The organism is Brevibacillus migulae (assembly GCF_004521915.1).
Classification (GTDB): domain Bacteria; phylum Bacillota; class Bacilli; order Brevibacillales; family Brevibacillaceae; genus Brevibacillus_F; species Brevibacillus_F migulae.
The window spans coordinates 56629-111430 of record NZ_SDKD01000013.1 but is presented as its reverse complement, the minus strand read 5'-3'; the positions used below and the strand labels follow the sequence as shown (position 1 = coordinate 111430).

The window sequence follows — 54802 nt, the reverse complement described above, 5'->3', positions numbered from 1 at the left end:
CGAGCAGGATGATTCCGAGCAGCAGAAAAAGTCAGAAGAGCAGAAAAAGCTGGAGCAGGCGCTGCAAAAGGAAACGCAGGATCTGCAGAAAATGAAGGCACAGCTGGATGGCTATATTCAGCGCAATAACCTGCAGGACAAGCTGCAGACGAAGCTGACCGAAGAGGGACTCCTCATTACGATTTTGGATAACGCGCTCTTTGATTCGGGAAGCGCCGTCCTGAAGCCTGAGGCACGCACGCTGGCCGCAGAAATTTCCAAGCTGCTGGTGCCTCATCCGAAGCAGGTGACGGTGACCGGGCACACGGACAACCGGCCGATCCATACGGCGGAATTCCCGTCCAACTGGGATTTGAGCACAAAACGTGCGACCAATTTCTTGAAGGTGCTGTTGGAAAACAAGTCGCTGGAACCTGCCAAATTCAGTGCGACCGGTAAAGGAGAATTCCATCCGGTAGCGGATAACAAGACACCGGATGGACGAGCGAAAAACCGGCGCGTAGAAGTAGCGATCCTGCGTGATCTCACTGTGAAATAGGAATTGGAATTCTATAATAGAGTAAGGTTTTGATTGAGTTTCTAATGCCAACATTGCGGCAGCCTTGGACCAGATAACAAAGTCCAAGGCTGCCGCTGCTATTTTATCGAGAAAAAGAAATGGCTAGCCTGGTAGTTTCCTACTCTCTCTATCGATCGGAACGGCTTGTTGAATGAATCTCATGCTGCATGGGTAGAACGGCAATTTGGCTAAGATGTGCGATTGTTGCATGGAAAATGTCCCTTTCTAGTCAAAGGAATATTCCATATGTTGACAATGAATATGAATCAGGGGGGATATTATTCTATGAAGGAGCTTAACTAGTTAACAAAGTGATAACTGACCCAGAGCAATGAAAAGAATTCAACAAAAGGATGTGGGCTTATTGGGAATTCGACCACCTTCCAAGGCAAATACATTTGACTACATTGTGATCGGTGGCGGAACTGCAGGAGGCGTGATCGCCAAAGAATTGACGGATGATAGGAGAACGTCCGTCTTAGTCCTTGAAGCCGGAACGAATCAGACGGCTCAGTTGAGCAGCCCAAACGTTTTAAATACCATTGCTTTGGCAAGTGATAATAAGTTTGCCTTCAACCTTTTATCGCGGACAGAGACTTTTGTTCAACGGCAGTTGATTACGGTAAATGGGAGGACCATAGGTGGAAGCTCAGAAGTTAACTTTATGTTTGCTGTCCGCGGGAGTAGAGAGCTGTATGACGAATGGGCAACCCTTTCTGGCAATGAACGATGGAGCTACGATCAAGTGAGTCCATTGTTTATTGAGAACGAAACGTATACGGGTCAAACACAAGAACCGAACGAAAGGGGAAGAAGGGGCCCCATATTTGTAAGACAACAGCATATACCTCCGAATGGAATCATCCAAACGTTGACAATTGCAGCAGCAAAGATATTGAACATTGCCATTGTTGAGGACTATAACACTGGCGTAAGAGACTGCACATTTTTCGCAAACCAATTCCTTCAGAAAGAGTTTGATGGCACGATTACCCGATCATCGACTGCAACCGGATATTTAAATCAGAGTATTGTTATTCAAGGCAATGAGCTTGAGCCAGATGAGATTGGGGTTGGAGGACGAAAGTTAGTCATCCTAGCGAAAACAACGGTAGACAAAGTCGTATTTCAGAAGAAGAATGGGCAGATGATTGCAAGCGGAGTCAAATATGTCAGGGACGGTATTTCGAATATAGCCTTTGCCCGAAAAGGTGTTATCGTTTCCGCAGGATTTTTATCCTCCGTTATCCTGCAGCGATCCGGCATTGGTAAATCCAGTGATTTGATTAACGCTGGGATTACACCATTGATAGAAAATCCAAACGTGGGCTACAATCTTCAAACGCAAGCATATGCCGGCCTGGGAGTCAGGGTGGACACATCGCAATTATTTCCAATTGTTGCAGCAGACCCGAATCAGCCAATTGCATTCGGTGCTTTTAAAGCTGAACAGGTGAATCGCTTGGAGGGCCGCCGACTTCAGATGCAAGGAGTCCCTGCTCCAATCTTTCTTCCTATTCAAGATGTGATCACGAATGGATGGGAGCTAGATTTAACGAAGCCTACCAATATTATGAGTTTTGGCATAATCGATCTTAACCCAAGCAGCAAGGGTACGATAATGGCAGCTCATAGCGATCCTGAAGCCCTACCGTCCTTTACCTTCAATCCCCTGCAGCCAAATACGAGCGATCTAGATTTTATGATCGATCAATATATAAACATGTACAACATTATTGTGGAGGCTAGAAATAATAACAGCGGCATTCATGAAGTGGTGTTTCCTCCAGAGCAAATCTTCACGCTACCAGATGAGGCTGAAAAAAGAAGGCAGCTTGGGAATTTTGTCAGAGCATCACTCTCCAATTTCTACCATTACGGCGGGCAATGCAAAATGGGAAGGAATATTCAAGAAGGAGTGGTCAATGGATTCCTGGATGTTTTTGGTGCCAAGAATTTAAAAGTCGCCGATCTTTCAATCGCTCCTATTTTGCCGGATGGAAACACATCTTTGCCTGCTCAGATGATCGGTTTAAATGCGGTTCGATTTATTCGAGATGAACAAAATTAAGAGCAACGTACGCAAACGATCCAGCAAGTGGAGCAAATATAAGATATTAAAAGGCATGAAGAAGCTTGCACCATTTTTGCCGGCGACGAAAAGACTTACAAGTCGGGGGCTATGGCATTTCATTGAAAAATACGGAACCTTGATGCTCAAACCATGCATCGGGCATTCCGGGTACGGCATCATTCAAGTATCCCTTTTGGAAGAAGACAGGTATGTCATACAAGCAGAAAACAGAAAGATCATATTGGACGGAAAGCAAGCTGTATATGACCAAATCGAAGAAATGACTCGGAATCGAAGCTATATCATGCAACAATGTATTCCTTTGGCCCAACTCGAAAAACGGCCATTTGACTTAAGAGTGGTAGTCAAAAGAAATAATCGATGCGCCCCCTATCGAGTAACAGGGATGTTTGCGAAAGTAGCTGAGGAAGGCTACATGGTTACAAACGTTTCCAGTCAAATCATTCTGGTCAAGACAGCGATCGAATATTCAAATATCGAGCCGGTTTCAACGCCATATTTGATAAAGAAAGTCAGGCGCGTATGTTTATTGGCAGCCAAACACCTGGGCTTTCATTATCCTTTGCAAAATATAATTGGCTTTGATATTGGTCTGGATGGCAATGCTCATGTTTGGATCATTGAGGCAAATTTTGAACCAAGCATGAAACCCTTTGGATTATTGAAAGAGAGAGCAAAGTTATACGATCCTTTCTCTTGACAAATTGTCGATCTGACAAACGGCGAAAGAAAGGCAAAGACTCTGACCCGTACGTACGGGCAGAGCCTTTTTTTCATGGGCGTATTAAGAATGAATAATAATCTTTATTCGTCCACAAGCTGCAAATTGAAAACCTCTTGCCATTTGACATTGCTGTAACCGATTCGCTTATAAAATTCATGAGCTTCCTTGCGGTGACCGCCTGATCGGACACGAATCTGCTGATAGCCCTTTGCTTTCGCCCATTCCTCACACTTTCGCATCAGCTGCTCCCCGATGCCTTTTCTCCGTGCCCCTTGATCGACCACCAGTCCGCCAATTTCCGCGAATGGGGCTGACTCGATTAACAATCTCCCATGCACATGAACCCAGCCTGCAATGTGGTCATTTTCCGTGGCTACGACATAGACGGCGTGATCGTCATCATGCGTTACCTTTTCAAGTCGCTTCAACACTTCGTCATGGCTAACCTCATACCCCAGCTGTGTGCATAGGGAGGATATGCCGGGGGCGTCGGTTACCCTTGCTTCACGAACGATCATGTGCGTCCATCCTTTCGATCCGTAATCCTTTCACCCAATGCCTCGCTCTTGGCAAATATGCTGCAACAAGCCCTGACAGCCGGCTTCAACCAATGAGTATACATGTTCAAACCGGCCAGTGTAGTAAGGATCTTCGACGTTACGCTCTGTTTGCTCCGGGGCAAAGTCAAGCAGGCGATACACTTGCTTGCCGGGTGTAAGCCATTTTTTGAGCCCTGACAGATTTTCCTCGTCCATGCATACGAGATAAGAGAACTGTTCAATATCCTTGGACTGGATCTGTCTGGCACGAATGGAGTCAAAGGCAATTCCGCGTTGTTTCAATACGTTCTGGGTTCCCTGATGCGGAGCTTCGCCTTGATGCCAATCCCCCAATCCAGCAGAATCGATCAGGAAATGACTGCTCAAGCCTGCCTGCTCCACTTGATGACGAAATACCGCTTCTGCCATGGGAGAGCGGCAGATGTTCCCCAGACAAATAAATAAAACACCGATCAAGAATGCTCACCTCAGTTCATCGTCATTGCATTTTCCAGTGCTTGACAATCGATTTGCGAATAATCATACGTGTGCAGCAAGAGCTCTGTCAATAAAGAGGAAAGAAAAAGCCGTCACTTGTCCGGATGGTTGGACAAACCCTGTGCTGGCAATCCGACCACTTATTTGGCAAATTGGCAAAATCCCAATCGATTACCAAGATTCAAGCATTGAGACTGTCTCTCATTGCCTGTACCATGGGTAGAAGGAGGTGGGATAAATGAAGAAGAGGAACGTGATCATCCTCATGATGCTAGCGGTCTTTGCATTCCTTTATCCGCTGGACCAAGCCGATGCAGCCGCCCAAACACTTAAGCCGGGAGCGACTTCCGGAGATGTATGGGATTTGCAATATCGATTGCAAGTACTCGGGTTTTATCCATATTCATTGGATGGAATCTATGGAAATAGAACAACAAGGGCTGTCCGCAGCTTTCAGTACCAATACGGTCTGCCTGCGGATGGAGTGGTCGGTGCGCAAACGTGGAGAGCGCTAAGAAAGTATTCGGTAAACGCGATAGAATTGGACTTGCTGGCAAGGCTCGTCTATTCGGAAGCGCGCGGGGAGCCGTACGTGGGGAAAGTCGCGGTCGCCGCGGTGGCCATGAACCGCCTGCAAACCAAGGATTTTCCCAAAACAATCCGAGGCGTCATTTTTGAGCCCTATGCATTTACAGCTGTCAATGACGGTCAGTTTTGGCTGACTCCTGACGCGAGCGCCTACAAAGCGGCTTGGGAAGCTGCACGCGGCTGGGATCCATCATCGGGGGCGTTGTATTATTTTAATCCCAATACGGCAACCTCAAAATGGATCTGGACACGTCCGCAGATTAAGAAAATCGGAAACCATATATTTACGAAATAAACAGGAAAAGAGGAATCACGGAGATGGCGGAGTGCCGACCGTGATTTCTCTTTTTTGCATGCAGGTTAACCATTTTTACGAAGCTGAAATATATCCCTGTGTGATCGTATTGGCATAAAAGAAGCAGAGCGACAGCACCGCGGCCAGACCGAGATAGGCGGCCAGCACTTTCCACTTCGTGCTGGCAGGAGCCTCATAGTAGGTGGTCAACCGCTGCAGCTGCTCGTCGATGCTCTTCAGCTTTTCGTCCGCGTCATGCTTGGCTCCTGCCAGGATGGGCGATGGAATCGGCTGGTTGGGATCGCTGTCGGCAAAGAGAACCGGCGTACGCTCCCATTGCTGATACAGCTCCCATGTGATCGTGCCATAAATCCGATCAATCTTCTGGCGATCGGATGCTAGGCGCTGCTCATCATGCAGAAAGGGGACATAAAAACGTCTTTTCTCCGTTCTTTTCGCGGTCGCGGACAAGTAATCACTGTACAAACGCTCGCGTGTCTCCCACGAAGAGTCGAGGGTCGGCCAGATGTCCAGCTCCCTGCGAAAGCGCAGCAGACGTTCCCTTTCATAAGAAAGTACTTGCTGCCGGTAGCCTTCGCGCAAACGTGTCCACCAGGTCAGAATGCCAAACAGCAGGATTAAAAACAGCATCGGGCCGGGAGAGAAATAAACAAACACGCCCAGACCGATCAGACCAAACAGCCAGATTTTGGTGGAGAGTACGGAAACGATGCGCCCTCCATCCAAAGGAGAGACGGGAAGCAGGTTAAACAGGTTAAGCATCGCGCCTACATAGATCACCAGGATCCAAAAGGGGTCCTCCGTCCACCAGTAAAGCGGAAAAGCCGGAAGAAATGAAAGCAATCCGGCGAGCGGCCCGCCGTAAGCCAGATAGGCTTCGGTAGCGGCATCACGCGGCTGCTCCTTCATGGCAATCATCGCGCCGACAAAGGGAATGAAAATGGCAGGCGAGGTGCGGATGCCTTTTCGTTTTGCCGCAATCACGTGCCCCATTTCGTGAATGAAAATGAGATAAATGATGGCAATTCCAAACTTCCAACCGTAAATCTGCCCGTACAAGAGCAGGGTGACAAACATCGAAAGAAAGGTCGCGCCAAATTTGGAGAATTTCAGCAACCCCCAAATCCATTTCAGATTGCTTAACAGAAAGGCGCCGATCGCCAGGAGCGCAGAGCGCTTTTTATTCATGCAAGTGACCTCCTGCACCAGCGAAAATATAGGATGACTGTAAGGATTCATACGAATGAAACAAGCAGAAGTTTCTCCCGCCTGTGCCTACTCCTCCAACCGGGGATTGTAGAAGGAAAATCCATACTCGCCGAGACGTTCATCGTACCTCAGGATTCCTCCGTCAAAATACCAAAAATCGCCCGGGCGAATGGTAAATTGCAAACCTTCCACCTGGAAGACGGCGTCTCCGGGAAGCACCTCGTCTTTTTCGATAGCAAAAAACAGTCCGCCTGTCCCCGGCCCCCCGGTCCGTGCGTACAGCCGCAGCGTATCTCCCGGCCGAAAATCCGCATACGTCTGATAAGCGCGAGCAAATGCAGGTTGAATCTCTAATTGAATGGACATAGATAGTGTACACCTCGATCGAAAGCTATCATGGGCGAACATTCGCTTGGCTACTATTGTAGCATACCCGTTTGCCAGCGGTAGCCCATTCGAGGATCAGCCATAAAGAAGCCCTGAGCCATGCAGGACTCAGGGGATGCATTTCCGATTAATCTTTTCCTTTGCTCACATCGATAGTGGGATGCATAAAGGGCACACCCTTTGGAGGGATATCCTGGAGCAGGTCACGGTTTTCCGGAGTATTCCAACCGATGTCGTTGGTCGGATGCACCCAGCGGTCTCCAGCCATGACCTCGGGATCTGTCTCGGTGCTCCATTGGTTTAGGGGAGACTCAGCGGAATCGTAAAAGCTGTCTCCAATCACGACGCCAAATTCATTGACGAAAGGTTTTTGCATATCCACTGAGGACTGTTTAAAATCAGGAGCGCTTGCCTGATGCGGAAACGTTCCATCGATGGCGAGGTTTTTTACCTCTGGATCCTTCTTGGATTGTTCGGTCATCCGTATACCTCCTCTGGCTTGGACCTCACCTACGAGTATGCGGAAATGCCAGCCGGTTTATGCGAGAATCCGCGCGTTGACCGATTTGTGACTTTTCTACCGGCCCAAGAGCCCAGCCCGGTTGCAGGCGACTTGCATATAGTGGTAGCAGCAAGTATTCGGGATATTGGCCGAAAGAGGAGGGGAAGTCAGTTGTTTGCCAGCATCATTATCCCTACTCACAATGCGGTCCATCGTCTGTTGTATACCTTGGCGAGCCTCAATCTGCAGTATGCCCCATTTGAAGAATTTGAAGTGATTGTGGTGGACAATGCTTCGACAGACGGTCTGAAAGAGCGGATTCGCCAATTTGAAAGCAACTATCCGCTGCGCTATTACAGAACGGTGACACCTGTGCCAGTCCCCCAGGTTATCAACGCGGGGATTGCCAAAGCGAAGGGCCAGATCGTCATCCTGCTGAATGAAAACATGATCGTTCCCCGCCACTTTGTCGGATGCCATATGCAAGCCCACGCACGCAAGGAACGGCTGGTGGTGGTTGGCGGTGAAACCAAGCGTATGTATTCCGTATATTACCCTTCTTTCAACGAAAGTCAGCAGCAGGAGTGCCAGAGCTGGCTGGAGCAGTATCCCCAGATCAAAAGACCGCATACATCTTCTGAGATCGTGCCGCTGCTTACCGAAAATATCATTGCCTCGGGCATATTGCCGGTGATCGGGTTGGAGCGGCCGCTTGACTCGAAGCGGGAAGCCATTCTTCACCGCTATGGACATCAATTGGAACGTTACCCCCATCTCTGGGCGCTGTTTCGGACGGAGCACGCCTCCATAGAGCGCAAGGCCTTTGCCCAGATCGGGTTGTTTCGCAAAGGCAGGCTGACAATGCGCCAGGTTGAGCGGGATATGGGACGCAGACTCTTGCACGCGGGTTATCATTTTGAGGTTGCCGACAAAATTATTCTTATGCAGCAGGAAGCGCCCTGCGTGCCAGAAAGCAAAAAACAGGGCTCAGGCATCATCCGGTCATAAAGGGGGGCTTCCGCTGCCAGTGGTGGGGGTGAGCATATTCCAAAACTCCGCTTCATTCTTCGCCCCGCTGTGGGTAANGGGTGAGCATATTCCAAAACTCCGCTTCATTCTTCGCCCCGCTGTGGGTAAGGACTGTCCGCTCCGCAGCAAATCGCGGGGGTGTGCAAAAAGTGGCGTCGCTTCGCAGCTTAGCCGGGTTTGCCCCCCTTTTTCCCGCGATTCACTGCTCCGCTGGGTCGGGCTTCGCAGGCGCTACGTTTTGGAATATGCTCACCCGCGTAGCAGAAGCTTTTTTGATTGTGAAATACGGGTAGTAGGACAGGAAGCTGAAAAAGCATAAAAGCTCCGTACATTGCGAGGCATCTTTGTTTATAGCTTACATAAGCAACCGCTGCGTGAGGAAGGGAAGGCCGGGACGGGCGGAGTTTTTTGCCACACCTACCAAGGTGGAGCTTGCGAAAACGGGACAGGCTTGTCGCGCAACCCCGTCGGTTGAATATGCTTCCCTGAACCCTTTTGCGCGACGTCCCGTTTTTGCGAGCGGAACCGGACTTTCGCTGCTTCCGTGTGGGTGTGGCAACTTCGCAGCCCCGCCCGGCCTTCCCTTCCCCCACCACAATGTTTGCACAAACCAAACAAAAGGCCACGCCAAAAGTCTGGCGTAGCCATATAGGCATGCGAACTAACGGTTTTCTTTCATGCGTTCTTGTGGTTCACTATTAATAGAACCGTTGGAACGTACGGCCTCTGATTGCGATTTGGGGCCTTGTATGTCGGCGGTTTTTCCGAAATCCTTTGCTTTATTGCGCATCTGATCTCCCTCCTCCTGCCAAAGATGCTTGTAGTATGACCAAAAGAGGCACAATGTAATGATAATGACGGAAAAGCAGGTGACCATAGATGGCGAAAAAACGATCCAAGCCACATCCATACGCACAATCCTCGCGTCAATCGCAGAACGCAGCAACTACCGAGGAAAAATCCGGACTGAGCCTCAAAGAGATGCTCGGTGACGATGCGCTGTCCAAGTTGAAAGCGCTGGAGCGGGACATGAAGGAAGAAAAAGCCCGCTTCGAGCAAGAGGAGCAGGAACGCCGACGCCGCGAGCAGGAAGAGCGGGAAAAGAACAAGAGCTTCGCCGAGCTGTTGGATGAATTTGATAAAAAAGGCGGAGGAAAGTACAGTTGATGAACGAAAAACCGGCACCACGGCCTGATACTTCCAAAAACGGGCTGCTAAAGCGGAATCAGCTGCAAGTAAAGGATGAATCGGTACGCGCGCGGGGCAAAGCGGTCTTGTCGCGCTTGGGGAAAGGGAAAAAGGAGAACCAGGAATAAGGGAATCATCCGTGGACCGTCTCTATGTCAGGAGGCGGTTCTTGGCATTTGTGGTTCACGAAAAGTCGGATCGAGCAAAAAAACTCCTGTTATTCTTTTGGAGAAAGGGAGGTCGTTTCCGTGGATATGCTGTCAAAGCTGAATGACTCGTTGACTTACATTGAACAAAATCTTGCCCAAGACATCGATGTGAAAGAAGCTGCAAAACTCGCCCTGTGCTCGGAATACCATTACAAAAGAATGTTCTCTTTTCTCGCGGGTATTCCGCTGTCCGAGTACATTCGCCGAAGACGCCTTACGCTTGCGGCCTTTGAGCTTGCCAACTCCGATATGCGTATCATTGATGTTGCCGTGAAGTACGGATACAGCTCGGCCGATACGTTCGCGAGAGCCTTTCACAGCCTGCATGGGATCACACCGTCCGAAGCGAGGACCAAAGGCCAAGCATTAAAAGCATATCCCCGGATGACCTTCCGGTTGACCATTAGAGGAGGCAGTGAAATGAACTATCGACTGGTGGAAAAAGATGCTTTCCGTATCGTTGGTATCAAGAAACGGGTTCCGTTGATCTACCATGGAGTGAATCCGGAGATTGCTTCCATGTGGCAGCAGCTGACAATGGAGACGATCACGCAGCTCAAGCAGCTGTCAAACGTCGAACCGTTCGGCTTGCTCAGCGCATCCACGAATTTTTCCGAGGGGCGCCAGGATTACGGAGAGCTGGACCATTATATCGGCGCGGCAACGACAAAGGAATGCCCTGAAGATCTGAGCATGCTGGAAGTGCCTGCCTCTGCCTGGGCGGTATTCGAAGCAGTCGGGCCGTTCCCGGACACGCTGCAGCAAGTATGGGGGCGCATTTATGCGGAATGGTTTCCTTCGTCCCTCTACGAACAAGCGGAAGGGCCAGAAATGCTGTGGAATGAACATAAGGATGTGACCTCGCCGACGTTTCGCAGCGAGATATGGATACCGATCAAGAAAAGAAAAGGAGAACAGGATCGCTGAAATAGGAGCGCTTCACCTGCCATGATGTTCCCCGTCACAATGTAGCAGGGATTTTTCCAAGCCTCTTCCCATATAGGTATTAGGAAGGGGAAGGGGGATGAAAAAATGGGGCCGGTCCTGCTTGTCATCAGTTTGTTCTGTATTGCCGTGGGTACCTGGAAGTTAATTGGCATGGTTAAAGAAAGGAAACCTGGCAGCAAGCCACTATGGGCGGCCGTCACGATTGCGGGGATTGTGTTGTTTCTACTGTTAAAATTGTTGACCGAGCTCGACATGATGGCATAAAGGCGATAGTAAGACACCCCCGGGCAGCTTTTGCCTAGGGGTGTTTTTTGCTTCGCGGCTGCAGGGAGGTGAGCATATTCCAAAACTCCGCTTCATTCTACGCCCCGCTGGGGGTGGAGAATGTCCGCTCCGCAGCAAATCGCGGGGGTGGTGCTTCTGTGGCTGCAGGGAGGTGAGCATATTCCAAAACTCCGCTTCATTCTACGCCCCGCTGGGGGTGGAGACTGTCCGCTCCGCAGCAAATCGCAGGGGTCCGCAAAAGTAGTAGCCGCTACGCAGCGCGAGCAGGTTGCGGCCCTTTTTCCTGCGATTCACTGCTCCGCTAGGGCGGGCTCCGCAGGCGCTCCTTTTTGGAACATGCTCACCAGCGTTGCAGAAGCTATAGCAAAATGCAAAATGCAAAAAGCGAAAAGCGAAAAGCGAAAAGCGAAAAGCGAAAAGCGAAAAGCGAAAAGCGAAAAGCGAAAAGCGAAAAGCGAAAAGCGAAAAGCGAAAAGCGAAAAGCGAAAAGCGAAAAGCGAAAAGCGAAAAGCGAAAAGCGAAAAGCTAAAAGCTAAAAGCTAAAAGCTAAAAGCTTGAAAAGATGCGTGCATCAATCGCCACGTAGGAAGGGAAGAGAGGGACGGGCGGAGTTTTTGCCACACCTGCTGAGGTGGAGCTTCCAAAAACGGTACACGCTTGTCACGCAACCCCTACGTATGAATACGCTTCTTCGGAACTTTTGCGTGACGTACCGTTTTTGGGAGCGGAACCGGACAGTTCTCACCCTTACGGGTGTGGCAACTTCGGAGCCCCGCCCTCTCTTCCCTTAACCCACCACAATGTTTGCACTAATCATCCAACATGCTTATTCATAACGAAGGGCCTCGATCGGATCAAGCTTGGCTGCCTTGTTGGCTGGATAGAGTCCGAAGAAAATGCCGATTACGCTGGAGAAGCCAAAGGCGAGAACGACGCTGTCCCAAGCCAAAAACGGTGGAAGCCCAGCAAAATAAGTGATGATAGCGGCAGCCCCGACACCGAGGATGACGCCAACGGTGCCGCCGATGAGGCAGACAATGACCGACTCGATTAAAAATTGAATCAGGATATCCTTGCGTTGGGCCCCTAAAGCCTTGCGTATCCCGATTTCCCGAGTGCGCTCGGTGACAGAGACCAGCATGATGTTCATGACCCCGATACCGCCGACAAAGAGCGAGATGCCTGCAATCACACTGAACACCAGAGTCAGCATATCGGTCATTTGATTCAACTGGGACAGCTCCTGCTGCAAGCTGCGCACCATATAGTGATCGGTGTGGTTGTGCTTGCGGTTGAGGTAGTTTTTCGTTTGCTGCATGGCCAATTCAACGGTTTCCTTCGAGCTGGCTTTTCCCAGCAAACTGGACACATAAGGCTCATCCTGAAAGGTCTGATCGAAACGGATGGGAATATAGGCGGTTCCGCTCTGGCTCATGTCAAAACGAAACTTGTCTTCCTTGACGACACCGATCACCACCACTGAGGTGTTGTACATCCGCACCCGCTGGCCGATCGGATTTTGCTTTTTGAATAGGGCGGCAGCGGCTTGATCGTCCAAGACGATGACTGCCCGTTTTTCCAGATCGTCATCCTTGCTGATAAATCGTCCCTTGACCAGCTTGATGTTGGATTGGATAGCCAGATAGTCTGCCCCGGTTGCCATGATATTCGTCCGTTCCGATTTTTTCGGTCCCTGGATGTCCGCGCTTCCGTAATTAACCGGGACCATCTTTTCGATGTAGGGACTTGCTTTGGTCAGGATTTCGGTGTCTTCTACCGTCAGATCCTGATTCTTGAATTCTTCCTTCGAATTCCAATCCACCATGACGTTAAAGGATGTTGCCCCGAATTTTTCGACCTCGTTGACGAGTGCTTGCTGTCCGCCCTGCCCCAGCGTATTGACCGCGATCACCGAGGTGATCCCGATCACGATCCCCAGCATGGTCAGGCCGGAGCGCATTTTATTGGCCCAGATACCTTCGATGGCGATGCGGAAGCTCTCCAGCAGATTCATGTGACAAACACCTCTTCCGATGGGCTGGCAATCAGCGGTTCCTGCACCCGCTCGTCACTGAGGATGTTGCCGTCTTTAAAAGTGATGATGCGCTGGGCGTGCTGGGCGATATCGGTCTCGTGGGTGACGAGGATAATGGTGACGCCTTGTGCGTGTAGCTCTTGAAAGATCGCCATGATCTCTACACTGGATCGACTGTCCAGATTCCCTGTCGGCTCATCGGCCAGCAGAATGGCCGGCTGATTGACGAGGGCACGGGCAATGGCGACTCGCTGTTTCTGACCGCCGGACAGCTGCGGCGGCTTGTGGTTGATTCGCTCTGCGAGACCTACACGCCGCAATGCATCCAGCGCTCTTGTTCTGCGCTCTTTCCTGCCCAATCCCGCATACAGCATGGGAAGCTCCACATTTTGCAGAGCGGAGGAGCGGGGCAGCAGGTTGAAAGCTTGAAAGACAAAGCCGATTTTACGGTTGCGCACCTCTGCCAGCTTTTTTTCCGGCAGCTGGGTGACTTCGATCCCGTCCAGCTGATAGCTGCCGCTGGATGGCCGATCCAGACAACCGAGCATGTTCATGAAGGTTGATTTTCCGGAGCCGGAGGGACCCATGATCGCGACGAATTCGCCTGCCTCGACGCGCAAAGTGACGCCCTTGAGGATATGCAGCTCTGTGCCGCCGCTGACAAATGTTTTGGTCATGCCTTCGATTTGCAGCATGAAATCCCCTCCCTACATCATCATGGGCATCCCGGCTGGAGCGTTCACCACTGGATCGCTCTCCTTCAGGTGCTCAGGAGGATTTGTGATGATTTCTTGGCCAGGCTTGACCCCTTCGATGATTTGCGTGAACAGCTCATTTTCAATCCCGATCTTCACTTTCTGCTTTTTGGCCAGACCGTTCTCCGCAATCCATACATAAGGGGTGCCATCTGGCTCCTGTTGGATTGCCTCAATCGGAACTTGCAAAGCATTGGCGAATTTTTCGGTGATGATGTTAATGTCTACGTGGTAGCCTGGCTTTAGCGTCTCGGCATGCTCGAGCAAGCTGAGGGTCACTTTTACCCGGGTCTGTTCACCTTGTCCCGAGCTGTTTTGCGTGGTTACCGCAATCGGGGCGATGCTGGTTACTTTCGCCTTCAGTGAGTCTTTTCCCAGAGAACTGCCGCTGATCACCGCTTCATGTCCGACAGCGATTTTATGGACATCCGATTCGTTCACTTCTGCTTCCACGATGATATCGTTCAGATTTCCGAGCGTGAGGATCTCGGTTCCTTTGGTTACATGCTGGCCGTTATTGGCCGCAATGGCAAGGATCGTTCCATTTTCCGGGGCGAGAAGCACGCTTTCACGGCGTTCCTTTTCCCATTGTGCCTTTTCCACCTGCAGCTGAGTGATTTGCGCTTGAATGGACTGCACTTCTTCCTTGCGTGGGCCTTTTTGCTTCAAGACGAGCTGCTGCTTGGCCACATTCAGATTCGACTGAGCGGTGGCAAGGGCATCCTTCGCTTTTTCCCATTCCTGGGCAGTGACTGCTCCTGACGCGTATAGCTGTTCTATGCGCTGCAGCTCTTTTTGCGCTGCCTGGACACTCAATTGCTCTTGCTTGATCCGCTCCTGCTGCTGGGCGATTTCCTCAGGCTCCTCGCCACTATGCAATTTCGCGAGATTGGCATGCTGCAAGTCAATCTGCGCTTCCAACTCGAGAATTTTGCTCTCTACATCAGAGGTATCAATTTTGCCAATCGGCTGTCCCTTTCTGACTGTCATGCCTTCCTTGATCGTAAACTCCCGGAGGATGCCATTGCCGTTTGCATATAGCTTGATCTCTTCTTCTACCTTCGCTTTTCCGGAGGTTAGCACTTCATTAGACAGATCTCCCTGGGTGACTGCCGCCATTGTGACCTGCACCCCGGCAGGCTGACCACTTCCCAAAGACAGGAAGAGCCCCGTGCCGACGACGACCGTGACGAGTGCTCCACCGATCCACCACCAGCGTTTGCGCATGGATCATAACTCCCTTCTCCATCCATTTCCATTACACACAATGAGTTACGTTTATGTTGGGGAAAGGTAACAGGGAGTTGTCCTTTTTCTGTCAAAAAGATTCAAATTGGACACGCTCACGCATTACTACGATGCTGATGCACATGTTACAATAGAGGAAAAAACAAGAGTTTGTGGTAGGAGGATACTATGAGCCAGACGATTCGCTTGGACTATTCTAACGTACAACCATACGTTCAGCCTCATGAGTGGGAATACCTTGCCCCCGCTGTCCGCGATGCCCATCGCATGCTGCACGACAAATCGGGACCCGGCAATGATTTTCTGGGGTGGCTGGATCTGCCTGTCAATTATGATCGGGAGGAGTATGCGCGGATCAAGGAATCTGCAGCGCGAATTCAAGCCTCTTCCGATGTCCTGCTGGTTATCGGAATCGGGGGGTCGTATTTGGGAGCGAAGGCCGCTTTGGACGTACTGGGCCATACCTTCTACAATCTGCTGCCTAAAGACAAGCGCAACACACCGGAAATTTACTTCGTGGGCAACAATATCAGCCCTGTGTATATGACACATCTGTTTGAACTCTTGGAAGGCAAGGATGTCTCGGTCAATGTCATCTCGAAATCGGGTACGACCACTGAGCCTGCGGTTGCTTTCCGGATTGTCCGTTCGTTCATGGAAAAGAAATACGGAGTGGAGGAAGCGCGTCGCCGGATCTACGCGACTACGGACAAAGCGCGTGGGGCGCTCTACAAGCTTGCGGTGGAAGAAGGCTATGAGCGTTTTGTGATTCCGGATGATGTAGGCGGGCGTTTCTCCGTATTGACCGCTGTGGGTCTGCTGCCGATCGCTGTGAGCGGCGCGGATATCGATGCTTTGCTCAAAGGAGCCGCCGATGCTCGCGAGCGCTACGCCAATCCGGAGCTTTCCGAAAATGATTGCTACCAATACGCGGCGATCCGCAATGCGCTGTACCGCAAAGGCAAGCAGATCGAGCTGATGGTAAGCTATGAGCCGCAATTCCGCTATTTCGCCGAATGGTGGAAGCAGCTGTACGGTGAATCCGAGGGCAAGGATGGAAAAGGCATTTTCCCTGCATCCGTAGACTTCACAGCCGATCTTCACTCGATGGGACAATACATACAAGACGGCGTGCGCAACCTGTTTGAAACGGTACTCTATGTTTCCAAGCCAGCGGTGGATGTAGAGATTCAGGAAGATCCAGCCAATCTCGATGGGCTGAATTTCCTTTCTGGCAAAGGCATGGATTTTGTCAATAAAAAAGCGTTCGAAGGCACCGTGCTCGCGCATGTGGACGGCGGTGTGCCGAACCTCGTCGTGGAAATTCCGGAGGCGAATGCTTATCACCTGGGCGCATTGATCTATTTCTTTGAAAAGGCATGCGCGATCAGCGGCTATCTGCTCGGGGTCAATCCGTTTGACCAGCCAGGTGTGGAAGCTTACAAGGCCAATATGTACGCGCTTCTCGGCAAACCAGGCCATGAAGCGAGAAAGGCTGAGCTGGAGGCTCGACTGCATGGAGGAAAATAAGACGTACCTGACCATGCCAGAGACAGCGGCCTATTTGGAGCTGCCGGAATCTTTTATTCTGGAAAAGGTGAAAGAGGGACGCATCCGCGCTGTTCACAATGGCGAAGAGTACCTGATCAACAAGGATCAGTTTGCTCATCATCTGGAGCAGATGAAAAAGCTGAAGGAGTTTCTCGAGGAATGGAACAATGAGCCGATTCCCGAAAGCTACGATGTGAAGGACGAGGATTAATCAATTGAATAACGTTTGTAACAACTGCTAGGGGAGTCCAGCGTGCAGGACTGAGAGGACGGAGCGGATCCGTCGACCCTTTGAACTTGATCCAGGTCATGCTGGCGCAGGGAAGTGGTGTGAAGGAAGCCGTGCAAATTCTGCCGCTTCTCTTTTTGCGTAGATCAGGACGCCCACCTTTCCTTGCGAAGGGTGGGTTTTTCGTTGTTTGTAAAAAAAGAGAGGCGGGGGAGAAAATGGATTTCATTGTAGTCGGCGGAGGAATTATCGGGCTGAGTCTGGCGTATGAGCTGGTGACACGGGGTGCATCGGTGACACTGATTGAGCAAGGCCAGTGGGGGGGAGAGGCTTCACAAGCAGCAGCGGGCATGCTCGCACCATATAAGGAGTTTAAAGAAGATGGCCCTCTGTTCGAACTGGGGAGAAAATCACTGTCGCTTTACCCGGAGTGGGCCTTGCAGCTGGAAAACGAGACCGGGATCGAGGTGCAGCTGAAGCGGGGAGGGATCTTGACCGTCGCTGCCAGTGAGGCTGACATCCGAGAGATCCAAGCCAAATATGTATGGCAGAAACAAGCGGGCTGCAATCTGGAGTGGCTCACAGGAGATGCTCTGCATGAGCGGGAGCCGCTTCTTTCTGCCAAACTGCAGGCGGGTATCTTCTCCCCGGATGAGGGGGATGTAAATAACCAACTCTTGCTGAAAGCGCTGCATGCCGCCTGCCAACGCCGTGGGGTCAAACTGCTGGCTGGGCATGTGGTGACAGGATTGATCACGAGCGGAGAACGGATCACGGGTGTGAAAACGGCAGCGGGAGAGCATAACGCATGCCACACGGTGCTGACCGCAGGGGCCTGGGCAGGGATCATGGCCGAATGGCTTGGCTATGCAAATCAGGTTCGTCCGGTTCGCGGGCAGATCGCGGCTGTTTCCTCGGTAGGAATACCGCTGCGTCATGTGGTGTTTGGTCCAGACGGGTATCTGGTGCCGAAGAGGGATGGGCGGATCATTCTCGGTGCCACTGAAGACGAGGCGGGATATTGCCGGGAGGTTACGGCAGGAGGCATCAGCCGGGTGCTGCAAGGTGTACAAACCATTATTCCGTCAGTCGCAAACGCCGCATTTCTGCAAGCCTGGGCGGGGCTGCGACCAGCTTCACTGGATGGCTTGCCGCTGCTGGGACCGATCCCGGATTGGGCGGGGATCTCCATGGCAGCTGGCCATTTCCGCAATGGGATACTGCTAGCACCGGTGACAGCCAAGCTGATGGCGGATTGGCTGGTGGATGGCAAGGGTCAACCGCTGGCTCCGTTTGATCCGGGAAGACTCCGCGAGCTGCATACAAAGTAATAAAATAACCCTATATACAAATTATTTGTATACGAATGATTTGTGTATAGGGTATTATTTTTATAGTCGATAAGAATTTATAAAATTCTCATCGACATAAGAGCAACTAAGCTCCGCCAAAGACTTGGCGTAGCCAAGTTTTTTCTAATCACCCCGATTCGGGAGGAGGAGACAGATGAAAATTGAAGACTGCCTGAATTTCCTAGCGAGCAAAACCTATCAACGGCTTTCCCAGCTGGCTAAGCCAAAATTGAGCAAGCTTGGGATCACGACCACACAATGCGCGCTGTTGCACGTCCTGTGGGAGCAGGATGGCTTGAAAGGCATCGAGCTGGGAGAGCGTCTTCGCATCGATGGCGCGACCATTACCGGGATGCTCGATCGGTTAGAGCAAAATGGCATCATCGAACGCCGGCCTGATTCACGGGACCGTCGCATTAACCTGATTTTTCTGACCGAGCAGGGGAAGGAATTGGAGGGGCCGGTCAAGCTTATCATGAAAGAAGTGGAAGATGACGTGCTGAACGGTTTCAGCGAGCAAGAAGTCGCCCTTTTCAAAAAAATGATGACCCTCATTGGGCTTGAGGAGGGGAAATAACATTACACGGTCAGGAGAAGGAAACCAAAAAAGAGCAGGCTGGCACTATGCCTGGGTGATTTTGCTTCTGGCCTTCGCCGCCTTGTGGGCCTCCCAGGGAGTCCGTTTATCATTTGGGGCGTTCATCAAGCCGTGGGAAGAGGCGTTTGCGACAGACAGGGGAACGCTGTCGCTCATCTCGATGATCAGCTTCATCGTGTATGGCATTTCCCAGCCGATTGTCGGCAAGCTGATCGATACATATGGGACCAGAAAAATTTTAACCGTCAGTATCGGGATCGTCGGAGGCTGTCTCGTTCTTACTTCGTTTGTGACGAGTCCGTGGCAGCTGATGCTGCTCTATGCGATCTTTGCCTCGATCGGCTTCGGGGGAGCTTCCAATGTGACGACGAGCGTGTTGGTCAATAAATGGTTTCACGCGAAAAAGGGGTTAGCCTTTGGCTTGATGGAAGCGGGGGCAGGGGCAGGACAGATGCTGATCGTTCCCGCCTCGCTGTTTTTCATCGACTGGTTTGGCTGGCAGGAGACCGCCTTGCTGCAAGGAGCCTTTCTGATCGTCATCGTTTGCCCGGCGATACTCTTGTTCATCCGCAATGAACCAGCAGAGAAGCAGCTGGTACCACTGGGGAGCGATGGACAGCATCTGGAGGAAAAAACGGGAGCTGATGAAAAGGGCCAAAGGAAGGGAGCGTCCATCTTCCGCACCAGGCTGTTTTGGTTTTTGGTCCTGCCGTTTTTTGTATGCGGGATCACGACGACGGGGTTGATCGATACGCACCTGATCCCCTTCTCCCATGACCACGGTTTTTCCACATCGGTCACCAGCACGGCGGTCAGTTTGCTGGCAGCGTGCAACATTGCGGGGATTCTCATGTCCGGCTATTTGGCGGACAGGTGGAGCAGCCGAAAAATGCTTGGCATTCTTTATCTGGTCAGGGCCGTTTCGTTGACGATCCTTCTCTTCACCCATGATCCGGCGATCCTGCTTGGTTTTGCGATCTTGTTTGGACTCGTCGATTTTGCAACGGTAGCCCCTACCCAAGTGCTGGCCGCCCATTATTTTCAACAATACTCGATCGGGCAAGTATTGGGCTGGATCTTCTTAGGGCATCAGATCGGTTCAGCGCTGGGCGCGTATTTGCCGGGAGTGCTGTACAATGTGACGGGCAACTACAATCTCTCCTTCTTTGCATCGATTATTCTGCTGCTGGGCGCTTCGTTTCTTCACGCGCTGCTGCCAGAGCCGGTGGCAAACAAGCAAATGAAGAAGGAAAAGGAAGCACAGCAGCAAGAAGCAAATCCGGCGTAGCCTCAAGACCGTTGCCGGAACAGCAAAAGAGAAGGGCCGCGCATGCACCCTTCTATTTTTGTTACTGTATCAGAAAGTATATACTTCACTACGAATCAACCTCATACAGCATGAAAAACTTCCTCTAAAGAAGGACTCGACAACTTCTTCGAAAGGGCTTCTATGGAATTTATCTTACTTCACCAGCGTATTCCAAAAGCTCTGATTTCCAAACCCAAGCCGCCACACACCATATCCGCCTAAATGATAGGCTTCCACCAAGCCGCGTTTTGTTTTCAGACTTTGATCATTCTCATACCAGAGGGTCCGTGTAACCCCGTCTTTGACATAGGTGAGCTTCGGCGATTTGGACTTCTCGTCCCAAGTAACCGTGCCATTGTATGTTTTGATCAAATCAGGGATCGCCTTGTACGGAACTGCACGATTGCCTGCGCTGCTCCATTCGTAGCCATAGCTGGCGATGCCGAGCAAAATTTTCTGTGGCGGAATCACTTTGGTGCTGTATTTCACGACGCTTTCCACCCATGGATAAGAGGCGACTGGGCCTGCTGCACTCCAGGTTCCATGCTCATCGTAGGTCATCAGCTGCACGTAGTCGCTTTTCGCTCCGATGCGGGCATAGTCAAAGCCGTAGGTCCATGAATGAGCGGGGGTATCGGCTGCTTTTGCCGGAACGGAGACGATCAGCTTTTTCCCGGCCGCATGCAGCCCGTCCGCCAGTTTGCCGATAAAATCGGCGTAAACGGTGCGGTCAGAAGCAGGGACATTTTCAAAATCGAGATTGATTCCCGTTGCACCCAATTCTCTCGTTTTGCTCAACAGGTTGGTAAGCAAACGATCAGTCGCCTGCTTGTTGTTCAACAGCGTATGAACCAGCTCACGGTCAAAGATTTTATCGCCGTTGTTGGTGACAGCCAGATACAGATCAAGACTGCCGCTGCGGGTGATATCCAATCCGTGCGAGGAAGCTGTTCCTTTCAGCTGTCCGTCCGCAGTCGCGTCAAAGGCGACCATGGAAACATCGGTAAGCATGGAACGATAGTTTGCTACGGCATTATAGGACACCCTGTCTTGATCGCTATACTCCACGTAATAGCCGAGCACTTTCTTCCCGGCCGGGACGCTTTGGACAGGGGAGGTGGCTGCAGGCTTGGTCTGCGCTGGAGCGAGCGGAACAGTCATGTCTTGCTCCATGACAGAAAGCCAGCTGTCTTTTGCGAGAACGTTCTCAACCCGTTCATCAGATGTAGCCGCTTTATGTAAAGTAAATGTACCCGCCGAATAGACGTGTAAAGCCGGAATCAGCAGTAGTGCGAAAAGCAAATAAGCACCGAATTGTTTGAATTTACTGCGCACGTAGGGTGACTCCTTTCCAAGAGAGAAAAATGTCTTCCTCTCTGTATCGGAGAATGGAGGACGTCCACAGCAGGTCCAAATCTTTCCTATTGGAAGTAAATGCGTACCTTTACCGCTTTTGTTGCACACTAGTAGGGAGACTGTGAAAAAGGCAGGGATCCCGCATGAAAACGATTCAAAGCAGCCTGACAGGAGTGCAGGGGGCGTTCGGTTATATCCGCGACTCCCTCCAGCAGGATGGCTTTACACTGGCCAATTGGGAGTATGACGGCGGATATTTTGATAAGGAACTGGATGACAAAGGGATGGTGTTTTTGCGTCTCCCGATCGAAGTGAAGCATGGGAAGCTGGATGACACGGATGCCCGGATCGAGTTTGGCACCCCATTCGTGCTGAAACATGTGTACCGGACAGGTGTGGAAAATCACATCGGTTATGCAGCGGGTCCGGTTGCCTCCGCGATGATGAACCAATTTCAAGAGCCGGTCGATAAGGATGCGCAGGTTGACGATCAATGGGTACAGCAAGCCACCGACATTGTGAGAAGGCTCGAGCAGCGATTTGCGTAAAGAAAAGCCACAGGGAATCCGAAATGATCCCTGTGGAAACGCTCTCCATAATTCTTTTACCAGCGAATTTTGACCGGAGTGCCAATCTGGACCAGGCGAGCGAGCTCTTCCACGTCCTTGTTATACATGCGAATACAGCCATGCGAGACAAATTTGCCGATGGACGATGGACGGTTAGTCCCGTGTATCCCGTAATGCGGTTTGTTGAGCCCTAACCAGTAAGTGCCGAAAACCGACAGCGGTCCCCCTTTGTAACTATAGGGATAAGGCACCTTGTTGATGATGTAAAAATCGCCTCGTGGTGTCTGGGTGGCGATTTTCCCTACGCCGACAGGATAGACCTTGACCAACTGGGATCCGTTATAGAGAGAGAGTCGGCGTTTGGAAAGGGAGATGCGAATCTGGTAGGACGGCATCTGCTCACATCCTTTCCTCTTCCTTCCTATACATTATGTGAACCTTCTATGGCGGGTTCGCGTGGCTAAATTCATTTGTGGTATAGTGAGGAAAGAGAAAAGCGTGGAGAGATCCACCGACAAGATGGTGACAGTAGATGAAGATAGCCACAGTACTGAGAAATGACGACTATACAAGGGAAGTCAGCGCAAGTCTGCGCCAAAAGCTGGCTGAAAGCAAGGTGCGTCCGTATCGCCTGATCGAAGAAGGCGAAAAGCCGGATCTGGTCCTGTCCATTGGCGGGGATGGCACGATGCTGGAGGCTGTCCACCAATATGGTTTTGAGCCGACCTATGTGGGGATACATACCGGACACCTTGGATTTTACGCCGACTGGCGGCCGGATGAGCTGGATGATTTCGTCCACGCGTTGGAATCGGTCGAACCGTTCATTGCCGAGTATCCGACCGTATCCTGCCTGCTTCAGATGAGCGATGGAGCCATTCATGAAAAATGGGCCCTCAACGAGCTGGTCATTCGCAATACATCGCTCTCTACATTGGTCGCTTGCGTGTATATAAATGGGGATGAATTTGAAACATTTCGGGGAGACGGCTTGATCATTTCCTCTCCGTCTGGAAGTACGGCTTACAACAAAGCGGTCGATGGCGCGATCGTGCATCCTTCGATTGAAGCGATTCAATTGTCCGAAATCGCCTCGATCAACAACCGCACGTATCGGACCATCAACAGCTCATTGGTGCTGCCCCGCCATCACGAGATCGAGCTGATCATGATGAATCCGGAAATCTTGATCGGGCTGGACCGGGAGCAGGCGGTATGGAAGGGAATCCGTTCCATTACGTGCCGGGTGGGTGCGGAGAAAGTCCGCTTTGCCCGGTACAAAAAGCATCCGTTCTGGGGACGTGTACGCAATTCATTTATACGTGATTAATGGTGAAAAAGGCTGCGCCTTGATTGTTGGCGGAGCCTTTCTTTCATTCGTCATGCCGATTTTTCCGCTTGGCCAGACAGGACACCGCTTGAAACGAATACGAGCAGCGAGCCCGCTAGACAAATCCCCGTAAACATGCAAACAGCCCAATATCCGTCCAATCCTGCATAAAGCATTCCTGCCAACCAAGCTGCACAGGTTGTCGCCGCATTCATGGTAGAAGTAGCCAGGCTGGAAATGGTTCCGCGGATGGTGGGATTTAAACCGTTCAGCAGCCCAACCATGAGCGGAAACAGAATCCCCAGAATGGTGAAAATGAAAAAGTAAGCGCCCTTTACGACCGAAATCGAGGGGATAAATGGCAGCGCAACATAGGCGGCAATCACGAGAAGCATCCCCGCAGCCATCGTCCGAAACGGATTGAGTGCTTTCAGTACATAGGGGCTGCATAGGCTGCCGATCAAATTGCCAAGGCCCAAAAAAATGATGACATAGCCTGCTTCGTCAACCGACAGGCTAAAGCGGTCCGTCATCCATTTCCCGAGAAAGGCGAAAGCTGCGCTGCTTCCCAGATGGACAAAAAAGTAGGCGAGGAACGTGCCTCTCGCTTGGCTGCTAGTCAGTAAAGGAACATATCTTTTTGCGATGGACGCGAGATTCGTCCCTTGCTGTTGGCTGGGTTTCATGCTAGGGACCGCGAAAAAGGCGGCCACCGCCAATAACAAGGAAAAGGTGCCGATGGTCCAAAAGGGAAGGGGCCAGCTTCCTGCGGCCAGCAAGCTTCCGATCGGCACGCCGAGTGCTTGCGAGACAGCAAGCCCTGCATAGGCGACGCCTAAGGCCTTGCTGATTTTGGCCGGGGGAAACAGAGTCGGGATGGATGCCCAGACTTGCGGTGCTGTAAACGCCGCACTGACTCCCGCCAAAAAGCGAAACAGGCACATGGTCCAAAAATCGACCGCGAAGCCGCATAAGAAAGTGGAAATGGCAAAGCAGGTAAGGCCGGTCAGCAGCACTTTTTTTCGATCCCATCCATCCGATAAAGGACCGGCAATCAGCGCAAACACCGCTGAACCCAGCGTGTAGGAGCCCATCATCCATCCGGCTGTTTCCGTGGGGACATGGAAGTTGCTTTGCAGGGTTGGGAGCAGCGGGGAAATCAGAAACGTATCCGTGCCAATCACAAACATGACAAGAAAAAAGAGTACAGTCAATCTGCCCATCATCATCACCGTTTTCTTTTTGATTTGATCACAACCACATTGTAGCGGATAATAGTGACAGAAAATGTCGTAGATCGAAAAAGGACGGGAGCTATGTCGAAATCAAAGCGTTTGTTGGAATTGATGATGACGGTCAACCGAAAACGGAAATTTACGGTGAAAGAGCTTGCTCAGGAATTTGGCGTATCTACCAGAACGATGCTGAGGGATCTGCAGGAATTAAGCGAGCTGGGCGTCCCGCTGTATTCGGAGGTAGGTCCTCACGGTGGCTATCAGGTATTGAAGGAAAGAATTTTGCCACCAATCGCTTTTTCTGAAAAAGAGGCAATCGCGATGTTTTTTGCTGTCTATGCCCTTCGCCACTATTCCTCGCTGCCCTTTGAGGCGGAATCGGCCTCCGCATTGGAAAAATTTTATCGGTATATGTCCGGGGATGTCCGGGATCGCATCGATCAGATGAAAAATCGGGTGGACTTCGTGACGCCAACGCGGCTTCAGGAATCCCCGCATTTGGAAATCCTGCTCGAAGCTGCCGTGGAGCAAAAGGTATTATGCATCGAATACGAGTCGCGGGGAGAGGATGCGATCAGAAACATCCAACCGATCGGGATCTATGCAAGCAATGGTTTGTGGTTTTGTCCTGCTTATTGCTTACTGCGCGAAGACTTCCGCATATTTCGCTGTGATCGCATTCGTTCTGCCGCGTACGTGACGGACGGTACGGAACCGATGGACTTGCGGCATGTTCATTTGGGCAATAAAGAGACGTTTTTCCAGATGGAGAAGGAGTCGACTCACCTTTATGCGGAATTAAGTCCAAAAGGTGTCCAAATGTGCGAAGCTGTATTATGGTTGCGCTCCCATCTGCGCGTACGGGAGGATGGCACCGGGTGGCTGGAAGGAGCAATTTCCCTCAGCGACCTCGCTTTCTATGCCCGCTTTTTCGTCGGATTGGGTACGGAGGCGACAGTGAAGCGCCCGATCGAGCTTGTCAGAGAAATGAAGCGGCTGTTTGCGGAAATCATGGCCAAATATGAATCGTAAACATTTGCGGAAGGCCCATGCAAAGATCGAGCAGGGCAATACCATCGGAAAAATCGTGTTGGCCCATTTTTCTAAATAAGCTTGTCTCTCCCCCTCGACTTGAGCGATAGAACGAGGGGGCTGTTTTTTTGCCGGGAGACAAGAAAAGGATCGTTCAAGAAGGCCGCATATTTCTACCGTAGGGCACATACAGCTCATAAGGAAGTAAAAAAATGGAAGTGCCTGATAAGTCCTAGCACTTCCCTGCAGGAGGAATGCTCATTGGCTCAAGCAAGTATTCAAACGGCCAAGACGGTGCGTCAGTTAGCAATTGGATCGCTTCAGGCTATACCCGAGGAGCTGTTTGATATTCAGCCCAACGGCTTCAACAACACGATCCGGTGGAATATCGGACATATCGCAGCAATGCAGGATGTATTTCTTGCCAATGGATTGGAGATTCCATCCGATTTGCCGAGCAATTACAACAAGATGTTCTTCATGGGGACGAAGCCAGCGGATTGGGCTGACACGCCGCCATCGAAGGAGGAGCTGCTGCAAACCCTTTCCACACAGTTCAACCGGTTATCAGAAGTGTCTCCAGACAAACTGAACGAATCATTCCATTCTCCCCGCGAAATGGGCCCATTTACGTTTTCCTGCAGGGACGAGGTCTTTCAGTTTGCCCTCATCCACGAGGCCGTCCACTTAGGTGTTATTTCGTCGATGGTAAAAGCCATTCAAGCTGGCAAATAATCGCGGATAATGGAGCGGGCCACATCATGAGGCTGGGCCAGCTGCCCTTCCTCCTTCAATCTGACAAACCGCTCGAGGGTAGGAAAATGAACATCAGTCGCAGAGCGGATGGTCTTTTGCATTTCAGTATCCATCACACCCGGATTGACATTATGGACCGATATCCGTTTCTGGTCTTTGACCTGCTCGGCCAGCACGTTGAAGAACATCTCTCCGCCTGCTTTGGTCGAGCAATAGAGCGCCCAGCCGTCCTTCAGGTTTTTCGCGGCACCTGAGGAGATGAACAGGACTTTTACGGGAAGCGTCTCCGCTGCCTGGAGGGAAAACAGCGTGTTGCTCAGCAGGATCGGCGCGGTCAGATTCACCTGAATCGCTTCCGTGATCTGCTGCGGGTCCAATGTGCCCACGGCTCCGATCGGTTCAATCACAGCGGCGTTGTGGATCAATACAACCTCTGATATTTCTTTATCTTGGAGAAAAGCATTCATATCCGAAGCCGTCGGCAGCTGCGCGGAATCACGCAGATCCGCTTGGAAGAGCCGGATATCGTGGTTTGACTGGGAAGCGAGCTCGATTTGCTCTGGCAAAAAGCGGCGCGCGATACAGAAAAGCGAATGATTTTCTGCAGCCAACAGCTCAAACAATGCTTTGCCCAAACCATTGGAGGTACCCGTTACAAAAACGGCTTTGCTCATTTTTCTTACCTACTTTCTGCTGGATATTTATGCTAGTATCTTAGCAGGTTACCAGTTTTCAGAAAAGCGAGGAGAACGGAAATGGGGAAAGTAGGGAAAGTGGCAGAGCTTGTCCGCCATCCGGTTAAAGCGCTGCGAGGGGAGTCTTTACAAGAATGCCGCGTCGATTCATTCGGTCTGTACGGGGACCGCAGTCATTATTTCGGCGATGGCACGAAGGAAGGAAGGCCGTTGAGTCCTGATAAGTGCCCCGGCTTTATCGAGTATGCGGCAAGATTGAAAGGGGAAGGAACCGAGGAAGCGTATCCGCCGGTTGAGGTGATAAGCCCTTCTGGAGAAACGTTTGCTTGGGGAGAGGCGTCCTTCTTTGCCGAAATGGAGAAAGCAGCCAAGCTGCCGATTATCCCTTTCAGCCGCACTCCGATAGAGGGGGGAGAGAACTGGGACGGACACATTCTGATCGTGACCGACGCATCCCTTCGCGACCTGCAAAGAGCCTGGGGAAAAGGAACAGTGGATCACCGCCGTTTTCGGGCGAATGTGGTGATCGCTTTGGATGCGGATCTCCCTTTTCAGGAGGATGAATGGTTGGGCAAGCAGCTGCAGATTGGGGAAGTGATCTTGCAGGTGAACAGTCATTGTGAGCGGTGCCACGCGATTAATATCGATCCGGCCACCTACGAGATCGATAAAAGCCTGCTAAAGACCGTGGTCCAGCATAGGGAGAATCGGTTTGGTGTCTATGCGACGGTGGTGCGGACGGGAACCATAAAAGTAGATGATGCGGTGCATGTGGTAGAAACCGCAGAATAAATTTCATACAGGTTGCGAATGAGACGGCAGCTGCTGGCGGCCGGACATTCGAACCGTCTATGACCTGAATCATTGCCAATTGTTTGGCAGGATTCAGGTTTTTTCTATTTTTCGGAACCGGCCTGCTGTTTTTACACTTTTTTTAGACTTTGTTTAGAGCCGTTTTAGAGCTGGTGGTTAGCATGAGTATCAGGGAAGCTCGCAGGGGCATCGAGGGAGCTTTCAACCAATAGACAGGAGGCTATCGAATCATGAACAAAAAGTGGTTGGCCATGGGAGGCGGCATCGGGCTTGGCGTGGCGATGCTGATTACCAGCGGTTTTTCGGCGAGCGCGAGCAATACCGGCTACGAAGCATACAAACAGGCGTGGAAGCAAACAAAAGCGGCAGCGAGTATCGCCGGAGACGCTCATGTCACAGTCAATGATAATGAAGAGAAAGTATTGGACGTGACCTCAGCTTTCAAGAAAGACAACGGTAAGGACTTATCCAGCGCAGCGATCCAGGTGGACAACGACAAGCAGAAGCACGCGTTGCATGTGTACCGTCAAGATGGCAAAATCATCGTCAAACACAGCGGCAGCGACATGTATCATGTGATGGAAAGACAGGGACCGCGGTGGGGACAAAATGAACATGATCCGGAACTGGCCAAGGACATGGAAAACGTGCTGGATGTCTTGGCAGGCAATCTGCGCAGCGAGGTCATGTTGAAAAACCAAGAGAATGGCAAAAAGCATGTATCCTTGCATCTGAGTGACAGTCAAATTCCCACGGCTGTAAACGCAATCGGTTCACTCATCATCAAAAATGCTTCCCAGCACACTGGAGCGGATAACCATCGGCACCAGGGAGTAAAAAGCATTGCCCCTGCTGATATGAAGGTCGATTTTCCCCAATTGACCGACAATATTCGGATGCAAGAGGTTAACCTGGATGCAATCATCAATGCAGATGACTATATCGAAAACCAGAAAGCGGAAATCAGAATCGTCGGTCAGGACGCTTCGGGAGAGGAGCATCAAGTGACGGTCGCATTTGATGTTGATTTATCCGGATTGAACCATACCGTAATCGAACCTGTTCAATTAGAAGGAAAGCAGGTGCACTCCATCACAAGCGAAGGACGGAAGCATTTCGGAGCGTGGTAAATATCCAGCCGGGTAACGTGCAGATGGCGTTATCCGGCATTCATCTTCATGCGGGAAAGGGAGAGGGGCGGCAGTGAGCGAACCAATCGTAGATGTAAAAGGCATCACCAAAATTTATCGGAATGGCCGTGGGCTTCATGATGTCAGCTTTGAAGTAGAGAAGGGAGATGTATACGGGTTATGCGGTCCGAATGGCGCCGGAAAGACGACTCTCCTCAAAATGCTTGTCGGGCTGATCTTTCCGGATCGCGGGAGTATCCGACTGTTCGGCCACGCAATCACGGATCATTTCGAAAAGGCAATGGAGCAAGTCAGCTGCATGTTTGAATCAATGGCAGCTTATCCCTATCTGACTGCCTGCGAAAATCTTAAGCTTGCAGCCAGATTTTATCCTGAACTTCCGAAAAACAGGAGCGCTGAGGTGTTGGAGTGGGTCGGGCTGGAACCTTATCGGCATGAGAAGGTTGCTGATTTTTCGCTGGGCATGAAGAGGAGGCTGGCGCTGGCTGCAGCCCTGCTATCGGATCCGAAGCTGGTCATTCTCGATGAACCGACAAACGGCTTGGATATCGAAGGCACCCTTCAGATGCGCCAGCTCATCACGCGTTTGGCGCGGGAAAGCGGGACGGCATTCCTCATTTCCAGTCACATGATCGGCGAAATGGAAAAGATGTGCAACCGTATCGGAATCCTGTACGGCGGCCGCTTGATTCTGCAAGCAAAGGTGAATGAATGGTCGGGCACAGGGAGGACGCTTGAGCACATGTACATGTCGGAAATCGGGAAAGCACAGGGGGTGTGACACGAAGATGAATCGCTTGTACGCGAATATCCTGAATGAGTCCCATAAGCTGTATGCCCGCAAAATAACGAAGATCACTCTGCTGCTTACCGTAGCGGCTCCTGTATTGGCAGCGTTGCTAGTAACCAGCTTTCAGCGAAATACTGGAATCATCCTGGGTGACGGCAGCCATTTCCTGCTCATGATGCTGGATTTGTTCACATCGTTTCTATTGCCATTCTTTTTGTTCGTCACCATCGCAGACCTGTTTACAGGAGAAGCGGCATCCAATACATTGACAAATGTGCTCGTACGCCCGATTTCCCGAACCAAAATTTTCGCTTCCAAAGTGGCGGTAATCGCACTGTATACTCTGTTTTGTCTAGCGCTCATGTGGCTGGGTTCCACCATAGTCGGCTTCTTTTTCGACAGCGGAAATGTGTTTGACACGTTATTGGCGTCATCAGCCTCGTATTTCCTTGCCTTTTTCCCAATGCTGGCTGTAGGGTTGATCGCTGTATGTTTGGTCATGTGGGTGGATCACAGCGTCAGCGCACTCGCCTTATGCTTGTTAATCTATACAGCTGCTAGGCTGTTGCCGTTTTTCTATCCGCAAGCGGTCTCCTGGACGGCTTTCGATTACACAGATTGGCATGAAATGTGGATCGGGAACGGGGCGACATGGGGCCAGCTGCTGCAAGTTTCCACACTGCTGCTATCGAATTGTATAATTGGTTATACAGCAGGTTGGTACAGGTTTGAGAAAAAACAATTTTAACCGCATGGGAGATCGATCGATGACGATCAGGAAGAAGCTGCTTTTATCCTATATTGGTATGATATTCATTCCGTTGGTCTTGTTTTTTCCGGTAGCCATGCTGCTGATGGGGATGTTCATGAAGGATATCCAAGGGGTGAGCGAGTATAGGGAAGATACCAGCCAAAGATGGGTGCCTGCAATGAAAGAGATGTTTGAAAAACGGGACGAACTGTATGCCGGCATCAAGTACATGGCACGCTACGACCCGATTCGGCTGACAGATACGGCTTTTTTACAAAAAACGGACGCTGAATTCAATTCCGTGCAGACAGGGCTGGTCATGATCAAGCAAGACCGTATCGTCTATGTGTCCCCATTCTTGGAAGGCGTTGATTTGTCCGTGGCGCTTGCATCCGGCCAGGAAGATGCGGGACACCACGGGTTTCAATTCAGGGGCCTTGACAGGAACTTCACGGTAGAGCAGTACAGGTTCACATTCCCGGATCAACAATCGGGTACCATTTATGCATTGTCGGATACCAAATCCCTTTTCGCGTTTTTCAGCAAATTTTTCCCTCTTCTTTTTTTGGCTTTATTGTTGATAATCGGGCTGACCAATGTGCTGCTCACCTATCTCGTCTCTCGCAGCATCATCAAACCGATCTACGCGTTGAAGCAAGCAGCCCTGCAGATTAAGGAAGGGAATCTCGATCATGAGGTGACAGCGCACAAAAAGGATGAGATTGGGGAACTGAGCACCGCCTTTGAAGAAATGCGCTGCCGTTTGAAAGAGTCTATCCATCTTCAGCTTCAGTATGAGGAAAATCGCAAACAACTGCTCTCCAACATCTCACATGATTTGAAGACACCAATTACCGGGATCAAAGGATGTGTGGAAGGCATTCTGGACGGGGTCGCTCACACGAAGGAAAAACAAGCGAAGTATTTGAACATGATCTACAAAAAGGCGAACGACATGGACCGGATGATTGAGGAATTGTTTTTGTATTCCAAGCTCGATATGAAGCGGCTGCCCTTTCATTTTGAAGAGCTTGATATCGTGACGTTTATCAAGGACTATGTGGAAGAAATCCGTCTTGATCCGCAAATGAAGGGAGTCTTCGTCACGTTATCCAGTGAAAACGATGAACCGATTTTGATCTGGGCAGACCGTGAGAAGCTGAATCGGGTGATGATGAATATCGTCGATAACAGTCTGAAGCATATGCGCGGGGAGGTAAGGGAGATCAGGATGGAGCTGGTGGACACGGCACAGGAAATCACGGTGAAAATCGCCGATAACGGATCGGGGATCGAGCCTGAGGCATTGCCGCACATTTTCGAACGTTTTTACCGCGCAGAGCCATCCCGCAGTCCAGCGAATGGCGGAAGCGGATTGGGCTTGGCGATCGTGAAGCACATCATCGACGAACATGGCGGGCGAATATGGGCGGAAAGCGCCGTCGGAAGAGGAACGACCGTTGCGTTTACACTCCCAAAAAGAATGGGGTTGGTGTCATGAAAAAGATCTTGATCATAGAGGATGATGCAGTCATTGCCGAGGTGCAAAAGGATTACCTGGAGGCAAATGGCTTCACAGCAGAGATCGCTGCAAACGGAGACATTGGCCTGCAAAAGGCGCTGCATGAAACGTTTGATTTGATCCTGCTCGATTTGATGCTCCCTCACACGGATGGCTATCAGATATGCAAGCAAGTGCGCCAAGCAAAAAATATCCCCATCCTGATGGTTTCCGCGAAAAAAGAAGAAGTGGACAAAATTCGCGGGCTTGGGATGGGGGCAGATGATTACATTATCAAGCCGTTTAGCGTGGGCGAGCTGGTCGCCAGGGTGAAAGCGCATCTCTCTCGGTACGAGAGGCTGATTGGAAGCGAGGGACGCGCCAAAGATGAAATCAACCTCAGAGGCATACGAATTGATAAGTTATCCCGAAAAGTCACCGTTCAGGAGAAGGAAGTCGTATTTACATCCAAGGAGTATGACCTGCTGCTCTTCCTGATCATGCATCCGAATCGGGTATTCACGAAGGATGAACTGTTTGAAAAAATTTGGGGCTTCGATTCATTGGGTGATATTGCGACCGTGACCGTGCATATCAGCAAGATCCGCGAAAAAATCGAGATCAACCCTTCAAAACCCCAATATATTGAAACCATTTGGGGCGTCGGATACAGGTTTAATCTGTGAAGATGCCCCTGATTTTGTTTTCACGATTCGAGCATCAGCTGATAAAAGCAAACATCCCGCCAAGCATCAAACTTGTACCCCACCTCGCGAAAGCGGCCAGCCAAGAAAAATCCGAATTTTTCATGCAGTCGTACGCTGGCTTCATTGTCTCCTGTAATCCCGCCGATGACGGTATGGTACTGCAGCTCTCTCGCACGATCAAGAATGGCGCTCATCAGTGCATTGCCGATCCCGTGGCCGCGCTTTTCGGAGGAAATATAGATCGAGACCTCCACGGTTTTGCTGTACGCCGGTTTTTCCCGAAAGGAAGACAGGCAGCTGTACCCCACGACTTCCCCTTCCAGCTCCGCGACGATCAGCGGATATTTTCCCCCGTATTTGGCAAACCATACGGCACGCTGCTCCAATGTCTGTTCTTCCAAATCAAAGGTTGCCGTAAGGGTGCGAATGGCTTCATTGTAAATGCTCAAAATGCTGGGCAAGTCTTCTTTGACTGCATCGCGAATCGTGACCATCGTTGTCCATGTCTCCTTTGTTTTCATCGTTTAAGGCTGATTACCGATTTCCTGATAGATTTCCTGCAAGTCACGAAACCCCTGCTGGATGGCCTTCTCCAGATAGATGCCCCACAAGGATGCGGTTGCCAGTGCATCGTGGTAAGCGTCATGCCGCCTGCCGATGGTGATGTGATGCAGCGCGCAGAGCGAATCCAGCGATACATTTCCCAGCGGTCCGGAGGAGAGGCGGATGAGCAGCATCGTATCCAGCAGACGGTGGACAAAACGGGTGCGGCTGGTCTTCCACAGGGTCGTTCGAAAAAATTCACGTTCGTGTCGGGAATGATGAGCCACCAACGGCCGATTGCCGACAAACTGAAAAAATTGCGTCAAGGCTGCTGAAGGCTGCGGCGCCGAAGCCAACGCTTCATCGGTGATGCCCGTCAAGCTTACGATATGGGCAGGAATGCTGCGGGAAGCCTGCACGAGCGTCGAAAAACTTTCGTCCCGCAGCACATGGGAGCCACGCATCGCTACAGCGCCAATCGCGATGATTTCATCGCCCTGCTGTGGATGAAAGCCTGTCGTTTCCAGATCCACGACGACGACTTCCAGCTCGGAAAGCGGGATCTCCGTATTCCGGCTGTTGTCCAAGTCCTTCGCCAAGGAGCGCAAATAAGCGAGATGGTGAGGATCATTGTCCAGCATGGCGGAAGATAAGGAAGGCGGAAGTCGTCTTTCCCTGGTCATTTCCCATAGTCGATAAAATGGATTCCACCGATTCATTTACACCGCTCCTTTTGCGAAGGAGGCAGTCATTTTATGCAAGTCGAGCGCTTGCTTCATCGCTTGCTTCAATGCAGATACCTCATTCTTGGAAAGGTTACTGATGCTGACGTAGCAGCTGCTCTCAAATAAATCCTCCTGCCAATGGGTAGCCGCCAGCAGCCGGAAGTAGACGGCTTGTTGAAAATGCTGGAAGACTTCTTCACAGAGCTCTTTGTTCCATATCCCTTGTTGCCGCAGCGCATCGAGTCGGTCGAGGGAATGGGTCGCAGAAATCCCCTGGGCAAGGGACCATAAGCGAATGCAATTGACAAAAGGCAGGTACAAACCATTTTTGATATGGATGGCGCCCTGGTATTGACCATTTACCTCGGTCACGATGCGGCCAAAAAAACCGAGGGGGACGCGGTGATGCAAGGTATTGCTGACACAGCGGCTGATCAGCGAAGGATGTTCGACAAACAGCTGAAGATAGCTAGCCCGCCAACTGGCAAACAGAGCCGGATCGCCGATGATCATCCGCGCATCCCCCGCCAGCAGCAGGTAGCGGATATTTTCCCAGGTAGGCTGCGAGTGCCACTCGGCAAACATCTCGCGCCACCCTTCCAGCGGACGATTCCACCGCTCATTCGAGCACAGGACGTTTCCGATGCAGGGGGGATAGCCGACTTCACTTAATCGCCGAACCGCCAGCTGCCCCAAGCGCGCAAAATATCCAACGATCTGGAGTTCTCCCTGTTCATCCGCTTGTGCAGGAATTTCATAGAGCAGCCCATTGTCCTGATCGCTAAAAAGCGTTTGCTCCCGCCTGCCGCCACTGCCGAAGAGCAGAAAGGCAAAAGGCGCAGGAGGAAGACCGTAGCCCGATGCGTTCATTTCCTCGATGCAAAGCTCGAGACAACGACGGATAAACAGGTCATGTGCATCATTGAGCTGATCGGAAAATCCTGGAAACGCAAAAGAAGCAGCCAGCACCGGGAGATCAAAAGATTCCCGGTGCAAGATGGCCAGCTCTTGAATCGTAAGGACCTGACTGATGATCTGCTCGCGATTATGAGACGGAATGAGAGGAGATTGCAGAGGCCCCACCGCCTTCATAATGACCTTTTTTGCTATCGTGCAAAAGCTCTGGATAGCCGTAACCGCCATGTTCGCTGATGTCGAGCCCGACAACTTCCTCTTCTTCTGTTACACGCAGCCCCATCACCGCTTTCATGATGCCCAAGACGATGAAGGAAACCGCCAACACGTAGACGATGGTTCCGGCGAGGCCGAGCGCTTGGACGCCGAGCTGGTGAAGCCCGCCGCCGTAGAACAGGCCAGGAGAACCAACCGCGACTTTTTCAACCAGTTCGGGTGTAGCGAAAAGTCCGGTCGATAGCGTGCCCCAGATACCAGCAATTCCGTGAACGGAGAAAGCAAATACCGGATCATCAATGCCGCGGCGATCGAAGTAGATCGACGTATAGAAAGTAAGGATACCTGACACCGCACCGATCACAACAGCAGCCCAAGGATCCACATAAGCGCAGGAAGCCGTAATCGCGACGAGTGCAGCCAATACGCCATTCAGCATGCTTGGGATGTCGGCTTTGCCCATGACGATCCAGGAGATAGCCAGGGCAGCAACCGCCCCTGCAGCAGCAGCCAGATTGGTAGTCAAAGCGACATAGCCGAAGAAGCCAGAAGTGGAGCCGAGCGTAGAGCCGGCATTGAAACCGAACCAGCCAATCCACAGGATGATCACGCCGAGCACCGTGTACACTTGGTTGTGCCCGGGGATCAGGTTGGACGTGCCGTTTTTATTGTACTTCCCGATGCGAGGCTTGAGCAGGATAGTCGCTGCGAGCGCCGCGAGGGCACCTTGCAAGTGAACGACGGTAGATCCAGCGAAGTCTTGCATGCCGAGCGCCGCTAACCAACCGCCGCCCCATACCCAGTGTCCGACAACCGGATAGATCAAGATGGTGAACAGCACGCTGAAGACGAAATAGACAGAGAGCTTCGCGCGTTCCGCAAATCCACCCCAAGCGATCGCCAGCGAGACACCGACAAAGCCCAACTGGAAGAGAAACTTGATGCCAACCGGAATGGTGGAAAAGGAGAGCGAAGAGAATGCGGCTGCAGCCTGTTCCTCAGTGCCATCAAAGAAAAATCCGGATAAACCGATGAATGAGTTCCCATCACCAAACGTAAGACCAAAGCCAAGCGCCCAGAAGGCAAGTGAGCAAATCCCAAATGTAAGGACGGTTTTTCCAGCGACGTGCCCCGCATTTTTCATCCGGGTCGAACCGGTCTCCAGCAAGGCAAATCCTGCCTGCATGAAGATCACCAAAATAGCTGACACCATCACCCAGGTGGCATCGATCGCTGTTGCAAGTTGCGAAATCTCTGGATTCATTTCTCCACACTCCCTTTTTGTGTAATGTTTTCTGACATGAAGTTATGATTTATGTAAGATTATATGACGTGAAAATACACGTGGCAAGAAAAAATTTGAATTTGTCTGTAAATTTTTTTCTTGATGTCGAAAAACGTCCGCTTGTAAAAATATTGGCGGAAAAGGTAAAATGAGGAATGTAATATATTTACAGATTCTTGAGATAAGAAAGGATGGGTAAAATGAAGCAACTGTGGAAAGTGTTGCTGGTGCTGACCATGCTGTTTTCTCTGGCAGGGACAGCATGGGCGGCAGCTCCGGCGGATCCTGAATCAATTGAGGTGGAGTTCAAATCGGTAAAAGACAGCTACAGTGTCGGGGAAAAAATTAAACTGACTGTGGAAACGACAGTCGGGGGAACGTTCAAGGACATTAAGCTGCAGGTATTGCCGATCGTGGGCGGAGATGAAGATGACGAGATCAAAAACATCAAGACAACAGGATCCAAATCCAAATACACGACAACCGGTTACATCACGCCATCGAAATCAGGGCTGTACATGATTGCAGCGACAGCATCCATGACATCTGGCAGCAAGGTGATTGAAGCCGAAGCAAGCGCGGTTCTCGATGTCAAGGATCCTAAGAAAATCACGCTGGCAGTAACTCCGGGGGATGCAGAAATTCAGCTGGGCCAGGAAATTCCTGTGCTGATCACTTACAGCTCCAAATATTCCACCAAGTTTACATACAGCGAGAAAGTGACAGAGCTTGCCTCCAAAAAGGTAAATGGCGTGTATAAAAAAGTCGTTCTCTTCAAGCCAGATGAAAAAGGTACACATTCCTTAAAGGTAACGGCAGAAAGCAAGTACGATAAGGTAAGCGAGACAATCGAGGTTGAAGTAAAATAAGAAAAAAGCCTACATCGATAAAGATGTAGGCTTTTCTGTGTATGCTTTTGCTTGTTTTTCCTTCCGATTCTGCAGCAGTCCTACTACGACCGTAGCCAGCAGGAATAATCCGCTGATGAAAAAGAGCGTGCCGACCGGCAAACGGCCCAACCAGATGGCCCCGAGGCTACTGGACAGGACACTGAAAAAGGTGAAGGTCAGCATATTCAAGGCGAATACTTTTCCGGTATTTTGATCCTGCACGACGGTCTGGATGGCTGTTAACTGAGGAATTCCGATCAATGGTCCGCCGATGCCGGCCAAGCAGGCAGAGGCATAGGCGAGATAAGGAACTTCCTGTCCAAACGACATGGTGATAAAACCGATGCTTTGAAACAGCCAGCCGATCAGCATGACTAGCAGATGATTCGAATGCGTGAAGCGAGCCATGTAAAGGCTGCCCAGCAGATTGCCGGCACCGTAGAAACCGACCAAAATCCCGAGCATGCCGGCATCCCCGTCTCCCATTTGATCCGCCATGACAGGAAAGCCGACACTCCAGCATACCTGCCAGACGAGGAAGCCGATGTTGCCGAAAAGCAGGATATGCAAGAGGGAACGATTGTAAAGCACTTCTTTGACTGCAGAACCAATATCGCGAGAGTACTGCCGGAGTGTCAACGGCTCATGAGCAAGACTTGCCTCATTTCCCAGCGAGCCTCTGATCGTATAGACAAAGAAAGCCGAGAGCAAATACATACAGGCATTGACGAAAAAGAGGGATGCGATCGGTACATTGGCAGCCAATACCCCGATGCTCATCGGAGCCAGGATGCGTATCGTGCGGAAGGTCGTATCCAAGATGGCATTGGCGCGGCCGAGCGATTCGGCGGGAAGCGATGCTTTCAAGGCAACCGTTTTCGCGGGATAAAAGAGCGTGGAGAAGATCCCGAGCAAAAACTGCGCCAGCAGGAATAGACCGATATGGTGGACGCCTGCCAGCACCAAAAAACCGACACAGGCGGCTATCACCAGGCGGGCAAGGTCCGCCGTAACCATCAAGGTGCGCGAGCTGAAGCGATCGGCCAGCACCCCGCCAATCAGGTAAAAGAGAAACCCGGCCACCATCTCCGGGATCGGGATCAGACTGAGGGTTGCCCCGGATTTTGTCTGCTGCAGCAAATACCAGAGCAAGGCGATGCTGTAAAATTGATCGCCGATATTCGCCGTGACTTGAGCGAGCCAAAGGCGTAGAAACGAACGGTTTTTCCATATGGATGTGGGCATCACGAACCGCAACTCCTTTAGCCGATTCCTGAATCGTAAAAAGATTCAATCAAATATTTTTTATTAGGATATCAGGAAAAGGTAGGCAAGTAAAGGGGAACGCTTATGGTTCTGCTCGGACAGCAGCCTGCCGGATTTTTCCTGCAAGCAAACATGACGAAATAAGTAAACAAAGGGCTGCAAAAATTCCTGGCAGGAAAAAATCATACGCCTCGTAAAGGAAACCAGACGCGATCGAGCCTACAACGTTTCCTGCATACATGGTGGCATTCGCCAGACTTGCCGACGTGCCACGTTCGGAAACGGTCAGGGACTGCAAGTAGCCCATCAGAGTAGGGACCAGCACCCCGCCAAAAAAGTAAAGGAGAATCAGCATGATCATGACTGCGTTTAAAGAAAAAAATGGCAGTAAGACAAAGGTAGCGGCGGCTCCGCAAAGCATGAATCCTACTACTTTTGGACGCCCCCATCTCTCCAGCAGCCATCCGCTGGTGATGCTCCCTGTTAAGTTACCAACACCAACAAGAAGCATGATCGTGCCAATCATAAGCTGAGCGACATGAAAATGATCGGAAAGCCAGTTGGGCACAAATGCAAACACGGCATAAAAACCGGTGAAGACAATGAAGTAAACAAGAAATGCCCGTCTGGTAACGGCGGAGGCCAGCAATCGGGTATAGCGTCCGAACAGAGAAGGTCGATTTCCATCATAACTGGCTGGCTTTAGCTCCGGCAATGCCATATGGATGATCAAAGCAAGAAGCAGGGCACATGCACCAATCATATAAAACGGGAATGACCAATGTACAGTCGCTAACCAGTTGCCGAGAGGAACGCCTAAGACCTGGGATAGGGATAATCCTCCCATGACCATGCCCATTACCTTTGCCACCCGCTCTGCAGGAAACAATGCCGGGATCAGCGCCCATATTTGCGGACTGGTGAATGCGGCACTAACCCCTGCGAGAAAACGAAAAACAAATAGCGCAGTAAAATTGTCGGCGAATCCGCAAAGGGTCGTTGAAACAGCAAAAAATACCAGCCCCCAAGTCATCACTTTTTTCCGATTCCAGTTGTCAGACAAGGGACCAGCGATCAGCGCAAAAAGAGCATACCCCAAGGCATAAGCGCTGACAAGCCATCCGGACATGGCGGCACTAATCCCGTACTCAGAACGCAGAAGGGGCAGCAAGGGTGCCACGATAAACGTATCGGTACCAATAACAAAAGCGACCAAAAATAAGGGAATGATCATGTTTCTCATGCAAAGAACACCTCGAAGTTACGATTTATATTTAATAGTTAAATAACAATTGAACTAAAAACCGAAAAAAGAGATACCGCCTACAGGGTATCCAGAAAACCGGGCAAATACTGTTCAAAAGTTTCTTTTTGCAAGGTAACTAAGCGGTTTTGCGCCTCCTTTCTTACCTTGATCAGTCCTGCCTCCCGCAGCGTGCGGAAATGGTAGGAAGCATTTGATTTGGATGATAAATCTTCCGGGCATGCTTCCCCGCAGGCCAGCTCTTTTCCCGTTTCGTACAACTTCTTGATGATCTGCAGTCTTGTTTCATCGGCAAGTGCCTTAAAAATCTTGACGCGGACTTCGTTTGCGTGTACTTGTTCAATAGTCATATAACCATTATTAGCAAGAATTTATTTTATTGACAAGTTATTTCTTTGTAAACGACGCGATCCGCAAAGATGCATTCTTTCTTTTGCGGGGTCTGATATTTGCCAACCACTTGCCTGTACCGATATAGTCACAGTGGATTTCGTCGTGATCGTCATCTTCGAGCAGGTAGGACATACGATAATGGCTTGTCAACCAACGAGGGTGATCCGTTGGCCCGTCCGAGCGGGGATGGGGAAAAAAAGACATCCGATTCTCTCCTTGCTAGTACAGCTTTCTTTTCTAGCGTGGACATCATGCTATGATTCTAAACGGTCCACCTGGCTTTTAACCGCATAATAAAACAGCGAGACCGTATCTTGCACGGCTTCGCTGTTTTGCAGTAACAGCAATGTCTTACGGATTCTTTTGGGATTTGCTTTTCTGCGGGCGTGAGTTCCCCTGGTTGTCCTCCGTGTGCAGATCGTCTGCGACGGTACTGCTGGTAAGGCCTGCTACCGCAAGGCCGATTTGATTTGCATTCCGTTGGCTTTTGAATTTACCCATGTTCGCTGCCCCCCTTTTCTCATGCCTATCAGTAGTCTGGCTTTGCATTTTCGCGTATAATCATCCAGATATCGGTATGGCAGGAATGGATGCAAAGACTTGGTGGCGGGAGGTATTTGAATGGATGTCCGAGTGATGATTGTAGAAGGAAAAACCGATCGCGAGCGGCTGCGCAGTGTGCTGGATGAACCGGTCACCATCCTGTGTACCTATGGAACCTTCAGCGCAGAGCGGGCAGAGGAGCTCAGGGAAGAAATCGACCCTGAAGCGGATTTGTACATTTTTACGGATGAGGATGACAGTGGAAAAAAGCTGCGCAAACTGCTGCGGGAGGAATTTCCTGACGCGATTCATTTACATACGCGCAAAGAGTTTGCAGAGGTAGCAGATACGCCGCTTGATGTGCTGGCGGAAATACTGGAGCGTGCAGGGTTTCTCATCAAGTCCACAAGTAATTGGGAGTAGCATAAGTTTCACCCCGGTTGGCAATACCAAAGCTAGCAGTGCATTAACAACCGGGAGTGATTGAACAAGTGGATAATGTATTCCGTTTTCTCAGACGGATGAATGTACTCGCTTGGGTGCTGGGCTTGTTTGTCGCACACGCCCTGTTTTATTTGCTGATAGGCACAGATAATTGGCTGACTGCTGCCTTGCTTGCAGCTGCGGTATACGGAGTCCTGTTGATGGTGTTAAGAATGGTGGCAAGACGTGGCGTTGCCGATAAGGAGGAGATGCGTTGATGAAAAAGCTGCTTGTTTGCATGGCGATGCTCTGTCTTTGCTTATCCGCCTTTTCGGTACCTTCTGTAGATGCCCAAACCCCTGAAACGGATGTGTATATCGTCCAGCCGGGGGACAGCTTGTGGAAAATCGCTCAGAGATACCAAGTAGGCTTGTCCGAGATCATTCAGGCCAACCCACAGTTTCGGAATCCCGCATTGATTTATCCGGGCAACAAAGTAACGATTCCATTGGTCCCTAGGCAGGTCCTGTCCATTGAGGAGCAAGTGATCCAGATGGTGAATGCAGAACGGGCAAAAGCAGGCTTGCGACCCCTCGCGAACAACTGGCAATTGTCTCGGGTTGCACGGATCAAATCGCAGGATATGCGGGACCGTCGCTACTTTTCCCATATATCGCCCACCTATGGCTCCCCGTTTGACATGATGCGAGCCTTCAATATTTCTTATCACGCTGCGGGTGAAAACATTGCCGCTGGCCAACGGACTGCCGCTCAGGTGATGCAAGGCTGGATGAATAGTCCGGGGCATCGTCAAAACATACTCAATCCGCAGTATACGCAAATCGGTGTAGGCTATGTAGAAGGCGGAGCATACGGCGTGTATTGGACGCAAATGTTCATCCGGCCATAAAAAAGAGAAAAAGCGCTTTGACGAGGCTTGCTCGAAAAAAGCGCTTTTTCCTCAATTTTTTCCAATGGTACAACATGGCTGCGGGGTGGTAGTGGTGCTTCCGCTACTATGGTGAGGTGAACATGTTCCAAAACTCCGCTTCATTCTTCGGCCCGCTGTAAGTAGAGTCTGTCCGCTCCACAGCAAATCGCAGGGGTGTGCAAAAAGTGGCATGGCTTCGCAGCTTAGCCAAGTTTGCCCCCCTTTTTCCTGCGATTTACTGTGGAGCTAGGTCGGGCTTCGCAGGCGCTCCGTTTTGGAACACGCTCACCTTAGTAGCAGATGCTAATTGAATGGAGGGCCAACCGCTCATTGAGGAAGGGAAGACCGGGTCGGGCGGAGTTTTTGTCACACCGACCGAGGTGGAGCTTGCAAAAACGGGACACGCTTGTTACGCAACCCCTGCGGGTGAATAAGCTTCTTTGAACCCTTTTGCGCAACGTCCCGTTTTTGCGAGCGGAACCGGGCGGTCTCCTCTTCTAAGCGGGTGTGGCAAGTATGGAGCCCCGCCCGGTCTTCCCTTCCCCCACCACAATGTTTGCACAAACCCTTACATTACATCCGCCAATAGCCAAAAAACTGCATTCCGAGGATGATGATACCAAGCAACCAGACATAGACCGCAAAGCCCTTCATGGAGCCAGTGCTGATAATCTTCAGCATCCAGCGTATCGCGAAATATCCGGCAATCGCGGCGAACATCGTGCCGATCAGCATGGGGATGAGGGCGATGCTTTCGACAGGACCTTCCACCAGCTTTTTCGTTTGCAGGACGACTCCGCCCAGGATTGCAGGCAGCGATAGCAGGAAAGAAAAGCGTGCCGCCTCTCCCCGTTCGATGCCGCGCATGAGCGCTCCAGCGATGGTCAGGCCGGAGCGGGAGATCGCAGGCAGTATCGCAGCGCCTTGCAGCGTCCCGATGATCAGCGCGTCCGTGTAATTGATTTGTTCAAAGCTGCGTTTTCCTTTAGGCATTGACTCGACTGCCCAGATAATGAGTCCTGTCAACAGAAATTCATAGCCGATCGTCACCCCGGTCTGGGAGATTTCCTCAAAAAAATCCTCGAAGGTAAGACCGATGATTGCAGTAGGAATCGTACCGACGACCAGCAGGCGTGCCAGCTTGCCAAAAGGATTGCGTAAGAGCTGCCGGATTTCCGGCCAAAAGACGATGATCACCGCAATCAACGTCCCAAAGTGAAGCATCGTGTCAAACAAGAGCCCCGCCTCTTGCAGGCCAAAGAGCTGTCGGAACAATACGAGGTGGCCGGTGCTGGAAATCGGGAGAAATTCGGTCAAGCCTTGGATGATGCCTAAAATGATGTGTTCGATCAAAACTAGCATGGGTTTTTCGCTCCTTGTTTCAAAAATGGCAGTACGAGACATGCACTTGTGTTATATATGTATGTATTCTCTGGATGGACTTGCCTAAATGAGGAAACCAATTGGTATAATAAAGCTATGGACTGTGAGCTTTTGCAAAAGGATGGCGACAAATGAGAAGACAAATGCGAACCAATCGCAACCAATCGTACAAAACGAACAAAGCAAAGAAGCCTGGGCATTTCAGCCAAGGGCTGTTTCAACCGGGTATGATCGTGACCTTGCTGATTGACAGAAAGGTGGAGTATGGATACTTCCTTAAAGACGAGGGTACCGGTATTTTGTTACACGAAAATGATACGGATGAAACGTTTGAAGTCGGAGACCAAGCGACCGTCTTTTTGTACCTGGATTCCGAAGACCGGCTGACCGCTACGACCCGTATGCCGCATGTGCAGCTGGGCGAATATGGCTGGCTCGAGGTGGTCTCGGTGAACCCCAAGCTGGGGGTGTTTTTGGATAACGGGATCGGCAAAGACCTGCTGATGTTTGTGGACGATCTGCCGACAATGAGAGAGGAATGGCCGCAGCCGGAAGACTACGTGCTTGTGACGATGAAACGGGATAAAAACGGGCGACTGGTGGCCAGACCGGCGAATGAAGAGGCGATCCTGGACATCAGCCAGCCAGCGGAACCGCACATGCGCAATAAATGGGTCGAAGCGACCGTTTACAAAACACTGGGAAATGGCGCCTTGCTCTTCACGGAGAATGAACATATCCTGTTTGTTCACCGCGATGAGATGACGGAGCATCTGCGAATGGGGCAAACCATCAAGGCGCGCATCACCTACGTGCGGGAGGATGGGCGTTTGAATGGCTCCATGCGCGAACGCAAGGAAAAGCAGTTCGGGGATGATGCGGACAGACTGGTCGATTATATGGCTGGTCGCGGAGGGGCGATGCCGTACACCGATGATACGCCACCGGAAACGATCAAGGAGAAATTCGGAATCAGCAAGTCTGCATTTAAGCGTGCCTTGGGCAAGCTGATGAAAGAAAGAAAGATTGAACAGCAGGACGGCTGGACCCATCTGGATAAAGGGGTGCTGGCACGCTACGCGGAAGAACAGGAACGGGAGAATTCGCTGGATACGGAATAAGAAAAAGAGCCTATAGACCATGCCCGAGAGGACGATGTCTATAGGTATTTTTTATTTCATCGATGTTTTTTACGTTAACATAGCAATAATGTAAAACGTTAAAGCAATTAATAGCCTTGGCCAATTCCAGTGAAAGCTGGAAGTTTGGCTATTTTTTTTGCTGCAATTTCCGCCTGATTTCGTAGCAGTACGACGGCAAACGCATGAGATCCGCTCATTCTCTGTCAACGAAGGAAAAATGAAGGCGGAGAATGTAAGATTTTAAAAATTGACTATAATGGCAATTAATTGAAATAATCAAATCATAGTAATATTCCAAAATATAGGAGGTAAAACAAATGAAAAAAAGGGTCAGTTTGTCGTTGTTGGTCGCTTCGGTTGCGTTCAGCGGGATGTTGTCAAACGGTTCCATCATCCAGGCAAAAGCAAGAGACAAGGAGCCGCAGATGCTCATGAGTGAGCAGTACGAGACCCCCACCTTTATCGGAGAAAAGTGGGAAGCGCCAGAGGGATTGAACAAAAAAGAGATTGTGTTTGCTTATCTCGAGGAAAAGAAAGATCTGTTCCAACTGGATGGAGAAGTGAAGGACAAGTTTAAGATTATCGAACAGGAATCCGACAAGAAAACGGATACCTATCATTTCCGCCTCGTTGAAATGTATGAAGGCATTCCGGTATATGGCTCGGATCAGACGATTTCCCTCGATGAGGACGAAAATGTAACGACCTTCTTTGGGCAAGTGATTCCGGATCTGGAAGACAAAAAAATTCCGAAAAAAGCGAAAATCAAGGAAAAAGAAGCGATTGAAGTCGTGGAAAAAGACCTGAAGAAGCGAGTAGGAAAAATCAAGGAGTACGCAATGGAGCCAGAGGCGAAGCTCTATGTCTATCCGCATAAGAACAAATTCTACCTCGCTTACGAGGTGAAAACTTCCTTTGTATCCCCAGAGCCCGGATACTGGCACTACTTTGTCGATGCGACGAATGGAAAGGTGATCGATAAGTTTAATATCATCAAAGAGGCAACCGGGTCGGGGACAGGCGTTTTTGGCGACACGAAAACCTTTGAAACCACCAGCAGCGGTGGCACCTATATTCTCAAAGGGACAAGCCGCGGCAACGGAATCCAGACCTATGACGCAAAAAATCAGCCATACTACTCCACATCGCTGCCAGGCTCCACCATTTCCAGCACGAACAACTATTTCACGGATGGCTCCGCCGTCGATGCCCACAAGTACGCGGAAGTCGTCTACGATTACTTTAAGAACACCCATGGACGCAATTCATATGACAATAACGGAGCCAAAATCGTCTCTTCCGTTCATGTAGGCTCCAATTGGGCCAATGCAGCGTGGATCGGCACGCAAATGGTCTATGGGGATGGAGGCAGCTCCTTTTATCCGCTGGCTGGCGGCCTCGACGTGGTCGCGCATGAGCTTGCTCACGCCGTGACAGAAAGAACCGCCAATCTGACCTATCGCAACGAATCGGGTGCTTTGAACGAGTCGCTGTCTGATATTTTCGGCGCGATGGTCGATCGTGATGACTGGCTGATGGGTGAGGATGTCGTCCGATCCGGAGACGCCCTGCGTTCGTTGGAGGATCCAACAGATTTTGGCGATCCCGACCATTACAGCAAACGCTATACGGGTACGAGCGACAACGGCGGCGTTCACACCAACTCCAGCATCAACAACAAAGCAGCTTACCTGATCGCACAGGGTGGAACCCACTACGGAGTAAAGGTGAACGGCATAGGGCGTGCAGCTACTGAAAAAATTTACTACCGTGCTTTGACTCGTTATCTTACCTCTTCTTCGAATTTTGCAGCAATGAGACAAGCTGCCATACAGGCTGCTACCGATCTGTATGGCGCCTCTTCCGCAGAAGTGACTGCCGTCAAAAATGCGTACACTGCCATCGGTGTAAATTAATCAGCGAACGCCAAAAAAACCCGGAGCCATTGCTCCGGGCTTTCTTTACGCTTAGGAAGCTTGCAATTGTTTTTGAGTGCGAGCTTTGTATAAGGAGAAACCAAAGCCCAACGCCATCAAGACAAAACCGATCAAATCGGTCGTGAAGCCTGGAACGACGCAGCATACGCCTCCTGCAAGAGCAATTATGCGTTCCAACCAGTTCATCTTTGCCATCCAGAACCCGATCAAGCCGGCTCCGACACCAATCATGCCCAGTGTTGACGTAAACATGATCCAAAGCGCTCCGTACCATGTCGTATCAATTAACAAGAGTTGTGGCGAGAGCACGAAGATGTATGGAGCCATGAAGGCTGCGATCGATAATCGTGTCGACTCGACCCCAGTCTGTATCGGCTTTGATTTGGCGATACCAGATGCCGCAAAAGCCGCGAGCGCTACAGGTGGAGTAATATCTGCCACAATACCAAAGTAGAAGGTGAACATATGTGCTGCAATATCTGGTACCCCCATCAGCACCAGAGCAGGCGCTGCGATGGTCGAGGTAATGATGTAGTTCGCAGTGGTTGGTGTTCCCATCCCCAAAATCAGGGAGGCAATCATCGTAAAGAACAGAGCCAGGATCGGTACGCCGCCAGCCATGTCAAGCAGACCGTTTGCCAGCTTCAACCCAATACCTGTCAGTGTAACGGTACCCACGATAATGCCCGCACAAGCGGTAGCTGCAACAACACCAAGGGCGGTACGCGCACCTGCTGCAAACGCGTCCAGAATATCGCGCAATCCCATGCGCGTTTCTTTACGGAATGCCCCTACGATGACACAAGAGATAATCCCAATCACCGCAGATCTTTCTGCAGAGTAGCCCATGCTCAGAACACCAATGATGATAAAGATTGGCAGTAGCAAATAGATCTTTTTCAATACTTCTTTTTTGTCCGGCAGCTCTTCTTGTGTCAGACCGCGAAGACCGAGACGCTTCGCTTCAAAGTGAGTCATGATCCAAATACCTACGAAGAAGAGAATCGCTGGCAAAATTGCTGCTTTGGCAATCTCAAAATACGGTACGCCGATGAACTCGGCCATCAAGAATGCAGCTGCACCCATGATCGGCGGCATGATTTGTCCGCCTGTTGAGGAGGAAGCTTCTACCGCCGCGGCAAATTCCGGACGATAGCCTAACCGCTTCATCATCGGAATGGTAAACGCACCGGATGTCACTACGTTCGCAACGGAGCTTCCGCTAATCGTCCCTTGCAGGGCGCTGGAGAAGACCGCTACCTTTGCAGGGCCGCCGATGCGACGCCCGGCAATCACGAGGGAGAGGTCATTGAAGTAATCGCCTACACCCGTTTTCTCCAGAAAGGCTCCGAAGAGAATAAACAGGAAAATAAACGTGGAAGATACGGCAATCGGGGATCCGAGAATCCCTTCCAATGTAAAGTAGGTATGGCCAATAATACGGGAAACATTGACGCCGCGATGCTCCAAAAATCCTGGCATATACGGACCAAAATACGTGTAGAGCAAGAAGATAATCGCAATGATAGCGATAGGCAGACCAACGACACGTCTGGCTGCTTCCATGACCAGCAAAATGGCCACTCCGCCGACGACCAGATCCAGCGTGGTATAGTTACCGGTCCGCATGACCAAGCCTTCATAATCAAATACCCAGTACAACGAAACGAGAACTGCCAGAATCGACATGATCGTATTGGCAATACCTATTTTGTCGTTATTGCCTTTGGCTCGTCCCGGAAAGAGCAGAAATACGAGCCCCAACCCAAACGCCAAGTGAATAGGACGATGGATTTGCGGTGGTAAGGTAAGAAATAGTGTGCTGACAAGCTGATAGACAGAGAAGAGAACGAGCAACCCGTAGGAGACCCATTTCATGGCACCGGAAAGCTGACGAAAGGCTGATTCCTTATCGTACTTCGCGATGAGTTCCTCCATCTCTTGTTGATTCATATTCTGTTGGCTCATAACCAACCCCCCAACTTTTCCCATGTTGATTGTTTCTCCACCTGGATCGTGACGGCAGAACCGGGTTTATCCAGTGTGCGAAACGGGATTTCTTTGCCTTCAAAGAGCAATGTGTGATTGGCTCGTACCTGGCCGATAAACAGATGCAGCGCAGGAAACAAGCGGTTCATGTTGACGACGCGAAAATCCCCGTCCTCGATCAAGAGTTGTTCCCCCGGTGCAAGCTGGCTTTCCATCCCGATTCCATACTCCTCAAAGGTCATTTGATGCAATTGGATTTGCTCTTGTTTAATCAAATAATATTCAACGATAGGAGTGCGATGTATGGAATGAATAAAACGAATGGCGAATGAGTCGCCGTTCTTAATCGAATGACTCCATACAATCTGCTGGGATCGCGTATCCCGGATGACCAGTGATGTAGAGAGAGGAATCTGTAAAAAGAGGAGAAGCGCTGCTGCAACGACCAAGAAGGAGAAAAGGCGGAACGTAGTCCGCCCTTTTGCTGCTCCTACTATGGATAGCATGAACATCGTAAGCTTATTTCACGCCTTTTTCATCAAAGAACTTTTTCGCACCTGGGTGAACAGGCAAGCTTACACCGGAAAGAGCATTTTCCAGTTTGATTTCTTTTGCTTTCGCGTGGCCCAGCTTATCTACGTTTTCATAGATCGATTTGGTGATCTTGTAAACGAGATCTTCGCTGAGGTCAGAGCGCACAACGAGCATGGATTTTACCGCAACGGTTGTTACATCTTGACTAACGGTTTGATAGGTATTGCCAGGGATGGTGTCTTTTGTATAGAAAGGATATTTCGCAATGATCGCATCGATTTTGTCTGCGTCAACCGGGATAATTTTAACCCCTTTGGTAGCAGCGAGCTCAGTGATGGCAGCTGTAGGTGTACCTGCTGTTTGGAAAGCTGCATCAAGCTGACCGTCCTGGATTGCTTTCGCAGAGTCTGCGAAGGAAAGACGCTGCAGTTGAACATCTTCAAATTTCAAGCCATAAGCTTCCAAAATTTGCTCAGCGTTCTTTTCGGTACCGCTTCCAGGTGCCCCAACGGATACGCGTTTTCCTTTCAGATCAGCAACGGTATTGATGCCGCTGTCAGGAGAAACAACGATCTGGATCGTTTCGTTGTAGAGAGCGCCGATGGCTTGGAATGTTTCAATTTTGCCGTCTTGCTCGAACATCGCTGTACCTTTGTTCGCATATTCAGCGATATCGCTTTGTGTGAAAGCGATGTCAGCACCTTGATCGCGAATAAGGCGCATGTTTTCAGCAGATGCCCCTGTCGATTGAGCAGTAGCTGTCACACCCACGTTTTTCGTGATTTGATCAGCCATTCCGCCGCCAAGTGGGTAGTATGTACCACCAGTACCGCCGGTTGCGATGATCAACTGCTTCGGATCGTTTGCTGATGCTGCTGGCTGCTGTGCTTCTCCACCGCCGCCGCCGGCATTGTTTTGCTGTCCGCCACCGCCGCCACAAGCTGAGAGGAGCGACATGCTGAGGAGAAGTGCGAGTGAAACAAATAAACTGCGTTTTTTCACGGTTAATCCCCCTTTTCTTCTATAAATCTAATTTGTACATTATATAATTTTTACATGAAAGCCTATAAAAATCTATAAAAAGTTTTTAGATTGAACTGCTTGGGGAGAATGAGAGGTACAAGGTATGGTACTATATAGCTATCTCATAACAAGCCATAGGGTATACATAACAAAGGAGGCGCCTACGAAATGGGGAAGGAGATTCGTCATCCATGGCAGCTGCTGTACAGAGTGTTTCGTTACATAAAGCCTATCATGGAGAAAGAATATTCGTCTTGGTACAAGCGAGCAGGCGATATCCCTGATGAAGAGTTGCGCAAACAGGCGCTGGCCAGCATGGACACCAAAAAATTTCATCTGCAAGGCGGTGTCGTATATGCCGCACAGGAGCTTGTCCACGCCAAGGATCTGGTGCCGCTGATCGTGGCCTATCAGACGATCAGTGATTATCTGGATAATCTCTGCGACCGCAGCACATCGCTGGATCCCGAGGATTTCCGCCAACTGCACCGTTCCATGCAGGATGCATTGACTCCGGATGCCCCCTTGCGTGATTATTATCTCTATCGGACCGAAAAAAACGACGGCGGATACCTGCAAGAGCTGGTGACAACCTGCCAGCATCACATTAAGCAGCTGCCCTCGTATGCGATGATACAGGAAAGAGTCCTGGAATTTTCCAAACTATATAGCGATCTGCAAGTGTACAAGCATATTGCCAAGCCGGATCGGGAACCGCATCTCCTAGCCTGGTGGAACCAGTACCGTGAACGGTATCCGGAGATTTATTGGCAGGAGTTTTCAGCCGTGACCGGTTCTACGATTGGCATCTTTGCCCTGTTTACCATGGCTACAGCGGAGCATTTGGCAGAGGAAAACGTGCAAAAGGTGTGTAATGCTTATTTTCCCTGGGTATGTGGATTACATATCTTATTGGATTATCTGATTGACTTGGAAGAGGATCGGCTCGGGGGAGATTTGAATTTTGTCAGCTATTATACCTCGTCCGACGAGGCGATCACCCGACTGCAATACTTTGTCGCGCAAGCAAAAAATCATGCGGCAAAGCTGCCGAATGCATCCTTTCATCGGATGATCGTCGATGGACTCGTGGCATTGTATTTGGCGGATCGGAAAGTGAATCGCAAGCAATCCGATATCTATACGGTTGCAAGGGAGCTGCTACGTCAGGCGCGCAGTGTGCCGGCCCTTTTGTTTTATGTAAGCAGCCTGCTTGTCCGCCGTTCATTATGAATGTTTCTTTTTGTAGCGGAAACCAGCGCCGAAAAAGAAAACGGTGCCGATGATGGATGCGATAATGCCGATTACGCTTTTTTCAGCGATGAAAATGCCGATCGCGACAACACAAGCTGCCACGGCGATGGCGAGGGCAAGGGTAACCCATTGGTACGTAGACATATGGTTGTTCAACCTCCTCTTAAGCAGTGAGCTTATTATACCTTATTTTGCGGCAGTGTTGTTTGGATTCCCTGATTTGGTGGAATAGCATGGTACAGTCATCCTGGTATGTGAGAGTCGAGAATTTCATGCGGGGGAAGAAAGATGGAGAGCATACTACAGATTAAGCGCGGAAAAAAGATGTACGAGGGAAAGGTCACTTATGAGGAAGGCGATCTGCTCGAGGTCGTGTTTGAAGAAGAGATTGATTTTTCCGTTGGGGACCCGATTCCGTGCATGATTACACGAAATTACGAGCAAATGAATAATTTCGAAGGGGTCATTTTGGCGAGAGATGCGCATCGATTAATCATCTTCCATTCGCCTACCGCTGTCGAATTCAAAGAGCAACGGAGGCGCTATCCCCGCTTTGACGTTTCATTCGACGGCTGGATTCGTCTGCCAGAGAGCGATCCGGCAAAACATCCCCTGATCGATCCGATGGTGGAAGTGATTAACGTCAGTCTGGGTGGATTGGCTTTTCGCTACAATGAGAAGTTGAAAGTGAAGACGGTGATGCCATTCTACATGGAGCTCTATGGCAAAAACCGCGATGATGGCGTCGTGAATGCTCGGCTTGAGATCTTGCATATAAAAGAAGAAGGCGGCAGCTATCTCTACGGTTGCAGGATCATTGAAATCAATTCAAAAAATTTGCTTGTCTTACGAAAATATTTGCTCCAGCGGCAGTTGGAAGAACTGAATAGAAGGGCAGCCCATGAGAACGCATAACCACACCGGAAAATTGGTGTGGTTTTCCTTTTGGTAAATCAGAAAGTAATAACTTTCCGATTGGCGTAGCCAAGTTTTTCTAAGCGCTCGGGAGAAAATGAAAGCGATAGGAGGGTGTGGAAGATGGATAGGAGAAAGATGAAGATGCTGGCAGTCACCATGTTTTTTCTAGTCATCGGGATGGGCTGTGATGCGGCATCACCACAAAGCTCGATGCAATCAGCAGAGATGGTTAGCGATGCTACGGTGACACAATCGCGGGAAGCAGCTCCCAGGCAGTTGAATGAGTCGGATATCCCGTACCGCCCCGTAGTGGCAGCTTCCGGCTTACAGGTTCCTTGGTCATTGGCAATTACCCCTGATCAGCGTTTTTTCTTTACCGAAAGACCGGGTACGGTACGTGTCATCGCGGAGGGCAAGCTGCTGCCGGATCCGGTCATTGCCTTCCCGGCTCCCTTCATCAGCCAGGGGGAGGGAGGACTGCTGGGAATCGCGGTAGACCCGTTATTTGCCCAAAATCATTATCTGTATGTGTACCATACGTACCAGTCAGGAGGGCGAATCTACAATCGGGTGCTGCGACTGCGTGAGCAAAACAACAAGGCCCAGATTGACAAGGTATTGCTCGACCGCATTCCTGGCCATACGATCCACAATGGCGGGCGGATCAAGATTGGCCCGGACGGATACTTGTACATCACGGCGGGAGATGCGGGCAATCGACAGCTGGCCCAGGATCTGTCCAGTCTGGCTGGGAAAATTTTGCGGATCACCACCGATGGCAGGATCCCTGCAGATAATCCTTTCCCCGGCTCTCCGATCTACAGCTACGGCCATCGCAATCCACAGGGACTGGCCTGGAATCCGCGCGATGGGAGGCTATACAGCTCCGAGCATGGCCAGTCTGCCCACGACGAGATCAACATCATCTCTCCTGGCGCCAATTACGGCTGGCCAAACGTCCAGGGAGATGAACAGGAAACAGGAAAAACGCCCCCGCTCATTCATAGCGGGGAGAATACGTGGGCGCCATCCGGTATGACGTTCCTCACCAAAGGACCTTGGGCAGGACGTCTGCTAGTGGCCAACCTCGCGGGTCAGCAGGTGCTGACGATAGAGCCATCGCCGCAAGCGAGTGAAGTGCCAGAGACTGCTGTTTTTTACCATGATCGTTATGGCCGCATTCGTGATGTGGTAGAGGGGCCGGATGGTTCGGTCTATCTACTGACCAACAATCGGGATGGCCGCGGCGATGTGCGTGAAGGTGACGATAAAATCATCAGGCTGATACCCCGGAATCCATAGGTTCCGGGTTTTTTTCGCGTCTACCCCAGATGAAGCTCTGCAGGGTGACGCCTGCGAACCCGATCAAGGTAATGACAGCGCCAATCATGATAAAGGTGCTGCTCACGCCGATCATCGTGATGAGCCCTCCGCCCAGCAGCGGCGCGATCATAAAGACAAAGCTGCTCAGCGACTCAATAATGCCCGTGACACGACCCATGGCTTCCTTGGGGGTCTCCTTTTGCCGAACGTAGTTGCTGCAAACAAAAGTTAGACCCGTTCCGATTCCGCCGATGAAGGAGCCAACGAGCAGCAGGTAATGGCCCCATTGCGGCTGATACAAGCCAAACGAGCTAAACAGCAGTCCGATCAAAAAGATGCCGCCGCCTAACATCCAGCCATATGCGCTCATTTCCTTGCGCTTGGTCATCACGAGCATCGGCAGCATAGCCCCTGTGCCGATCGCACTCACGACCCAGCCGACAAGCTCGGGGTGACCAGGTGCTTTTTCGCGTAAGATCGTGGCAAACTGGGCGTCAATCAGCTGTATGGAAAACAAGGCGATCAAGGAAAACAGGGTGCTGGAGAAAAGGATGCGACTGCGAAGTATGATCTGCCAGCCTTCTTTCCAGGCATCCCGGAATCGCGGCTTCGTTTCTTTTTCCGGTTGTCCTTCTGCTTCCTCTTTGATTTTCCCGATCGACAAAAGGAAGGCGGCAGAAGCGAGCATGGTGGCCGCATTGATCACCAGACAGATGAGCGGAGAGAAAGCAGATGCGATCGTTCCTCCCAAAAGCGGCCCGAAAATTTTCCCCGCCTGAAACACGGTGCCGTTCCAAGAGACGGCTTGCAGCAATTGATCCCCGGGGACGACATGGCGGGTCAGCGCTTGGTGGGCTGGCGTATGGAAAACGGTGGCGCAAGCCCGCAGGAAAATGAATGCATACAGGGTAACCGGATCATCAGCCATGATCATCAGAATGGTTAAGACACTGCGAATGACGTCCGTGACGATCATCAGCTGCAGCTTGTTCCACCGATCCGCGTATATCCCGGCGATTTGCGCCAGCAGGATCGCGGGAGCAAAGTAGACCAGCGGGAGAAAGGC

At 50.7% G+C, this 54802-nt stretch carries 62 protein-coding genes and 1 riboswitch (2 of these 63 running past the window's edge); of the genes, 34 read left to right on the top strand and 28 right to left on the bottom strand.

Annotated elements, in window-relative coordinates; translation table 11 throughout:
• From motB to EIZ37_RS16040, 3 genes are all read left to right on the top strand, one after another.
• Window positions 1-538 carry the 3' portion of a flagellar motor protein MotB gene (motB, locus tag EIZ37_RS16050; protein ID WP_134685773.1) on the top strand. The gene continues 260 nt to the left of window position 1, outside the view, so the window shows 538 of its 798 coding nt (coding positions 261-798); its start codon lies off the left edge, out of view; the stop codon is at window positions 536-538.
• Between the two features lie 385 nt (window positions 539-923).
• Window positions 924-2630, top strand: a complete 1707-nt coding sequence (locus EIZ37_RS16045; RefSeq protein ID WP_235828064.1) for a GMC family oxidoreductase — start codon at window positions 924-926, stop codon at window positions 2628-2630.
• Window positions 2596-3354 (top strand): YheC/YheD family protein, encoded by a 759-nt coding sequence (locus EIZ37_RS16040; RefSeq protein WP_134685771.1) that lies wholly within the window; start codon window positions 2596-2598, stop codon window positions 3352-3354. Before EIZ37_RS16045 ends, EIZ37_RS16040 begins: the two co-directional genes overlap by 35 nt.
• A gap of 104 nt (window positions 3355-3458) precedes the next feature.
• On the opposite strand, the gene EIZ37_RS16035 is transcribed toward EIZ37_RS16040, so the two are convergent.
• Window positions 3459-3896 (bottom strand): GNAT family N-acetyltransferase, encoded by a 438-nt coding sequence (locus EIZ37_RS16035; RefSeq protein WP_134685770.1) that lies wholly within the window; start codon window positions 3894-3896, stop codon window positions 3459-3461.
• Between the two features lie 30 nt (window positions 3897-3926).
• The gene (locus EIZ37_RS16030) at window positions 3927-4394 is read right to left on the bottom strand and encodes a low molecular weight protein-tyrosine-phosphatase (protein WP_134685769.1); all 468 of its coding nucleotides are present in this window, start codon (window positions 4392-4394) and stop codon (window positions 3927-3929) included.
• A gap of 259 nt (window positions 4395-4653) precedes the next feature.
• On the opposite strand from EIZ37_RS16030, the gene sleB reads away from it, so the two are divergent.
• Window positions 4654-5298 carry a spore cortex-lytic enzyme gene (gene sleB / locus EIZ37_RS16025; protein WP_134685768.1) on the top strand — a complete coding sequence of 215 codons (645 nt, stop codon included), beginning with the start codon at window positions 4654-4656 and terminating at the stop codon, window positions 5296-5298.
• Between the two features lie 75 nt (window positions 5299-5373).
• On the opposite strand, the gene EIZ37_RS16020 is transcribed toward sleB, so the two are convergent.
• From EIZ37_RS16020 to EIZ37_RS16010, 3 genes are all read right to left on the bottom strand, one after another.
• On the bottom strand, window positions 5374-6507 hold the full coding sequence (locus tag EIZ37_RS16020) for a site-2 protease family protein (protein ID WP_134685767.1): 1134 nt from the start codon (window positions 6505-6507) through the stop codon (window positions 5374-5376).
• An 87-nt stretch (window positions 6508-6594) separates the two neighbouring features.
• Window positions 6595-6894, bottom strand: coding sequence for a (Fe-S)-binding protein (locus EIZ37_RS16015; RefSeq protein ID WP_134685766.1), 300 nt, complete (start codon window positions 6892-6894; stop codon window positions 6595-6597).
• Between the two features lie 148 nt (window positions 6895-7042).
• A complete protein-coding gene (locus tag EIZ37_RS16010) occupies window positions 7043-7396 on the bottom strand; it encodes a DUF3905 domain-containing protein (RefSeq protein ID WP_134685765.1) in 354 nt (117 codons plus the stop codon).
• Between the two features lie 45 nt (window positions 7397-7441).
• On the opposite strand from EIZ37_RS16010, the gene EIZ37_RS16005 reads away from it, so the two are divergent.
• Window positions 7442-8425, top strand: a complete 984-nt coding sequence (locus EIZ37_RS16005) for a glycosyltransferase family A protein (RefSeq protein WP_167568929.1) — start codon at window positions 7442-7444, stop codon at window positions 8423-8425.
• 682 nt (window positions 8426-9107) lie between these two features.
• On the opposite strand, the gene sspK is transcribed toward EIZ37_RS16005, so the two are convergent.
• Window positions 9108-9236, bottom strand: a complete 129-nt coding sequence (gene sspK / locus EIZ37_RS16000) for a small acid-soluble spore protein K (RefSeq protein ID WP_134685763.1) — start codon at window positions 9234-9236, stop codon at window positions 9108-9110.
• 89 nt (window positions 9237-9325) lie between these two features.
• Between sspK and EIZ37_RS15995 the strand changes: the two genes are divergently transcribed.
• The 5 genes from EIZ37_RS15995 (at window position 9326) to EIZ37_RS15980 (ending at window position 11619) form a co-directional block, all read left to right on the top strand.
• Window positions 9326-9613 carry a YqkE family protein gene (locus tag EIZ37_RS15995; protein ID WP_134685762.1) on the top strand — a complete coding sequence of 96 codons (288 nt, stop codon included), beginning with the start codon at window positions 9326-9328 and terminating at the stop codon, window positions 9611-9613.
• On the top strand, window positions 9610-9762 hold the full coding sequence (locus EIZ37_RS26015; RefSeq protein WP_167568915.1) for a hypothetical protein: 153 nt from the start codon (window positions 9610-9612) through the stop codon (window positions 9760-9762). The genes EIZ37_RS15995 and EIZ37_RS26015 overlap by 4 nt, the downstream gene beginning before the upstream one ends.
• A 126-nt stretch (window positions 9763-9888) precedes the next feature.
• Window positions 9889-10770: an AraC family transcriptional regulator gene (locus tag EIZ37_RS15990; protein ID WP_407921147.1), complete on the top strand. Its 882-nt coding sequence runs from the start codon at window positions 9889-9891 to the stop codon at window positions 10768-10770.
• Between the two features lie 105 nt (window positions 10771-10875).
• Window positions 10876-11055 (top strand): hypothetical protein, encoded by a 180-nt coding sequence (locus EIZ37_RS15985; RefSeq protein WP_134685760.1) that lies wholly within the window; start codon window positions 10876-10878, stop codon window positions 11053-11055.
• A gap of 120 nt (window positions 11056-11175) precedes the next feature.
• Window positions 11176-11619, top strand: coding sequence for a hypothetical protein (locus EIZ37_RS15980; protein ID WP_134685759.1), 444 nt, complete (start codon window positions 11176-11178; stop codon window positions 11617-11619).
• A gap of 283 nt (window positions 11620-11902) precedes the next feature.
• On the opposite strand, the gene EIZ37_RS15975 is transcribed toward EIZ37_RS15980, so the two are convergent.
• Genes EIZ37_RS15975 through EIZ37_RS15965 form a run of 3 tightly spaced genes read right to left on the bottom strand, consistent with a single transcriptional unit; the run spans window position 11903 to window position 15093 of the window.
• Window positions 11903-13090 (bottom strand): ABC transporter permease, encoded by a 1188-nt coding sequence (locus EIZ37_RS15975; RefSeq protein ID WP_134685758.1) that lies wholly within the window; start codon window positions 13088-13090, stop codon window positions 11903-11905.
• Complete coding sequence (locus EIZ37_RS15970) at window positions 13087-13806, bottom strand: ABC transporter ATP-binding protein (protein ID WP_134685757.1); 720 nt, start codon at window positions 13804-13806, stop codon at window positions 13087-13089. Before EIZ37_RS15970 ends, EIZ37_RS15975 begins: the two co-directional genes overlap by 4 nt.
• A 12-nt stretch (window positions 13807-13818) precedes the next feature.
• Window positions 13819-15093, bottom strand: a complete 1275-nt coding sequence (locus EIZ37_RS15965) for an HlyD family secretion protein (RefSeq protein WP_134685756.1) — start codon at window positions 15091-15093, stop codon at window positions 13819-13821.
• A 189-nt stretch (window positions 15094-15282) separates the two neighbouring features.
• Between EIZ37_RS15965 and EIZ37_RS15960 the strand changes: the two genes are divergently transcribed.
• The 5 genes from EIZ37_RS15960 (at window position 15283) to EIZ37_RS15940 (ending at window position 20132) form a co-directional block, all read left to right on the top strand.
• A complete protein-coding gene (locus EIZ37_RS15960) occupies window positions 15283-16644 on the top strand; it encodes a glucose-6-phosphate isomerase (RefSeq protein WP_134685755.1) in 1362 nt (453 codons plus the stop codon).
• Window positions 16631-16876 (top strand): excisionase family DNA-binding protein, encoded by a 246-nt coding sequence (locus EIZ37_RS15955; RefSeq protein ID WP_134685754.1) that lies wholly within the window; start codon window positions 16631-16633, stop codon window positions 16874-16876. The genes EIZ37_RS15960 and EIZ37_RS15955 overlap by 14 nt, the downstream gene beginning before the upstream one ends.
• 19 nt (window positions 16877-16895) lie before the next feature.
• Window positions 16896-17006: riboswitch (TPP riboswitch) on the top strand.
• Between the two features lie 106 nt (window positions 17007-17112).
• On the top strand, window positions 17113-18225 hold the full coding sequence (gene thiO, locus EIZ37_RS15950; protein WP_134685753.1) for a glycine oxidase ThiO: 1113 nt from the start codon (window positions 17113-17115) through the stop codon (window positions 18223-18225).
• 175 nt (window positions 18226-18400) lie between these two features.
• Window positions 18401-18823, top strand: coding sequence for a MarR family winged helix-turn-helix transcriptional regulator (locus EIZ37_RS15945; protein WP_134685752.1), 423 nt, complete (start codon window positions 18401-18403; stop codon window positions 18821-18823).
• A gap of 55 nt (window positions 18824-18878) precedes the next feature.
• Window positions 18879-20132, top strand: coding sequence for an MFS transporter (locus EIZ37_RS15940; RefSeq protein WP_235828062.1), 1254 nt, complete (start codon window positions 18879-18881; stop codon window positions 20130-20132).
• Between the two features lie 174 nt (window positions 20133-20306).
• Here the strand turns inward: EIZ37_RS15940 and EIZ37_RS15935 are convergent, their stop codons facing one another.
• The gene (locus EIZ37_RS15935) at window positions 20307-21488 is read right to left on the bottom strand and encodes a glycosyl hydrolase family 18 protein (protein WP_134685751.1); all 1182 of its coding nucleotides are present in this window, start codon (window positions 21486-21488) and stop codon (window positions 20307-20309) included.
• A gap of 164 nt (window positions 21489-21652) precedes the next feature.
• Between EIZ37_RS15935 and EIZ37_RS15930 the strand changes: the two genes are divergently transcribed.
• A complete protein-coding gene (locus EIZ37_RS15930) occupies window positions 21653-22057 on the top strand; it encodes a YugN family protein (RefSeq protein ID WP_134685750.1) in 405 nt (134 codons plus the stop codon).
• 56 nt (window positions 22058-22113) lie between these two features.
• Here the strand turns inward: EIZ37_RS15930 and EIZ37_RS15925 are convergent, their stop codons facing one another.
• The gene (locus tag EIZ37_RS15925) at window positions 22114-22473 is read right to left on the bottom strand and encodes a L,D-transpeptidase (RefSeq protein WP_134685749.1); all 360 of its coding nucleotides are present in this window, start codon (window positions 22471-22473) and stop codon (window positions 22114-22116) included.
• 137 nt (window positions 22474-22610) lie between these two features.
• Between EIZ37_RS15925 and EIZ37_RS15920 the strand changes: the two genes are divergently transcribed.
• A complete protein-coding gene (locus EIZ37_RS15920) occupies window positions 22611-23408 on the top strand; it encodes an NAD kinase (protein WP_134685748.1) in 798 nt (265 codons plus the stop codon).
• A gap of 50 nt (window positions 23409-23458) precedes the next feature.
• Here the strand turns inward: EIZ37_RS15920 and EIZ37_RS15915 are convergent, their stop codons facing one another.
• Complete coding sequence (locus EIZ37_RS15915; RefSeq protein ID WP_134685796.1) at window positions 23459-24631, bottom strand: MFS transporter; 1173 nt, start codon at window positions 24629-24631, stop codon at window positions 23459-23461.
• Between the two features lie 93 nt (window positions 24632-24724).
• On the opposite strand from EIZ37_RS15915, the gene EIZ37_RS15910 reads away from it, so the two are divergent.
• Together EIZ37_RS15910 and EIZ37_RS15900 are read left to right on the top strand one after the other, a co-directional pair.
• Window positions 24725-25675 carry a helix-turn-helix transcriptional regulator gene (locus tag EIZ37_RS15910; protein WP_134685747.1) on the top strand — a complete coding sequence of 317 codons (951 nt, stop codon included), beginning with the start codon at window positions 24725-24727 and terminating at the stop codon, window positions 25673-25675.
• A gap of 261 nt (window positions 25676-25936) precedes the next feature.
• Window positions 25937-26410, top strand: a complete 474-nt coding sequence (locus EIZ37_RS15900; RefSeq protein WP_134685746.1) for a DinB family protein — start codon at window positions 25937-25939, stop codon at window positions 26408-26410.
• Here EIZ37_RS15900 and EIZ37_RS15895 read toward each other — a convergent pair.
• The gene (locus EIZ37_RS15895; protein WP_134685745.1) at window positions 26395-27105 is read right to left on the bottom strand and encodes an SDR family NAD(P)-dependent oxidoreductase; all 711 of its coding nucleotides are present in this window, start codon (window positions 27103-27105) and stop codon (window positions 26395-26397) included. The genes EIZ37_RS15900 and EIZ37_RS15895 overlap by 16 nt on opposite strands.
• A gap of 81 nt (window positions 27106-27186) precedes the next feature.
• On the opposite strand from EIZ37_RS15895, the gene EIZ37_RS15890 reads away from it, so the two are divergent.
• The 6 genes from EIZ37_RS15890 to EIZ37_RS15865 all read left to right on the top strand — a co-directional run bounded on the left by EIZ37_RS15890 (window position 27187) and on the right by EIZ37_RS15865 (window position 32818).
• The gene (locus EIZ37_RS15890; RefSeq protein ID WP_134685744.1) at window positions 27187-27918 is read left to right on the top strand and encodes an MOSC domain-containing protein; all 732 of its coding nucleotides are present in this window, start codon (window positions 27187-27189) and stop codon (window positions 27916-27918) included.
• Between the two features lie 251 nt (window positions 27919-28169).
• Window positions 28170-29069: a hypothetical protein gene (locus EIZ37_RS15885; RefSeq protein ID WP_134685743.1), complete on the top strand. Its 900-nt coding sequence runs from the start codon at window positions 28170-28172 to the stop codon at window positions 29067-29069.
• Window positions 29070-29142: 73 nt separating this feature from the next.
• Window positions 29143-29871, top strand: a complete 729-nt coding sequence (locus tag EIZ37_RS15880; RefSeq protein ID WP_134685742.1) for an ABC transporter ATP-binding protein — start codon at window positions 29143-29145, stop codon at window positions 29869-29871.
• Window positions 29872-29878: 7 nt separating this feature from the next.
• Window positions 29879-30628: an ABC transporter permease gene (locus tag EIZ37_RS15875; protein WP_167568927.1), complete on the top strand. Its 750-nt coding sequence runs from the start codon at window positions 29879-29881 to the stop codon at window positions 30626-30628.
• A gap of 19 nt (window positions 30629-30647) precedes the next feature.
• Entirely contained in the window at window positions 30648-32132 is a 1485-nt protein-coding gene (locus tag EIZ37_RS15870) for a sensor histidine kinase (RefSeq protein WP_134685740.1), read from the top strand.
• Window positions 32129-32818 (top strand): response regulator transcription factor, encoded by a 690-nt coding sequence (locus EIZ37_RS15865; protein WP_134685739.1) that lies wholly within the window; start codon window positions 32129-32131, stop codon window positions 32816-32818. The genes EIZ37_RS15870 and EIZ37_RS15865 overlap by 4 nt, the downstream gene beginning before the upstream one ends.
• A 20-nt stretch (window positions 32819-32838) precedes the next feature.
• Here EIZ37_RS15865 and EIZ37_RS15860 read toward each other — a convergent pair whose 3' ends face one another.
• From EIZ37_RS15860 to EIZ37_RS15845, 4 genes are read right to left on the bottom strand one after another with little or no spacing between them, the layout of a single operon-like run.
• Entirely contained in the window at window positions 32839-33333 is a 495-nt protein-coding gene (locus tag EIZ37_RS15860) for a GNAT family N-acetyltransferase (RefSeq protein ID WP_134685738.1), read from the bottom strand.
• A 30-nt stretch (window positions 33334-33363) separates the two neighbouring features.
• Window positions 33364-34101, bottom strand: a complete 738-nt coding sequence (locus tag EIZ37_RS15855; RefSeq protein ID WP_134685737.1) for an exonuclease domain-containing protein — start codon at window positions 34099-34101, stop codon at window positions 33364-33366.
• Window positions 34102-35199: a DUF294 nucleotidyltransferase-like domain-containing protein gene (locus tag EIZ37_RS15850; protein ID WP_167568925.1), complete on the bottom strand. Its 1098-nt coding sequence runs from the start codon at window positions 35197-35199 to the stop codon at window positions 34102-34104.
• Window positions 35153-36502, bottom strand: coding sequence for an ammonium transporter (locus EIZ37_RS15845; protein WP_134685735.1), 1350 nt, complete (start codon window positions 36500-36502; stop codon window positions 35153-35155). Before EIZ37_RS15845 ends, EIZ37_RS15850 begins: the two co-directional genes overlap by 47 nt.
• 221 nt (window positions 36503-36723) lie before the next feature.
• On the opposite strand from EIZ37_RS15845, the gene EIZ37_RS15840 reads away from it, so the two are divergent.
• Window positions 36724-37392: a hypothetical protein gene (locus EIZ37_RS15840; RefSeq protein ID WP_134685734.1), complete on the top strand. Its 669-nt coding sequence runs from the start codon at window positions 36724-36726 to the stop codon at window positions 37390-37392.
• A 9-nt stretch (window positions 37393-37401) separates the two neighbouring features.
• Here the strand turns inward: EIZ37_RS15840 and EIZ37_RS15835 are convergent, their stop codons facing one another.
• The 5 genes from EIZ37_RS15835 to EIZ37_RS26010 form a co-directional block, all read right to left on the bottom strand.
• Window positions 37402-38658 carry an MFS transporter gene (locus EIZ37_RS15835; RefSeq protein WP_134685795.1) on the bottom strand — a complete coding sequence of 419 codons (1257 nt, stop codon included), beginning with the start codon at window positions 38656-38658 and terminating at the stop codon, window positions 37402-37404.
• A 103-nt stretch (window positions 38659-38761) separates the two neighbouring features.
• Window positions 38762-39922 (bottom strand): MFS transporter, encoded by a 1161-nt coding sequence (locus tag EIZ37_RS15830; RefSeq protein WP_134685733.1) that lies wholly within the window; start codon window positions 39920-39922, stop codon window positions 38762-38764.
• A gap of 80 nt (window positions 39923-40002) precedes the next feature.
• Complete coding sequence (locus tag EIZ37_RS15825; RefSeq protein ID WP_134685732.1) at window positions 40003-40293, bottom strand: ArsR/SmtB family transcription factor; 291 nt, start codon at window positions 40291-40293, stop codon at window positions 40003-40005.
• 37 nt (window positions 40294-40330) lie between these two features.
• Window positions 40331-40540, bottom strand: a complete 210-nt coding sequence (locus tag EIZ37_RS15820; RefSeq protein ID WP_134685731.1) for a hypothetical protein — start codon at window positions 40538-40540, stop codon at window positions 40331-40333.
• A 147-nt stretch (window positions 40541-40687) separates the two neighbouring features.
• Window positions 40688-40837 carry a hypothetical protein gene (locus tag EIZ37_RS26010; RefSeq protein ID WP_167568923.1) on the bottom strand — a complete coding sequence of 50 codons (150 nt, stop codon included), beginning with the start codon at window positions 40835-40837 and terminating at the stop codon, window positions 40688-40690.
• Window positions 40838-40957: 120 nt separating this feature from the next.
• Between EIZ37_RS26010 and EIZ37_RS15815 the strand changes: the two genes are divergently transcribed.
• From EIZ37_RS15815 to safA, 3 genes are all read left to right on the top strand, one after another.
• Window positions 40958-41302, top strand: a complete 345-nt coding sequence (locus EIZ37_RS15815; protein ID WP_134685730.1) for a toprim domain-containing protein — start codon at window positions 40958-40960, stop codon at window positions 41300-41302.
• Between the two features lie 68 nt (window positions 41303-41370).
• Entirely contained in the window at window positions 41371-41580 is a 210-nt protein-coding gene (locus tag EIZ37_RS15810) for a hypothetical protein (RefSeq protein ID WP_235828060.1), read from the top strand.
• Window positions 41580-42212, top strand: coding sequence for a SafA/ExsA family spore coat assembly protein (safA, locus tag EIZ37_RS15805; protein ID WP_134685729.1), 633 nt, complete (start codon window positions 41580-41582; stop codon window positions 42210-42212). Before EIZ37_RS15810 ends, safA begins: the two co-directional genes overlap by 1 nt.
• 594 nt (window positions 42213-42806) lie before the next feature.
• Here the strand turns inward: safA and EIZ37_RS15800 are convergent.
• Window positions 42807-43595, bottom strand: a complete 789-nt coding sequence (locus tag EIZ37_RS15800) for an undecaprenyl-diphosphate phosphatase (RefSeq protein ID WP_134685728.1) — start codon at window positions 43593-43595, stop codon at window positions 42807-42809.
• A 152-nt stretch (window positions 43596-43747) separates the two neighbouring features.
• On the opposite strand from EIZ37_RS15800, the gene EIZ37_RS15795 reads away from it, so the two are divergent.
• Both EIZ37_RS15795 and EIZ37_RS15790 read left to right on the top strand, forming a co-directional pair.
• Window positions 43748-44737 carry a CvfB family protein gene (locus EIZ37_RS15795; RefSeq protein WP_235828058.1) on the top strand — a complete coding sequence of 330 codons (990 nt, stop codon included), beginning with the start codon at window positions 43748-43750 and terminating at the stop codon, window positions 44735-44737.
• 338 nt (window positions 44738-45075) lie between these two features.
• Window positions 45076-46674 carry a M4 family metallopeptidase gene (locus EIZ37_RS15790; protein WP_134685727.1) on the top strand — a complete coding sequence of 533 codons (1599 nt, stop codon included), beginning with the start codon at window positions 45076-45078 and terminating at the stop codon, window positions 46672-46674.
• Window positions 46675-46725: 51 nt separating this feature from the next.
• Here EIZ37_RS15790 and EIZ37_RS15785 read toward each other — a convergent pair whose 3' ends face one another.
• Genes EIZ37_RS15785 through EIZ37_RS15775 form a run of 3 tightly spaced genes read right to left on the bottom strand, consistent with a single transcriptional unit; the run spans window position 46726 to window position 50220 of the window.
• Entirely contained in the window at window positions 46726-48663 is a 1938-nt protein-coding gene (locus tag EIZ37_RS15785) for a TRAP transporter permease (RefSeq protein WP_134685726.1), read from the bottom strand.
• Window positions 48660-49190 (bottom strand): DUF1850 domain-containing protein, encoded by a 531-nt coding sequence (locus EIZ37_RS15780; RefSeq protein ID WP_134685725.1) that lies wholly within the window; start codon window positions 49188-49190, stop codon window positions 48660-48662. Before EIZ37_RS15780 ends, EIZ37_RS15785 begins: the two co-directional genes overlap by 4 nt.
• Before the next feature lie 13 nt (window positions 49191-49203).
• Complete coding sequence (locus tag EIZ37_RS15775; protein ID WP_134685724.1) at window positions 49204-50220, bottom strand: TAXI family TRAP transporter solute-binding subunit; 1017 nt, start codon at window positions 50218-50220, stop codon at window positions 49204-49206.
• Window positions 50221-50409: 189 nt separating this feature from the next.
• Between EIZ37_RS15775 and EIZ37_RS15770 the strand changes: the two genes are divergently transcribed.
• On the top strand, window positions 50410-51474 hold the full coding sequence (locus tag EIZ37_RS15770) for a tetraprenyl-beta-curcumene synthase family protein (protein WP_134685723.1): 1065 nt from the start codon (window positions 50410-50412) through the stop codon (window positions 51472-51474).
• Here the strand turns inward: EIZ37_RS15770 and EIZ37_RS26005 are convergent.
• On the bottom strand, window positions 51469-51639 hold the full coding sequence (locus EIZ37_RS26005) for a DUF5325 family protein (protein ID WP_167568921.1): 171 nt from the start codon (window positions 51637-51639) through the stop codon (window positions 51469-51471). The two genes, EIZ37_RS15770 and EIZ37_RS26005, sit on opposite strands and share 6 nt — an antisense overlap.
• 144 nt (window positions 51640-51783) lie before the next feature.
• Here EIZ37_RS26005 and EIZ37_RS15765 point away from each other — a divergent pair, with 144 nt between their 5' ends.
• Together EIZ37_RS15765 and EIZ37_RS15760 are read left to right on the top strand one after the other, a co-directional pair.
• Window positions 51784-52410: a PilZ domain-containing protein gene (locus EIZ37_RS15765; RefSeq protein ID WP_134685722.1), complete on the top strand. Its 627-nt coding sequence runs from the start codon at window positions 51784-51786 to the stop codon at window positions 52408-52410.
• A gap of 123 nt (window positions 52411-52533) precedes the next feature.
• Window positions 52534-53715 (top strand): PQQ-dependent sugar dehydrogenase, encoded by a 1182-nt coding sequence (locus EIZ37_RS15760; RefSeq protein ID WP_134685721.1) that lies wholly within the window; start codon window positions 52534-52536, stop codon window positions 53713-53715.
• Here EIZ37_RS15760 and EIZ37_RS15755 read toward each other — a convergent pair.
• Window positions 53690-54802, bottom strand: the 3' portion of a protein-coding gene (locus EIZ37_RS15755; protein WP_134685720.1) for an MFS transporter. 132 nt of this gene lie beyond the right edge of the window; only the last 1113 of its 1245 coding nucleotides appear in the window; its start codon lies off the right edge, out of view; it ends in the stop codon at window positions 53690-53692. The genes EIZ37_RS15760 and EIZ37_RS15755 overlap by 26 nt on opposite strands.

Excerpts from the sequence above, each read along its gene's own strand:
- EIZ37_RS15965 (WP_134685756.1), bottom strand. The coding sequence starts at position 15,093 with ATGCGCAAACGCTGGTGGTGGATCGGTGGAGCACTCGTCACGGTCGTC.
- thiO (WP_134685753.1), top strand. The coding sequence starts at position 17,113 with ATGGATTTCATTGTAGTCGGCGGAGGAATTATCGGGCTGAGTCTGGCG.
- EIZ37_RS15955 (WP_134685754.1), top strand. The coding sequence starts at position 16,631 with ATGGAGGAAAATAAGACGTACCTGACCATGCCAGAGACAGCGGCCTAT.
- EIZ37_RS15760 (WP_134685721.1), top strand. The coding sequence starts at position 52,534 with ATGGATAGGAGAAAGATGAAGATGCTGGCAGTCACCATGTTTTTTCTA.
- EIZ37_RS15825 (WP_134685732.1), bottom strand. The coding sequence starts at position 40,293 with ATGACTATTGAACAAGTACACGCAAACGAAGTCCGCGTCAAGATTTTT.
- EIZ37_RS26005 (WP_167568921.1), bottom strand. The coding sequence starts at position 51,639 with ATGTCTACGTACCAATGGGTTACCCTTGCCCTCGCCATCGCCGTGGCA.
- EIZ37_RS15960 (WP_134685755.1), top strand. The coding sequence starts at position 15,283 with ATGAGCCAGACGATTCGCTTGGACTATTCTAACGTACAACCATACGTT.
- EIZ37_RS15990 (WP_407921147.1), top strand. The coding sequence starts at position 9,889 with ATGCTGTCAAAGCTGAATGACTCGTTGACTTACATTGAACAAAATCTT.
- EIZ37_RS15860 (WP_134685738.1), bottom strand. The coding sequence starts at position 33,333 with ATGGTCACGATTCGCGATGCAGTCAAAGAAGACTTGCCCAGCATTTTG.
- EIZ37_RS15895 (WP_134685745.1), bottom strand. The coding sequence starts at position 27,105 with ATGAGCAAAGCCGTTTTTGTAACGGGTACCTCCAATGGTTTGGGCAAA.
- EIZ37_RS26010 (WP_167568923.1), bottom strand. The coding sequence starts at position 40,837 with ATGGGTAAATTCAAAAGCCAACGGAATGCAAATCAAATCGGCCTTGCG.
- EIZ37_RS15840 (WP_134685734.1), top strand. The coding sequence starts at position 36,724 with ATGAAGCAACTGTGGAAAGTGTTGCTGGTGCTGACCATGCTGTTTTCT.
- EIZ37_RS15850 (WP_167568925.1), bottom strand. The coding sequence starts at position 35,199 with ATGAAGGCGGTGGGGCCTCTGCAATCTCCTCTCATTCCGTCTCATAAT.
- EIZ37_RS16020 (WP_134685767.1), bottom strand. The coding sequence starts at position 6,507 with ATGAATAAAAAGCGCTCTGCGCTCCTGGCGATCGGCGCCTTTCTGTTA.
- EIZ37_RS15835 (WP_134685795.1), bottom strand. The coding sequence starts at position 38,658 with ATGCCCACATCCATATGGAAAAACCGTTCGTTTCTACGCCTTTGGCTC.
- EIZ37_RS15885 (WP_134685743.1), top strand. The coding sequence starts at position 28,170 with ATGAACAAAAAGTGGTTGGCCATGGGAGGCGGCATCGGGCTTGGCGTG.
- EIZ37_RS15910 (WP_134685747.1), top strand. The coding sequence starts at position 24,725 with ATGTCGAAATCAAAGCGTTTGTTGGAATTGATGATGACGGTCAACCGA.
- EIZ37_RS15925 (WP_134685749.1), bottom strand. The coding sequence starts at position 22,473 with ATGCCGTCCTACCAGATTCGCATCTCCCTTTCCAAACGCCGACTCTCT.
- EIZ37_RS15785 (WP_134685726.1), bottom strand. The coding sequence starts at position 48,663 with ATGAGCCAACAGAATATGAATCAACAAGAGATGGAGGAACTCATCGCG.
- EIZ37_RS15890 (WP_134685744.1), top strand. The coding sequence starts at position 27,187 with ATGGGGAAAGTAGGGAAAGTGGCAGAGCTTGTCCGCCATCCGGTTAAA.
- EIZ37_RS15800 (WP_134685728.1), bottom strand. The coding sequence starts at position 43,595 with ATGCTAGTTTTGATCGAACACATCATTTTAGGCATCATCCAAGGCTTG.
- EIZ37_RS16010 (WP_134685765.1), bottom strand. The coding sequence starts at position 7,396 with ATGACCGAACAATCCAAGAAGGATCCAGAGGTAAAAAACCTCGCCATC.
- EIZ37_RS15930 (WP_134685750.1), top strand. The coding sequence starts at position 21,653 with ATGAAAACGATTCAAAGCAGCCTGACAGGAGTGCAGGGGGCGTTCGGT.
- EIZ37_RS16040 (WP_134685771.1), top strand. The coding sequence starts at position 2,596 with ATGCGGTTCGATTTATTCGAGATGAACAAAATTAAGAGCAACGTACGC.
- EIZ37_RS16035 (WP_134685770.1), bottom strand. The coding sequence starts at position 3,896 with ATGATCGTTCGTGAAGCAAGGGTAACCGACGCCCCCGGCATATCCTCC.
- EIZ37_RS15815 (WP_134685730.1), top strand. The coding sequence starts at position 40,958 with ATGGATGTCCGAGTGATGATTGTAGAAGGAAAAACCGATCGCGAGCGG.
- EIZ37_RS15995 (WP_134685762.1), top strand. The coding sequence starts at position 9,326 with ATGGCGAAAAAACGATCCAAGCCACATCCATACGCACAATCCTCGCGT.
- EIZ37_RS15820 (WP_134685731.1), bottom strand. The coding sequence starts at position 40,540 with ATGTCTTTTTTTCCCCATCCCCGCTCGGACGGGCCAACGGATCACCCT.
- EIZ37_RS15920 (WP_134685748.1), top strand. The coding sequence starts at position 22,611 with ATGAAGATAGCCACAGTACTGAGAAATGACGACTATACAAGGGAAGTC.
- EIZ37_RS16015 (WP_134685766.1), bottom strand. The coding sequence starts at position 6,894 with ATGTCCATTCAATTAGAGATTCAACCTGCATTTGCTCGCGCTTATCAG.
- safA (WP_134685729.1), top strand. The coding sequence starts at position 41,580 with ATGAAAAAGCTGCTTGTTTGCATGGCGATGCTCTGTCTTTGCTTATCC.
- EIZ37_RS15870 (WP_134685740.1), top strand. The coding sequence starts at position 30,648 with ATGACGATCAGGAAGAAGCTGCTTTTATCCTATATTGGTATGATATTC.
- EIZ37_RS15865 (WP_134685739.1), top strand. The coding sequence starts at position 32,129 with ATGAAAAAGATCTTGATCATAGAGGATGATGCAGTCATTGCCGAGGTG.
- sspK (WP_134685763.1), bottom strand. The coding sequence starts at position 9,236 with ATGCGCAATAAAGCAAAGGATTTCGGAAAAACCGCCGACATACAAGGC.
- EIZ37_RS15770 (WP_134685723.1), top strand. The coding sequence starts at position 50,410 with ATGGGGAAGGAGATTCGTCATCCATGGCAGCTGCTGTACAGAGTGTTT.
- EIZ37_RS15845 (WP_134685735.1), bottom strand. The coding sequence starts at position 36,502 with ATGAATCCAGAGATTTCGCAACTTGCAACAGCGATCGATGCCACCTGG.
- EIZ37_RS15830 (WP_134685733.1), bottom strand. The coding sequence starts at position 39,922 with ATGAGAAACATGATCATTCCCTTATTTTTGGTCGCTTTTGTTATTGGT.
- EIZ37_RS15790 (WP_134685727.1), top strand. The coding sequence starts at position 45,076 with ATGAAAAAAAGGGTCAGTTTGTCGTTGTTGGTCGCTTCGGTTGCGTTC.
- EIZ37_RS15980 (WP_134685759.1), top strand. The coding sequence starts at position 11,176 with ATGTCCGCTCCGCAGCAAATCGCGGGGGTGGTGCTTCTGTGGCTGCAG.
- sleB (WP_134685768.1), top strand. The coding sequence starts at position 4,654 with ATGAAGAAGAGGAACGTGATCATCCTCATGATGCTAGCGGTCTTTGCA.
- EIZ37_RS15780 (WP_134685725.1), bottom strand. The coding sequence starts at position 49,190 with ATGCTATCCATAGTAGGAGCAGCAAAAGGGCGGACTACGTTCCGCCTT.
- EIZ37_RS15945 (WP_134685752.1), top strand. The coding sequence starts at position 18,401 with ATGAAAATTGAAGACTGCCTGAATTTCCTAGCGAGCAAAACCTATCAA.
- EIZ37_RS15795 (WP_235828058.1), top strand. The coding sequence starts at position 43,748 with ATGAGAAGACAAATGCGAACCAATCGCAACCAATCGTACAAAACGAAC.
- EIZ37_RS15875 (WP_167568927.1), top strand. The coding sequence starts at position 29,879 with ATGAATCGCTTGTACGCGAATATCCTGAATGAGTCCCATAAGCTGTAT.
- EIZ37_RS15855 (WP_134685737.1), bottom strand. The coding sequence starts at position 34,101 with ATGAATCGGTGGAATCCATTTTATCGACTATGGGAAATGACCAGGGAA.
- EIZ37_RS15765 (WP_134685722.1), top strand. The coding sequence starts at position 51,784 with ATGGAGAGCATACTACAGATTAAGCGCGGAAAAAAGATGTACGAGGGA.
- EIZ37_RS15970 (WP_134685757.1), bottom strand. The coding sequence starts at position 13,806 with ATGCTGCAAATCGAAGGCATGACCAAAACATTTGTCAGCGGCGGCACA.
- EIZ37_RS15985 (WP_134685760.1), top strand. The coding sequence starts at position 10,876 with ATGGGGCCGGTCCTGCTTGTCATCAGTTTGTTCTGTATTGCCGTGGGT.
- EIZ37_RS16005 (WP_167568929.1), top strand. The coding sequence starts at position 7,442 with ATGCCAGCCGGTTTATGCGAGAATCCGCGCGTTGACCGATTTGTGACT.
- EIZ37_RS15975 (WP_134685758.1), bottom strand. The coding sequence starts at position 13,090 with ATGAATCTGCTGGAGAGCTTCCGCATCGCCATCGAAGGTATCTGGGCC.
- EIZ37_RS15915 (WP_134685796.1), bottom strand. The coding sequence starts at position 24,631 with ATGGGCAGATTGACTGTACTCTTTTTTCTTGTCATGTTTGTGATTGGC.